This is a genomic window from Salegentibacter sp. (assembly GCF_041642575.1).
In the GTDB taxonomy this organism is placed as follows: Bacteria; Bacteroidota; Bacteroidia; order Flavobacteriales; family Flavobacteriaceae; genus Salegentibacter.
In genome coordinates, this window is the sequence record NZ_JBEPWD010000005.1 from 1 (window position 1) to 56213 (window position 56213).

General features: G+C 40.4%; 46 protein-coding genes, 2 tRNA genes and 1 pseudogene. 17 read left to right on the forward strand and 32 right to left on the reverse strand.

What is annotated here, in order from left to right:
- Positions 1 to 49 precede the first annotated feature (49 nt).
- The 3 genes from ACESK1_RS02095 to proS all read right to left on the reverse strand — a co-directional run bounded on the left by ACESK1_RS02095 (position 50) and on the right by proS (position 1808).
- Positions 50 to 121: transfer RNA gene (locus ACESK1_RS02095), tRNA-Glu, on the reverse strand.
- 60 nt (positions 122 to 181) lie between these two features.
- A tRNA-Glu gene (locus tag ACESK1_RS02100) sits at positions 182 to 253 on the reverse strand.
- 76 nt (positions 254 to 329) lie between these two features.
- Complete coding sequence (gene proS / locus ACESK1_RS02105; protein WP_372917434.1) at positions 330 to 1808, reverse strand: proline--tRNA ligase; 1479 nt, start codon at positions 1806 to 1808, stop codon at positions 330 to 332.
- A gap of 126 nt (positions 1809 to 1934) precedes the next feature.
- Between proS and ACESK1_RS02110 the strand changes: the two genes are divergently transcribed.
- Complete coding sequence (locus tag ACESK1_RS02110; protein WP_372917436.1) at positions 1935 to 3026, forward strand: hypothetical protein; 1092 nt, start codon at positions 1935 to 1937, stop codon at positions 3024 to 3026.
- 86 nt (positions 3027 to 3112) lie between these two features.
- Positions 3113 to 4618 (forward strand): OmpP1/FadL family transporter, encoded by a 1506-nt coding sequence (locus tag ACESK1_RS02115; protein WP_372917438.1) that lies wholly within the window; start codon positions 3113 to 3115, stop codon positions 4616 to 4618.
- Positions 4619 to 4662: 44 nt separating this feature from the next.
- On the opposite strand, the gene ACESK1_RS02120 is transcribed toward ACESK1_RS02115, so the two are convergent.
- Positions 4663 to 6480, reverse strand: a complete 1818-nt coding sequence (locus ACESK1_RS02120; protein ID WP_372917440.1) for a T9SS type B sorting domain-containing protein — start codon at positions 6478 to 6480, stop codon at positions 4663 to 4665.
- Positions 6481 to 6614: 134 nt separating this feature from the next.
- Here ACESK1_RS02120 and folE point away from each other — a divergent pair, with 134 nt between their 5' ends.
- From folE to ACESK1_RS02145, 5 genes are read left to right on the forward strand one after another with little or no spacing between them, the layout of a single operon-like run.
- Positions 6615 to 7295, forward strand: coding sequence for a GTP cyclohydrolase I FolE (gene folE / locus ACESK1_RS02125; protein ID WP_372917442.1), 681 nt, complete (start codon positions 6615 to 6617; stop codon positions 7293 to 7295).
- A 27-nt stretch (positions 7296 to 7322) separates the two neighbouring features.
- Entirely contained in the window at positions 7323 to 8810 is a 1488-nt protein-coding gene (cysS, locus tag ACESK1_RS02130; RefSeq protein WP_372917444.1) for a cysteine--tRNA ligase, read from the forward strand.
- Positions 8811 to 8813: 3 nt separating this feature from the next.
- A complete protein-coding gene (gene yidD, locus ACESK1_RS02135; RefSeq protein ID WP_372917446.1) occupies positions 8814 to 9053 on the forward strand; it encodes a membrane protein insertion efficiency factor YidD in 240 nt (79 codons plus the stop codon).
- 57 nt (positions 9054 to 9110) lie between these two features.
- Positions 9111 to 9932, forward strand: coding sequence for a prolipoprotein diacylglyceryl transferase (lgt, locus tag ACESK1_RS02140; protein WP_372917448.1), 822 nt, complete (start codon positions 9111 to 9113; stop codon positions 9930 to 9932).
- Positions 9929 to 10426 carry a DUF192 domain-containing protein gene (locus ACESK1_RS02145; protein ID WP_372917449.1) on the forward strand — a complete coding sequence of 166 codons (498 nt, stop codon included), beginning with the start codon at positions 9929 to 9931 and terminating at the stop codon, positions 10424 to 10426. The genes lgt and ACESK1_RS02145 overlap by 4 nt, the downstream gene beginning before the upstream one ends.
- Before the next feature lie 268 nt (positions 10427 to 10694).
- On the opposite strand, the gene secDF is transcribed toward ACESK1_RS02145, so the two are convergent.
- The 5 genes from secDF to asnB all read right to left on the reverse strand — a co-directional run bounded on the left by secDF (position 10695) and on the right by asnB (position 19737).
- Complete coding sequence (secDF, locus tag ACESK1_RS02150) at positions 10695 to 13694, reverse strand: protein translocase subunit SecDF (RefSeq protein ID WP_372917451.1); 3000 nt, start codon at positions 13692 to 13694, stop codon at positions 10695 to 10697.
- Positions 13695 to 13859: 165 nt separating this feature from the next.
- Positions 13860 to 14786, reverse strand: a complete 927-nt coding sequence (locus tag ACESK1_RS02155) for a malate dehydrogenase (protein WP_372917453.1) — start codon at positions 14784 to 14786, stop codon at positions 13860 to 13862.
- A gap of 94 nt (positions 14787 to 14880) precedes the next feature.
- Positions 14881 to 15849: a DUF6588 family protein gene (locus tag ACESK1_RS02160; RefSeq protein WP_372917455.1), complete on the reverse strand. Its 969-nt coding sequence runs from the start codon at positions 15847 to 15849 to the stop codon at positions 14881 to 14883.
- Positions 15850 to 15996: 147 nt separating this feature from the next.
- Complete coding sequence (gene gyrB, locus ACESK1_RS02165) at positions 15997 to 17934, reverse strand: DNA topoisomerase (ATP-hydrolyzing) subunit B (RefSeq protein ID WP_372917457.1); 1938 nt, start codon at positions 17932 to 17934, stop codon at positions 15997 to 15999.
- A gap of 180 nt (positions 17935 to 18114) precedes the next feature.
- Positions 18115 to 19737 (reverse strand): asparagine synthase B, encoded by a 1623-nt coding sequence (gene asnB, locus ACESK1_RS02170; RefSeq protein ID WP_372917459.1) that lies wholly within the window; start codon positions 19735 to 19737, stop codon positions 18115 to 18117.
- Positions 19738 to 20001: 264 nt separating this feature from the next.
- Here asnB and ACESK1_RS02175 point away from each other — a divergent pair, with 264 nt between their 5' ends.
- Positions 20002 to 20574, forward strand: coding sequence for a DUF2911 domain-containing protein (locus ACESK1_RS02175; RefSeq protein WP_372917461.1), 573 nt, complete (start codon positions 20002 to 20004; stop codon positions 20572 to 20574).
- 47 nt (positions 20575 to 20621) lie between these two features.
- On the opposite strand, the gene ACESK1_RS02180 is transcribed toward ACESK1_RS02175, so the two are convergent.
- The 5 genes from ACESK1_RS02180 to ACESK1_RS02200 form a co-directional block, all read right to left on the reverse strand.
- The gene (locus tag ACESK1_RS02180) at positions 20622 to 21254 is read right to left on the reverse strand and encodes a 7-carboxy-7-deazaguanine synthase QueE (RefSeq protein ID WP_372917463.1); all 633 of its coding nucleotides are present in this window, start codon (positions 21252 to 21254) and stop codon (positions 20622 to 20624) included.
- Between the two features lie 69 nt (positions 21255 to 21323).
- Entirely contained in the window at positions 21324 to 22775 is a 1452-nt protein-coding gene (locus ACESK1_RS02185; RefSeq protein ID WP_372917465.1) for a M14 metallopeptidase family protein, read from the reverse strand.
- A gap of 11 nt (positions 22776 to 22786) precedes the next feature.
- Positions 22787 to 23455 carry an N-acetylmuramoyl-L-alanine amidase gene (locus ACESK1_RS02190; protein WP_372917467.1) on the reverse strand — a complete coding sequence of 223 codons (669 nt, stop codon included), beginning with the start codon at positions 23453 to 23455 and terminating at the stop codon, positions 22787 to 22789.
- A 61-nt stretch (positions 23456 to 23516) separates the two neighbouring features.
- Positions 23517 to 24932, reverse strand: coding sequence for a SusD/RagB family nutrient-binding outer membrane lipoprotein (locus ACESK1_RS02195; protein WP_372917469.1), 1416 nt, complete (start codon positions 24930 to 24932; stop codon positions 23517 to 23519).
- Between the two features lie 11 nt (positions 24933 to 24943).
- A complete protein-coding gene (locus ACESK1_RS02200) occupies positions 24944 to 28033 on the reverse strand; it encodes a SusC/RagA family TonB-linked outer membrane protein (RefSeq protein WP_372917471.1) in 3090 nt (1029 codons plus the stop codon).
- A 185-nt stretch (positions 28034 to 28218) separates the two neighbouring features.
- Between ACESK1_RS02200 and ACESK1_RS02205 the strand changes: the two genes are divergently transcribed.
- The 5 genes from ACESK1_RS02205 to ACESK1_RS02225 all read left to right on the forward strand — a co-directional run bounded on the left by ACESK1_RS02205 (position 28219) and on the right by ACESK1_RS02225 (position 33231).
- A complete protein-coding gene (locus tag ACESK1_RS02205; protein WP_372917473.1) occupies positions 28219 to 29517 on the forward strand; it encodes a D-alanyl-D-alanine carboxypeptidase/D-alanyl-D-alanine-endopeptidase in 1299 nt (432 codons plus the stop codon).
- Between the two features lie 155 nt (positions 29518 to 29672).
- Positions 29673 to 30728: an LD-carboxypeptidase gene (locus ACESK1_RS02210; RefSeq protein WP_372917475.1), complete on the forward strand. Its 1056-nt coding sequence runs from the start codon at positions 29673 to 29675 to the stop codon at positions 30726 to 30728.
- Between the two features lie 43 nt (positions 30729 to 30771).
- Positions 30772 to 32307, forward strand: coding sequence for a helicase HerA-like domain-containing protein (locus ACESK1_RS02215; protein WP_372917477.1), 1536 nt, complete (start codon positions 30772 to 30774; stop codon positions 32305 to 32307).
- A gap of 15 nt (positions 32308 to 32322) precedes the next feature.
- Positions 32323 to 32880 carry a hypothetical protein gene (locus tag ACESK1_RS02220; RefSeq protein WP_372917479.1) on the forward strand — a complete coding sequence of 186 codons (558 nt, stop codon included), beginning with the start codon at positions 32323 to 32325 and terminating at the stop codon, positions 32878 to 32880.
- 150 nt (positions 32881 to 33030) lie between these two features.
- Positions 33031 to 33231: a hypothetical protein gene (locus ACESK1_RS02225; protein ID WP_372917481.1), complete on the forward strand. Its 201-nt coding sequence runs from the start codon at positions 33031 to 33033 to the stop codon at positions 33229 to 33231.
- A 70-nt stretch (positions 33232 to 33301) separates the two neighbouring features.
- Here the strand turns inward: ACESK1_RS02225 and ftsZ are convergent, their stop codons facing one another.
- Genes ftsZ through mraZ form a run of 13 tightly spaced genes read right to left on the reverse strand, consistent with a single transcriptional unit; the run spans position 33302 to position 48862 of the window.
- The gene (gene ftsZ, locus ACESK1_RS02230) at positions 33302 to 35284 is read right to left on the reverse strand and encodes a cell division protein FtsZ (RefSeq protein WP_372917483.1); all 1983 of its coding nucleotides are present in this window, start codon (positions 35282 to 35284) and stop codon (positions 33302 to 33304) included.
- 27 nt (positions 35285 to 35311) lie between these two features.
- On the reverse strand, positions 35312 to 36670 hold the full coding sequence (gene ftsA / locus ACESK1_RS02235; protein WP_372917485.1) for a cell division protein FtsA: 1359 nt from the start codon (positions 36668 to 36670) through the stop codon (positions 35312 to 35314).
- 3 nt (positions 36671 to 36673) lie between these two features.
- Positions 36674 to 37390 (reverse strand): cell division protein FtsQ/DivIB, encoded by a 717-nt coding sequence (locus tag ACESK1_RS02240; protein ID WP_372917487.1) that lies wholly within the window; start codon positions 37388 to 37390, stop codon positions 36674 to 36676.
- Positions 37380 to 38738 carry a UDP-N-acetylmuramate--L-alanine ligase gene (gene murC / locus ACESK1_RS02245; RefSeq protein WP_372917489.1) on the reverse strand — a complete coding sequence of 453 codons (1359 nt, stop codon included), beginning with the start codon at positions 38736 to 38738 and terminating at the stop codon, positions 37380 to 37382. The genes ACESK1_RS02240 and murC overlap by 11 nt, the downstream gene beginning before the upstream one ends.
- A gap of 2 nt (positions 38739 to 38740) precedes the next feature.
- On the reverse strand, positions 38741 to 39835 hold the full coding sequence (gene murG, locus ACESK1_RS02250) for an undecaprenyldiphospho-muramoylpentapeptide beta-N-acetylglucosaminyltransferase (protein WP_372917491.1): 1095 nt from the start codon (positions 39833 to 39835) through the stop codon (positions 38741 to 38743).
- Position 39836: 1 nt separating this feature from the next.
- Positions 39837 to 41039 carry an FtsW/RodA/SpoVE family cell cycle protein gene (locus ACESK1_RS02255; protein WP_372917493.1) on the reverse strand — a complete coding sequence of 401 codons (1203 nt, stop codon included), beginning with the start codon at positions 41037 to 41039 and terminating at the stop codon, positions 39837 to 39839.
- Positions 41040 to 41068: 29 nt separating this feature from the next.
- Positions 41069 to 42439 carry a UDP-N-acetylmuramoyl-L-alanine--D-glutamate ligase gene (gene murD, locus ACESK1_RS02260; protein ID WP_372917495.1) on the reverse strand — a complete coding sequence of 457 codons (1371 nt, stop codon included), beginning with the start codon at positions 42437 to 42439 and terminating at the stop codon, positions 41069 to 41071.
- Positions 42439 to 43674: a phospho-N-acetylmuramoyl-pentapeptide-transferase gene (gene mraY / locus ACESK1_RS02265; protein ID WP_372917497.1), complete on the reverse strand. Its 1236-nt coding sequence runs from the start codon at positions 43672 to 43674 to the stop codon at positions 42439 to 42441. The genes murD and mraY overlap by 1 nt, the downstream gene beginning before the upstream one ends.
- Positions 43675 to 43710: 36 nt before the next feature.
- Positions 43711 to 45177, reverse strand: coding sequence for a UDP-N-acetylmuramoyl-L-alanyl-D-glutamate--2,6-diaminopimelate ligase (locus ACESK1_RS02270; protein WP_372917499.1), 1467 nt, complete (start codon positions 45175 to 45177; stop codon positions 43711 to 43713).
- Positions 45174 to 47180 carry a penicillin-binding protein gene (locus ACESK1_RS02275; protein ID WP_372917501.1) on the reverse strand — a complete coding sequence of 669 codons (2007 nt, stop codon included), beginning with the start codon at positions 47178 to 47180 and terminating at the stop codon, positions 45174 to 45176. Before ACESK1_RS02275 ends, ACESK1_RS02270 begins: the two co-directional genes overlap by 4 nt.
- 1 nt (position 47181) lies before the next feature.
- Complete coding sequence (locus ACESK1_RS02280; RefSeq protein WP_372917503.1) at positions 47182 to 47499, reverse strand: FtsL-like putative cell division protein; 318 nt, start codon at positions 47497 to 47499, stop codon at positions 47182 to 47184.
- 12 nt (positions 47500 to 47511) lie between these two features.
- Positions 47512 to 48408, reverse strand: coding sequence for a 16S rRNA (cytosine(1402)-N(4))-methyltransferase RsmH (gene rsmH / locus ACESK1_RS02285; RefSeq protein WP_372917505.1), 897 nt, complete (start codon positions 48406 to 48408; stop codon positions 47512 to 47514).
- Complete coding sequence (gene mraZ / locus ACESK1_RS02290; protein WP_372917507.1) at positions 48395 to 48862, reverse strand: division/cell wall cluster transcriptional repressor MraZ; 468 nt, start codon at positions 48860 to 48862, stop codon at positions 48395 to 48397. The genes rsmH and mraZ overlap by 14 nt, the downstream gene beginning before the upstream one ends.
- 278 nt (positions 48863 to 49140) lie before the next feature.
- Between mraZ and ACESK1_RS02295 the strand changes: the two genes are divergently transcribed.
- Positions 49141 to 49905 carry an alpha/beta fold hydrolase gene (locus ACESK1_RS02295; RefSeq protein ID WP_372917509.1) on the forward strand — a complete coding sequence of 255 codons (765 nt, stop codon included), beginning with the start codon at positions 49141 to 49143 and terminating at the stop codon, positions 49903 to 49905.
- A 32-nt stretch (positions 49906 to 49937) separates the two neighbouring features.
- The gene (gene yihA, locus ACESK1_RS02300; RefSeq protein WP_372917511.1) at positions 49938 to 50537 is read left to right on the forward strand and encodes a ribosome biogenesis GTP-binding protein YihA/YsxC; all 600 of its coding nucleotides are present in this window, start codon (positions 49938 to 49940) and stop codon (positions 50535 to 50537) included.
- Positions 50538 to 50540: 3 nt separating this feature from the next.
- Here the strand turns inward: yihA and ACESK1_RS02305 are convergent, their stop codons facing one another.
- Genes ACESK1_RS02305 through gldB form a run of 3 tightly spaced genes read right to left on the reverse strand, consistent with a single transcriptional unit; the run spans position 50541 to position 52206 of the window.
- The gene (locus ACESK1_RS02305) at positions 50541 to 50900 is read right to left on the reverse strand and encodes a GTPase (protein ID WP_372917513.1); all 360 of its coding nucleotides are present in this window, start codon (positions 50898 to 50900) and stop codon (positions 50541 to 50543) included.
- Positions 50901 to 50911: 11 nt separating this feature from the next.
- A complete protein-coding gene (gene gldC, locus ACESK1_RS02310; protein ID WP_372917515.1) occupies positions 50912 to 51247 on the reverse strand; it encodes a gliding motility protein GldC in 336 nt (111 codons plus the stop codon).
- Complete coding sequence (gldB, locus tag ACESK1_RS02315) at positions 51247 to 52206, reverse strand: gliding motility lipoprotein GldB (RefSeq protein ID WP_372917517.1); 960 nt, start codon at positions 52204 to 52206, stop codon at positions 51247 to 51249. The genes gldC and gldB overlap by 1 nt, the downstream gene beginning before the upstream one ends.
- Positions 52207 to 52310: 104 nt before the next feature.
- Here gldB and nadE point away from each other — a divergent pair, with 104 nt between their 5' ends.
- Both nadE and ACESK1_RS02325 read left to right on the forward strand, forming a co-directional pair.
- Positions 52311 to 53102 (forward strand): NAD(+) synthase, encoded by a 792-nt coding sequence (gene nadE / locus ACESK1_RS02320; RefSeq protein WP_372917519.1) that lies wholly within the window; start codon positions 52311 to 52313, stop codon positions 53100 to 53102.
- A 119-nt stretch (positions 53103 to 53221) separates the two neighbouring features.
- Positions 53222 to 53863, forward strand: a complete 642-nt coding sequence (locus tag ACESK1_RS02325; RefSeq protein ID WP_372917521.1) for a response regulator — start codon at positions 53222 to 53224, stop codon at positions 53861 to 53863.
- Here the strand turns inward: ACESK1_RS02325 and dnaG are convergent.
- Together dnaG and ACESK1_RS02335 are read right to left on the reverse strand one after the other, a co-directional pair.
- On the reverse strand, positions 53856 to 55814 hold the full coding sequence (dnaG, locus tag ACESK1_RS02330; protein ID WP_372917523.1) for a DNA primase: 1959 nt from the start codon (positions 55812 to 55814) through the stop codon (positions 53856 to 53858). The two genes, ACESK1_RS02325 and dnaG, sit on opposite strands and share 8 nt — an antisense overlap.
- Before the next feature lie 97 nt (positions 55815 to 55911).
- Positions 55912 to 56213 (reverse strand): annotated as a pseudogene (locus tag ACESK1_RS02335) (hypothetical protein); the annotation flags it as partial.

Genomic DNA, 56213 nt, shown 5'->3' on the forward strand with positions numbered 1-56213 from the left:
GCTGACTTGTGATTTGCCATTATATTCTTCTTTAATTAATCTTTTCTTGTAGTCCGTAGGGGAATCGAACCCCTGTTACCAGGATGAAAACCTGGCGTCCTAACCCCTAGACGAACGGACCATTAATTTTCAATAAAAACACCTTTTCAGGTAACTTTGAAACAGCGCTCTGTTTCTTTTGTAGTCCGTAGGGGAATCGAACCCCTGTTACCAGGATGAAAACCTGGCGTCCTAACCCCTAGACGAACGGACCATTTTTTCTTCAAATGCGGATGCAAAAATACAACTATTTTTCAATGCCGCAAATCTATGCTGAAAAAAATTAAAAATTAATACGCCTTAGCAAAAAGCACCCTTCCCGCTGAAGGTTCTCCCGTGAGCACACAGGTTCCCGCTTCTTCTTCCCTATCAAACGGAATACACCTAATCGTGGCTTTAGTAAGGTCTTTTATTTTATTTTCAGTTTCTGATGTCCCGTCCCAATGCGCAGAAATAAACCCGCCTTTTTCCTTCAATACTTTTTTAAATTCTTCAAATGAATCTACTTTGGTTATATGGTCCTCTCTATAAGCTTTGGCTTTATTAAAAAGATTATCCTGAATTTCAATCATTAACCCTTTCACTTTTCCAACAACTTCTGTTTGCTGAACAAATTCTTTGGTCAAAGTATCTCTTCTAGCAAGCTCCACAGAACCTTTTTCAAGATCTTTAGGACCAATAGCTAATCTCACCGGTACTCCCTGCATTTCGTACTGAGCAAACTTCCAACCGGGTTTCTGGGTATCTCTATCATCATATTTAACGGAAACTCCTGCAGCTTTCAAATCGCCTGCAAGCTTATTGGCAACTTCAGAAATTTGCGCTAACTGTTCTTCTCCCTTATAAATAGGAACAATTACAACCTGAATAGGCGCAAGATTTGGAGGCAAAACCAGACCGTTATCATCACTATGTGTCATTACTAATGCTCCCATTAACCTTGTTGAAACTCCCCAGGAGGTAGCCCAAACATGTTCCAGTTTGCCTTCTTTAGAAGTAAACTTCACATCAAAAGCTTTAGCGAAATTCTGGCCAAGAAAATGCGAAGTTCCGGCCTGAAGGGCTTTTCCATCCTGCATCATCGCTTCGATACAATATGTCTCTTCGGCTCCGGCAAAACGTTCACTTTCTGTTTTACTCCCTTTAATTACAGGCATGGCCATGAAATTCTCGGCAAATTCAGCATACAGATCATTTATAAGCATTGTCTCATCCAGAGCTTCCTGTTTTGTAGCATGGGCAGTATGCCCTTCCTGCCAAAGGAATTCAGCGGTTCTGAGAAATAATCGGGTTCGCATCTCCCATCGCACGACATTGGCCCACTGATTAATTAACAGAGGTAGATCCCGGTAAGACTGTATCCAGTTTTTATAAGTATTCCAAATGATCGCTTCTGAAGTAGGTCTTACTATAAGTTCCTCCTCCAGTTTCGCTTCAGGGTCTACCATAAGTTTGGAAGTATCATCAGGATTGGTTTTTAATCTGTAATGAGTAACTACAGCGCACTCCTTTGCAAAACCTTCTGCATTCTTTTCTTCAGCTTCAAATAAACTCTTCGGTACAAAAAGAGGAAAATAAGCATTTTCATGCCCTGTTTCCTTGAACATCTTATCCAGCTGGGCCTGCATCTTTTCCCAAATAGCATAGCCGTAAGGTTTAATCACCATGCATCCGCGAACTGCAGAGTTCTCAGCGAGATTAGCCTTCACTACCAGCTCGTTATACCATTTCGAATAATCCTCACTACGTGTAACTAAGTTCTTCCCCATTCCAGTAATTTGGCACAAAACTTGCGCTATATTTAACACTTATTAATAAATAGTTAGTCTGTGTGTAACTAACATTTAGCGCAAAACTAACTATTTTTGTAATGTTCAACAATAAAATCTAAGCTAATGATACGCAATCACTACATTCCAAAAAGAGCGGGCATTTTTTTAGCGCCGTTAATCTTATTGCTATTGTTAGCATCTTGTGGTTCCACACAGTATTCCGGCTATGAAGACGGAATCTATGGCGACAGAAGCCAAACCTATCCTTCTTCTGAAACCGAACAATCTCAATATGCTACTCAAGACAATAACGCAGGAAGCTATTATAAAAATCTATTCGCTGAAAAATCTGCATTCTACGGAGAAATGGCAGATAATATGATCTTTACCGATGTGGAGGACTATTCTTCTGCAGACGAGTATGAAGACGAATTATACGAGCAAGACGCCATGGAATACTCCGGCGGATATGCTCCCTGGGGGAACGACCCCGATCAATATACCATTAACATCTATAATAATGGAATGTATGGTGGTTTCTACAACCCTTATCGTTGGGGCTGGGCCGCATCGTACTATCATCGCTGGTATGATCCATTTTTTATAGATCCTTTCTGGGGACCTGGATATTATGGTCCACACTGGGGCTCTCGTTTTGGCTACAGCCCATGGGGCAGCCGAATTGGTTGGGGCTTTGGGTTTGGATCCTACTGGGGTAGTTGGTATGGTATGGGTGGATATTATGGCAACCCATATAATGCATGGACTTATGGTCACCGGTATAACACACGCTACGACGATGTTGCATACAACACAGGAAGAAGAAATTCTTATAGCGACTACACTTCAACCCGAAGAAACGCTTCAGTAGATGCCAGAAGCTCTTATTCCAGAAGTATTAGAAGTATTAGAAATAATGATGTCTCAACCCGCAGACAAGCTACTACCCGAAATGCAAATTCAAGGATTTATAGTAGATCGACCAGAAATTCTGAACCAACCCGTGTTAACACCAATATTTATAACAGGCGCTCAGATTCAAGACCTACTTATAACAGAAGTCGAACTACCAGAAGCAACAATACATACAACAGGTCTTCTAATACTTCCACGCGAAGTAGTGGCGCAGTTAGAAGCTCTTCTTCTTCAACACGAAGCTCCGGAACAACAAGAAGTTCAGGAAGCTCTCGTAGAAGCGGTGGTGGTAGAGGATAATTTTCAGAATTTGAAATAAATCACAACCTTACAGGACCCGTCTTGTAAGGTTTTTTTAAGAAATCATAAGACTAAAAAATATTAGTATGAAAAAGTTAGCCATAGTTTTGATCGCTTTATTAAGTGTTTCTTATGCTCAGGCCCAGAATATAACCGATGCCTATAGATATTCTTCCGAAGATCTTACCGGTACAGCTCGGTTTCGTGCAATGAGTGGTGCTTTTGGAGCGCTTGGAGGCGACATGTCGGCAATTTCAGTCAACCCTGCCGGATCTGCGGTTTTTCTGAACAGTTTTGGGACTGTTACTCTGGATTTCGAAAGTCGCAATAATGATGTGAATTACTTTAATAGCTATACCTCCAATGAAGAATCTGATGTTTACTTCAACCAGGCAGGTGGGGTTTTGGTTTTCGACACTGAAAATAACAGCTCCTGGAGGAAATTCAGTCTTGGAATGAATTACTCAAAGACAAGGAATTTTGATGATAGTTTTATTGCTGCCGGAACCGGAAATAATTCGATAGACCAATACTTTTTAGGTTATGCCGATGGAATCCCGCTGGATCTTCTGCAAACTATGGATGGTGAAACAGTTTCTGAACTTTACACCTATTTAGGCGAAAACGAAGGTTTTGGTGCTCAGCAGGCTATGCTTGGATATCAAGGTTATGTAATTGACCACGACATAGACGATCCTGAAAATACAACCTACAACTCCTTTATCGCCCCAGGAAATTTTAACCAGGAATTTGCGTCTTATGCAACCGGTTTAAACGGGAAATTCACCTTTAACTTCGGTACTCAGTATGAAGATTTTCTTTACCTGGGAGCTAACCTGAACACGCATTTTATAAATTACGATCGCTCTACCCGTTACCTTGAAACCAACAACAATAGTGGCAGTGCGACTAATGAAGTTCGTTTTAATAATAATCTAAGTACCAACGGAAACGGATTCTCATTTCAGCTTGGTGCTATCGGTAAGGCAAATGAAAATGTAAGGATAGGTGCTTCCTATGAATCGCCCACCTGGCTTTCTATTGAAGAACAGACCACTCAGTATCTTGAAACCAACAATAATCAGAACGAACGCGTAACTGTAAATCCAAATGTTTTAAACGTTTATCCTGATTATACTTTGAAGACCCCTTCAAAACTGAATGGTAGTATTGCTGTCCTGTTTGGTGGACAAGGCTTGATTAGTTTTGATTATTCCTATAAAGATTATTCAAATATTGAATTCAGACCAAAGAACGATCCTGATTTCACTTTTCAGAATGAGCAGATTGCGAATAATCTTAAGGCCGCCTCCACTTTTAGATTTGGAGGAGAATACAGAATTCAAAACTGGAGCCTTCGCGGGGGTTACCGCTTCGAGGAAAGCCCATATCAGGACGAAATTACGGTAGGAGATCTTACCGGTTATTCCGCTGGACTTGGCTATAATTTTGGAAGTATTAAATTAGATCTGGCTTATACCAATGCTCAGAGAGATGAAAACCCTCAAATGTTTGATGTTGGTTTAACAGACACTTACAGAGTTAACCGGGACCTTTCAAGTGTGGTTTTGTCCCTCAGTTTCGGACTTTAATAAGAAATAAAAAAATTGATTTTAAAAGCGTCTTCGGGGCGCTTTTATCTTTTTAGGGTGAAATGAGACTTAAAAATATTGGTTTCACCGGTATTTCGATCGAGATATTCCAGGCTAAACCAATAATCATCAGCAGGCAAATTCCTCCCTCTATAGGTACCGTCCCACCCGGCCCCATTTGGGCTTAATTGTTTAAGCAGTTTTCCATAGCGGTCATAGATAAAAAGTTTCAGAACTTCTATATCCTCATCGCCTTCAATTTTCCAGGAATCATTATATCCATCGGAATTTGGAGTGAAAAACCGTGGATAACCAACCAGGTCAAAATCTTCTGACGTAGTAGCTCCGCAACCATTTATTTCTCTGGCGGTAATATTGTGATTCCCGGGCAGAACATTTCTAAAAACATTGCTATCCTGCCAGGGTCCGTCATCTAATTGAAACTCATAAACGGCATTTTCCGAAAAACCTGGGATGGCTTCCGCCGTTACTGTAAAACCTTCTTCGAAATCATTACCCGTAACTTCAATATCAACTTTTTCAGGAGCAGAAAAAACCAATAATTCCGATTCAAAACTTTGGGTACAATTTCCTCTTATATCTGTGATTTCCAGCCTGAGTTCATCAGCATCCGGAATCTCATCCAACATGAGAACAGCCTGTGCAGAAACCTGTTCTTCTCCTAAAAACCATTCGTATTCATAATTCTGACCAAGATCTTCACCAAGTTGAATATCCTCGATAAGGTTGCCCTGAAGGTCAGCACATAAAATTATAGTTTCGGATAAAATATCTTCCGGAATAATATCCACTTCAATACTCACCTTCACAGGTTTGGAATAACACCCACTTTCAGAACTAATCAACGCAAGGATCTCCTGGGTTTCGACTTTAGGATAACCCCCAGGATCGCTAATCGGGTTATCTTCTTCAAGCTGTTCTTCAGATTCAAAATAAATTACTTCCAGCTCCTCAGAAGATGGATTACCGGCGGTAATTTCAGCATTTAATTCAGTAAGGTCTATAGTTTCCTGGCTACCATCACAGATATACAATTCTTCTGGCTCCTTCGCTATAGGTTCAGGATTAAAACCAACAAATACATAATCCTCTATCACTTCGGAAAATCTGTTGGAAACTATGAGTTTGTAAGTTCCTTCTTCCTCTACTTCCAAATAAGCATCGGTTTCCCCTTCAATTTCCTCAAATATTCCATTTTCTTCAACATACCAGGTATATTCATCGGCGAACAAAACGGTACCATCCACAATCACCGAATCACCTTCACAACCATAGATCTCATCTTCCAGGCCACCCTGAAAACAATCAGTGGAGCCTGCCCCGGGTTCCCCGGCGTTTACTTGTTCAAGTTTAATAAAACCTTGCATATTGCTATGGTTTGTTATCAAAACCACATAAATTTCCCCGGCTTGTGTTTCCCCAAGATCCATTCTTTCTACACTGTCAGGTTCGTAGGAACTACCTACTAAATTCTCCTCACTCAACAAATCATAATCGCAAATATCGTCCGCCGGTAAAAATGGCCCCCAGACTGCATAATCAACATCAAGGATTCCACCAGTCCCATCAGCATTTTCAGTTTGAGAAATCAAGAAATCTAACTCACCACTTTCCTGAACCTGAAGAAAATACCAGCTTGGATTTCGCTGGGTGGTGAGATCACCATAAAATGGACCTGTTTCGGCTTCTCTTGGTTGTCCATTTTCATTATATGTATTGGCAAAAACATATTCCTCGCCTCCGGCACAAAAAGGCTCAATATTTGCACAAACCTCGCCCTGAGCCCAAAATGAAGGTAGGCTTAAGAAAAGAAAGATTAACAGAGAAAAAACTGGTTTCATAGCTGCAATAGCAAGATATATAATTTTAGATAATAAGCCCGTATCTTCAGTTTTTAAGAAGAAGTAAAAAACCCATTAAAATTGTATCTTTGCAAGCTGAAACCACCAGTTTCGACTATTATTGTAAAAACGGTATGAAAATAGACAAAATTTTGACTGAAATTGATGAAATGGGGGATGCCCACGCAGGTAGCAGTGCAGAAACTCCGATACGTGAAGATGCTTTTGATCTCAGTAACATTGAGAAAGTTGCCTTAATCAAAGATGATGTAAAAAAGATGATGGAAACCCTGGGATTGGACCTCACCGATGACAGTCTTAAAGGAACTCCACAACGGGTTGCAAAGATGTTCGTGAATGAGATATTTTCCGGACTTGACCCTGCAAACAAGCCTAAAGCTTCCACATTTGAAAATAAGTACAAATATGGAGAGATGTTGGTAGAAAAGAATATTACAGTTTATTCTACCTGCGAACATCACTTACTTCCTATTGTGGGAAAAGCCCACGTAGCTTATATTTCAAAAGGACGAGTTATAGGACTTTCCAAAATGAACCGGATCGTTGATTATTTTGCCAAGCGACCACAGGTTCAGGAACGAATGACAATGCAGATTGTTCAGGAACTGCAAAGAGCTTTAGGCACACCGGATGTTGCCTGTGTTATTGATGCGAAACATCTTTGTGTTAACAGCCGCGGAATAAGAGATATTGAAAGTAGTACCGTAACCAGTGAATTCGGTGGAGCGTTTAAGAACTTAGAGGTGAAACGCGAATTTTTGGACTACATCAAACTAGACACTTCCTTTTCATAATTATTACCATTTAATAACTAGCTACCTATGGCGCTTTTTGATGAACAAAGCTTAAAACTATATAATTCAATGAGTGGGGAGAAAGAAACTTTCACCCCCATAAATGCGGGAAATGTAGGCATGTATGTGTGCGGTCCCACCGTTTATAGCAATGTTCATTTAGGCAATTGCCGCACTTTCATTTCCTTCGACCTTATTTTCAGATATTTGAAGCATTTGGGCTATAAGGTAAGGTATGTTAGAAATATCACTGATGCCGGTCACCTTGAGAATGATGCTGACAGCGGGGAAGATCGTATCGCTAAAAAAGCACGCCTGGAACAAATTGAACCTATGGAAGTAGTACAACGCTATACCATAGATTTTCACAATATCCTGCAGAAATTCAACAACCTGCCGCCAAGTATTGAACCTACTGCGACTGGCCATATCGTTGAACAAATTGAAATTATAAAAGAGATCCTAAAAAAAGGATTTGCATACGAAGCGAACGGCTCGGTTTATTTTGATGTGATGAAATACAATGAAAGTCATCACTACGGAAAACTAAGCGGGCGCTCCCTGGAAGATATGATCGCAAATACCCGCGAACTTGCCGCCCAAAGCGATAAGAAGAATCCCCAGGATTTCGCATTATGGAAAAAGGCAGAACCACAACACATTATGCGTTGGCCATCTCCTTGGAGTGATGGGTTCCCTGGCTGGCACCTGGAATGTACAGCTATGAGCACCAAATATCTCGGGGAAGAATTTGATATTCACGGGGGCGGGATGGACCTGAAATTTCCCCATCACGAGTGTGAAATTGCGCAAGGTGAAGCTTCAACCGGAAAAAACCCGGTGCATTATTGGATGCATGCAAATATGCTCACTCTTAACGGTAAAAAAATGGCCAAAAGCACCGGAAATAATATTCTCCCTGAGGAGATTTTTTCCGGAAATAACGATATCCTCGATAAACCATTTTCTCCCAATGTAACAAGGTTCTTCATCCTTCAGGCACATTATAGAAGTGTGCTTGATTTCTCCAATGAAGCGCTTTCGGCAAGTGAAAAAGGCTTCAACCGTCTTATGGACGCTTACCACCAAATCCAGAAATTACCGGTTGGTAAGTCCTCAACTATTTCTATTAAGGAATGGAAACAATCCTGCTATGATGCAATGAATGACGACTTTAACAGTCCGATTCTTATCGCAAAACTTTTTGATGCTGCGAAATTCATCAACACGGTTAAAGAAGGCAAAGCAGAGATCACTTCCGAAGACAGGGAAATCCTTCACGAAACCATGAAGAACTTCATGTTTGATGTGTTAGGCCTTCTTGAAAAGGCTTCAGAAAATGAGGAAAGCACGCAAAAACAACTTTCAGAAACCATAGAACTTCTGATTAAGCTTCGGGCTGAGGCCAGAGTAAATAAGGATTTTGCTTTGAGTGACCAGATAAGAGATCAATTACAGGCTATAGGCATCCAGCTTAAAGACGGAAAAGAAGGTACAACCTTCAGTATCGAATAGTAAATGCTTAAAAAGATACTCGCATATCCATTTATCCTGTTGGTGAAATTTTATCGGAATTTCATCTCTCCACTTACTCCTGCAACATGCCGCTATAGCCCTACCTGCTCTCAATATTCTCTTACCGCTTTAGAGAGATTCGGGTTATTTAAAGGTGGCTGGCTTAGTATAAAAAGGATTGTTAGCTGCAATCCCTGGGGCGGAAAAGGCTACGACCCGGTTCCGCCAAAAAAGCATACCTAGCAACTTGCAGAAACCTGCAAATATGTATCTTTACTGAACTAACATAAAATTCGCTTCATGTTTTTAAATGCAATTACCTGGAATCCGGCTGAAGGTTTGGATCTGGGATTCTTCACGCTTCATTATTACAGCTTAATGTTCCTTATCGCCTTTGGCCTGGGATGGTATATAATGAAAAGTATCTATACCCGGGAAGGTATTGCTATTGAGAAACTGGATTCCTTATTTATTTACACTGTGATTGCTACCCTAATTGGAGCCAGGTTGGGTCATGTGATCTTCTACGACTGGGATTACTTTCAGGATCATTTACTGGAGATATTCTTACCCGTAAGATTTGAGCCTGAATTTGAATTCACAGGTTTCAGAGGTCTTGCCAGTCATGGCGCAGCTATAGGAATTATCATTGCAATGTATTTATACCGAAAGAAGGTTCTGGACAAACCAGTTCTCTGGATTCTGGACCGTATTGTAATTCCGGTGGCCAGTGGTGGTATTTTTATAAGAATAGGGAATTTCATCAATTCTGAAATAATTGGAAAGCCTACAAACTCAGATTACGGAATTATTTTCGCCAAACTAGGGGAAGACTTTCCAAGGCATCCTGCCCAACTTTACGAATCGGTGTGTTATTTACTTATCTTTATTCTGCTATGGTATTTATACTGGAAAACCGAGAAACGTTTTAAAATGGGATACATCTTTGGTCTATTCCTCGTACTTCTTTGGACGGTAAGGTTCTTTGTAGAATTCGTTAAAGAAGCTCAGGTAGAAGAACGTGCCACCTGGTTATTAAATACAGGCCAGTGGTTGAGTATTCCATTTATAATTGCAGGTTTTTATTTCATGTATCGTCCAACTAAAAATCGAAGCCTATGATTCGCAGAAACCTCTTTTTAAGTCTGGGTTTGGCTTCAGTAGTTCTTTTTTCCTCTTGTAAAGAAGATACTAAGCCCGAAGAAGAAATAATTGAAGAAAGCATTGAATTCACCAAAGAAGGAGAGTTAAGCCTTATCAAACCTGAAGGTGATACCATTAGAAAAATAGATATTGAAATTGCCGATAGTCAATACGAACACGAAACAGGTTTAATGTACCGGGACAGCATGGAAGATTCACAGGGGATGCTGTTTATCTACGATGAAGCGGCACCACGTGCGTTCTATATGAAGAATACCTATATACCTTTGGATATCATTTACTATGCTTCAGACAGCACAGCAGTAAGCTACTATGAGAATGCTGAGCCTATGGATGAAACCTCATTACCTTCAGATGAACCCGCAAAGTTTGTATTGGAATTAAATGCAGGCCTCATCGAAGAATGGAATATTGAAGTTGGAGATAAGATCTACTTTGAAAGAATAGATTAAATCAGAACATATTGTAAGAAATTAATAGCCTTCCTCCCAGGAGGGCTTTTTTATTTGTATTCATGGTAACTCCGCGTCGCCTAAAGCTATTTGCTCCCTAATTATAGTTGATATCTCAACGGCACCGGAAAGTAATTCGGCAATTTATTTCAAAGCACTACAAAGGAAGCATAGTAGAATGCAAGCCATCATCCTTCTTATTTTTGAGCATAAAAAAACCTTCCCATTAAAGAGAAGGTCTTTTTCAGTATTGTTATTTAAGAGAAGCTTAAACCGTGGTTTCAGCTTCTTCTTCAAGTTTCTTTTTCCTCTGAATTTTCACTTTATCGGTAACGCTGTCAAACATAACCGGGGTAGCGATAAACAAAGATGAGTAAGTACCCACAATTACACCTATAATTAAGGCGAACATAAAGCCTCTAATGCCTTCCCCTCCAAATATGAAGATAGCCAGCAATACAATTAAGGTAGTGAGCGAGGTGTTCAGTGTACGGCTTATCGTACTATCCAAAGCCCTGTTAATAGTTCTGTCAAGGTTCCAGGAGGTATGCTCATTAACAAACTCCCTGATCCTGTCAAATACTACCACGGTATCGTTAAGCGAGTAACCTATCACGGTTAATATCGCAGCGATAAATGCCTGGTTGATTTCCATACTAAAAGGCATCACCTTGTAAAGCAGAGAGAAAACACCCAATACAATAATTACATCGTGAGCCACAGCTGCAACCGATCCAATACTGAATTGCCATTTTCTAAACCTCAATAAGATATAAAGGAAAATAACCACCAGGGATCCTAAAATAGCCCAGAAAGAGTCATTCTTAATATCATCGGCGATGGTAGGCCCAACCTTCATAGATTGCATAATTCCAAGTTCACGATCACTTCCTCCTGCTGAAAATTGCTCATAAGAGAGATCTGATGGCAGGTAATCCTGAAGGGCATCATACATGCTTCTGGAGATTTCTTCATCTACTTCAGATCCATCGTCATCAACACGATAGTTGGTTGTGATTTTAAGCTGATTGTTTGGTCCAAAAGTTTTAGCCTCTGCACTTCCAAAAACAGCTATCAGGTCATCCTGAACATCGGTAGGAGAAATATCCTTGTCAAAACGCACCGTGTAAGTTCTACCACCCACAAAGTCAACTCCAAGGTTTAATCCCTGAACAAGTAGTGAACCTAAACTTATAATGATCATTATACCCGAGATCACGTATGCAAGTTTTCTCTTTCCTAACCAATCTACCTTCACATTTCTGAAAAGATTCTTTGTCGCTGCAGTAGAGAAAGGAAGTTCTTTTCCGCTTTTTGCATAACCGTCTATAAACAGACGGGTAATGAATATTGCAGTAAATAAAGAGGTTGCAATACCTATTAATAAGGTAGTAGCAAATCCTTTAATAGGTCCGGTTCCAAGAATCAAAAGAATGAAAGCTGTAAGACCGGTGGTTATATTCGCATCGAGAATAGACGAAAGTGCATTATTGAAACCATCTTTAATGGCATCCTTCTGCATTTTCCCTTTTGCAAGCTCTTCTCTAATCCTTTCAAAAATAAGTACGTTCGCATCCACCGAAATACCAATGGTCAAAACAATACCGGCAATACCAGGCAAGGTAAGGACGGCACCAAGTCCGGCTAAAATTCCGAAGATGAAGAGAATGTTAACTGCAAGGGCTATATCGGCATAAATACCGGCTTTTCCGTAGTAGAAGATCATCCAAAGAAGTACAAAGATAAGCGCTATGGCAAAAGACATAATTCCGCTATCTATAGCTTCCTGACCTAAACTTGGCCCTACGATCTCACTTTGAATAATATCTGCTGAAGCAGGAAGTTTACCTGCTCTAAGAACGTTAGCTAAATCCTGTCCTTCAGTTATTGAGAAATCTCCGGTGATCTCACTTCTACCTCCTGAGATAGGCCCGCTGGAAACTCCGGGAGCAGAATACACTATATTATCCAGTACAATTGCGATCTGGCTCTGGTTATTGGAAGCAAAACCGGTCATTTCTTCCCAGGCTTTAGCTCCTGTACCATCCATTTGCATTGAAACTGCTATTCTTCCAACCTGATCGTAGGTTTGCTGAGCATCGGTAATCACATCTCCGCTTAGAGGGGGAGTCATACTCCTGTTTCCTTTTAAAGCGTATAGACCTACAAGATCTGCATCACCTTCCGGAATTCCCCATACAAATTTAGCATAACGTTGTTCTGCAGGTAAAAGAGATCTTACCTGAGATCTATTAAGATATTCCATAGCTTTAGCTGTATCTCTGGTAGAGAAATAAGCTAAAACAGGGCCTCCCTGAGAGCCTGGTGATTTTATTAGATCGAATAATGGATTATTGCCAGTAGCAACATCTGACGTATCATCTTCGGCTTCAGCAAGTAGTTCATCAAGATCACTGTCTTCTGTGTCAGTGGTATCGGTTTCTGCCTGAGCTTCCTCTTTATCTCCAACTAATTCGATTAAACGATTATTTGCTTCTGCAAGAAAGTTTCCGAATTCATTGCTTTTATATACATGCCAAAACTCTAATTGAGCAGTACTTTGAAGCAGGTTTTGAACCCTGCCTATATCTTTAGCCCCAGGAAGTTCAACAAGAATTCTCCCTGAATTTCCTAAACGCTGAATATTTGGTTGTGTTACTCCAAATTTATCGATACGCTTACGAAGTACTTCAAAGGCTGAAGTAATAGACTCGTCGACTTTTCTTCTTATAACGCTTTCAACTTCATCATTAGACATTTCAGAATTAATCTCCTCACTAAGAGATTTATTAAAGAAAACATCGGGAGAAGCTAGCCTGGCGTCCGGAATATCGTTGTAAGCATCAAAGAACAAATCTATATAATCGTCCTGACTATCGTCCTGAGCTTCATCGGCTTCATCCAAAGCACGGTTGAAGGCTGGATCATTTGTATCGTTAGCAAGACCATGAAGAATGTCCCTCACCGAAATCTGAAGAATTACGTTAATCCCTCCTTTAAGGTCTAAACCTTTATTAAGCTCTTTATCCTTGGCGTCATCATAGGTGATTCCGGCAATAATATCGTTTCCTCCTATAGAGTCCAGATAACGTTTCTCTTCAGCATCTCTTAAAACTGAATAATTATCTACATCTTCACCAATTTTTTGAATGGCAAATTCTTCAGCTTCATTTTCAACTTTATTTGTGATAAACGTAAATGAAAGCTGGTAAATACATACCAGTCCAAATAAAATTGCAAAAACCTTAATCAGTCCTTTGTTCTGCATTATTCCTTAAATTATAATTAAATAGGTCGATTTTAAAAACGGACAAATATAGGGTTTCAAAAATCAAATCCCAATATTTTTTTTTGGAATAATTTAACTTTTAAAGCTAAAAAAGGCCGCAGTTTCCGCGACCTTTTTTAAGAAAATATTTGAACTTTTCGGTTATTACACCTCAAGCAGTGAATTTGTTTTTTTCACACCTTCGGCGCTTTCTTTCATTTTAGCACTTTCGGCATCGCTAAGCTCAAGTTCAACAATCTTTTCAAGACCCTCTTTACCTAAGATTGCCGGCACACCAATACAAATATCATTGAGTCCATATTCACCTTCCAGCAATGCTGAACAAGGGAACATTTTTTTCTGATCACAGGCAATGGCCTGAACCAGAGCAGAAACCGCAGCTCCGGGCGCATACCATGCAGAAGTACCTAATAACTTGGTAAGGGTTGCCCCTCCAACTTTAGTATCTTCTGAAACCTGGTTCAAACGATCTTCAGATATAAATGCTGTTACCGGAACAGAATTTCTTGTTGCGAGCCTGGTAAGCGGCACCATTCCGGTGTCACTATGACCACCAATCACCATTCCGTCAATATCAGATGGTGGGCATTCTAAAGCTTCGCTTAAACGGTATTTGAAACGGGCGCTGTCTAGAGCTCCACCCATTCCAATGATCTTATTTTTTGGAAGATTTGTGGTTTTGTGTACCAGATAAGTCATGGTATCCATAGGATTACTCACCACAATTAAAATAACATCAGGAGAATGCTTAATTAGGTTTGCAGATACATCTTTTACAATGCCAGCATTAATTCCTATTAATTCTTCTCTGGTCATTCCCGGTTTACGCGGAATACCACTGGTAATTACAGCAACATCACTGTTAGCGGTTTTTGCGTAACCTCCGGTAGTCCCGGTGATTTTGGTGTCAAACCCATTTAGGGTTGCAGTTTGCATAAGGTCCATTGCTTTACCTTCAGCAAAACCTTCTTTAATATCGAGTAGCACCACTTCAGAGGCGAAGTCTTTAATGGCAACATATTCGGCACAACTGGCACCTACCGCACCAGCTCCAACTATAGTAACTTTCATGTTATTTATGATTTAAATCGATTAATATTAGTTTATAGCGAAAATACGAAATAAGGACATGCTTTACTAATAGAAAGAAGTAAAAGCCAAGGCCTTAAATCCTGAAATGCAGCCCCAGATTCATATTAAAAAAACTTCCTGCGGTTACCATTGTACTCACCTTAAATTTATTGAAATATAAATTAAAACCTATGTCTCCTTTAAACTGAAGTTCATTTTCTCCCAGGGTTTCCAGGGCAGTATTTATATCACCTAAAAAAGGTCCGCTTCCATCCATGGCATAAGCAAAATTAGAATTTGTTGCTCCCAAAGCTCCAAATATCTCGAAATTCTCATAACGCTTTGAGGCCAAGGCTTCAAAAAGCCAAAGATCACCGTTCACATCAATTAAGTCTAGAACTGCGACTTGAGGGATGTTCACTGGATCAAAAGCATATTTCACATCAAACTTGCTGTAAGTAATAAGTGCAGAAATCTGTAGATCTTCAGGTTCATTAAACATAAAATACTGGCTGAAATTATGTTTTATCCCTGCCCCATAAGTACTGAAATTCACATCATCTATAGTCATTTCAGGAAGAGCCCGAACAGTAAATTCAGATTCGAAAGGCAAACCCATTGTTACCTGTACAAATGGATGTGGAACAAGTCCTTTATCCACTCCTTCCAAAGCCTGAAACTCGAAAGAATTTCCCATTACACTTCCTTCATAATAAACATCGGTAGTTCCTCCAAAGGCCGTTGGAACTTTGGCATTAGACGCTCCTTTAATATTAAGTAAACTAAGTTCATTATTACCCGTAGTACTTGTCTTTTTACTACTTGGAACAATGAGACCATTCCCATGGATGGAAACTTCAAACTTCCAGGGAGCGAGGCTTTGTGCTGAAGTAAACCATCCCGCACTGGCCTGGTAAGCAGCTCCCGATGCAGCCGGACTGGCAAATTCATCGGCAATATGAAGCAAATCGCCTACTACGGCATCTACATCATTTTGGGCGGTTATAAGATTTGAAGAAAGAAATAAAAGTAGGGTGCAAACAGTTCTGGTTAGAATTTTCACAAGATTGAGGTTTAGTTAATGGAGTAAAAATAGCAAAAATACTTTTGCAGCATATTTAATAATCATCGAAAAAGACTAATTCAAAAAAAATCTTAAAACAAAAAAAACCCGTGACAGGCACGGGTTTTTGTTTTTAGCAAGCGCTAATTATGCATCAATATTTGCATATTTTGCGTTCTTCTCAATAAATTCACGTCTCGGCGGAACTTCATCACCCATAAGCATAGAGAAAATCCTATCTGCCTCACTACTGTTATCAATATTAACCTGACGAAGTTTACGCTTTTCAGGATCCATAGTAGTATCCCAAAGTTGTTCTGCATTCATCTCACCAAGACCTTTATATCGCTGAATTTGCACTCCGCCACTATAGCTTTCGGCAATTTCGTCGCGCTCTTCCTCACTCCAGGCGTAACGCTTCTTGCCTCCTTTTTTCACAAGGTATAAAGGTGGTGTTGCAATGTAAATATTACCTCCTTCTATAAGTTCCTTCATATATCTAAAGAAGAAAGTTAGAATCAAAGTTTCAATGTGGCTACCATCTACATCCGCATCACACATAATCACAACTTTATGATATCTTAATTTATCGGTGTTTAGGGCTTTACTGTCTTCTTCGGTACCTATTGTTACACCAAGTGCAGTATAGATATTCTTGATCTCTTCGTTTTCAAATACCCGATGAGTCATGGCTTTTTCAACATTAAGAATTTTACCTCTTAACGGAAGAATAGCCTGGAATTTACGGTCTCTTCCCTGCTTGGCAGTTCCACCTGCCGAATCTCCCTCAACCAGGAATACCTCACTTTTAGAAGGATCCTGCTCTGAGCAGTCTGATAATTTCCCTGGCAAACCACCAATGCTCATTGCGGTTTTACGCTGTACCATATCACGGGCTTTCTTAGCCGCGTTTCTGGCTTGGGCAGCAAGAATCACCTTTTGAACAATGATCTTCGCATCATTAGGATTTTCTTCCAGGTAATTTTCAAGCATTTCTGAAACTGCCTGAGAAACCGCCGATGTTACTTCCCTGTTTCCAAGTTTAGTCTTTGTTTGTCCCTCAAATTGAGGCTCGGCTACCTTTACTGAAATAATAGCGGTTAACCCTTCCCGGAAATCATCTCCGGTTATTTCAAATTTCAGTTTATCCAACATTCCCGAAGCATCGGCATATTTCTTAAGCGTAGTGGTTAAACCACGTCTAAATCCAGATAAATGCGTTCCTCCTTCGTGAGTATTGATATTGTTTACGTAAGAATGTAAATTCTCATTGAACGAGGTGTTATAAACCATCGCCACCTCAACAGGAATATCATTCTTTTCACCTTCAATCGCGATTACATCGCTGATTATAGGTTCACGATTTCCATCGAGGAATTTTATAAATTCTTTTAATCCTTCTTCAGAATAAAATCTCTCAGAGAGATATTCTCCCTCTTTGTTAGTCTCACGCTTATCGGTTAAAGTGATCTGTATTCCTTTATTCAAATAAGCCAGCTCGCGCATTCTACTTGATAAAGTTTCATAACTGTAATCTACACTTTGCTGAAATATTGAAGAATCGGGTTTAAAGGTAATTATCGTCCCGTTCTTATCTGATTCTCCAACAGGTTTTACGGGATATAATGGCTTCCCAAGTTCGTATTCCTGCTCCCAGATTTTGCCGTCACGATAAACCGTGGCTTTTAAAGAAGAAGAAAGTGCATTTACACAACTTACTCCTACTCCGTGCAAACCTCCGGAAACCTTATAAGAATCCTTATCGAATTTTCCTCCGGCTCCAATCTTGGTCATTACCACCTCAAGGGCAGAAACTCCTTCTTTTTTGTGAAGATCAATAGGAATACCCCGGCCGTTATCCTCGGTAGTTACCGAGCCGTCTTCATTAATTGTAACTGTAATGGTGTCACAGTGGCCTGCCATAGCTTCATCTATGGAGTTATCTACCACCTCATATACCAAATGATGCAATCCTCTTACCCCGGTATCACCAATATACATCGAAGGTCGCATGCGCACATGCTCCATTCCTTCAAGCGCCTGGATACTATCAGCCGAATATTGTTTCTTGGGTTCTTCGCTCATATATTCTTTGATTAAATTCGTCTGTTTTTATATAACGAACAAATATAACAAAACCCTTATTTTTTGCTAGCGGAAGCCTGATTTTAAGCCTTTAAGTTATTAACAATTTGTGCAAAAAAAGCCCGTAGAACAGGTAAACTTAAACCTGGCACTACGGGCGTAACAAACCACATGTTTATTTTATGATGCTTTGGCAAATTCTTCCAGTTCTTTTTTCGCTGTAGAAGCCACGTGTGAAGAGTTGGCTCTTCCACTTGGATCCAGATCTTCCTGCCATTTTGGAACCCATCTTTTCACGGTTTTGGCTGCACTCTCCTGCGGAAAATGAGAGGCAAAAATTTCCCTATAGAAATATGCTTCCTTGGTGATGGGAGTATTATGTGGATATTTATGAGCCGCCTGGGCCATTTCCCAGTCACTTACTCGGGCTGAAGCATATGCGATAAGCTCATCTATCCAACTATAGCCAACTCCATCACTAAACTGCTCCTTTTGTCTCCAAAGCACTTCTTCGGGTAAAAAGGGCTCTTCAGGCGTATCGAATGCTTTTCTAACTATATATTTCTCTACTCCATCATAGGTTTTTGGCATTTTATGAATGGCCTGGGTTTCCATGGCAACCTCTAAAAAGGCTTTATCTAAAAATGGAACTCTTGCCTCCAGTCCATGAGCCATAGTCGATTTATCGGCTCTTAAACAATCGGCAGTAGCCAAGCGTTGAACTCTTCTAATTGTTTCCTTCTGAAATTCATCAGCTGAGGGTGCGTTTTTGAAATAAAGATAACCTCCAAAGATCTCATCGGCTCCTTCCCCTGAAAGTACTACTTTCACCCCTTTTTCTTTAATTGCTTTTGATAGGAAATACATTGGGGTGCTGGCTCTAATCGATGTAACATCGTAAGTTTCGAGGTGCCACACCAGTTTTTTTAGGATTTCAATTCCCTCTTCAACGGTAAAGTGTATCTCATGATGTTCGGTACCAAGGAATGCTGCAACTTTCCGGGCGGCTACCAAATCGGGAGCGCTTTCATCTAAACCTATGGAAAAGGAATGCAGTTTTTGACCGCTGTCTTTCATCAACCTTGCTGCTATAGAAGAGGTAAGCGAAGAATCGAGTCCGCCGCTTAACAAAACTCCAAGAGGCACATCAGCCATAAGGCGTTTTCTTGTAGCTTCAATAAGGCTTTCCCTAATTTTTTTCAGATCAAGCTCCTTATCAGCTTTAGTATAGTCATACCAGTCAGGTTTATAATATTCTACAAAACCCGTTTCAGGCGTATAATAATGTCCCGGAGGAAAGGCAGAAAAACTGGTACATTCATCGGCAAGCGCTTTCATTTCACTGGCAAACCAGATCGCACCATCCTCATCGGTGCCGTAGTATAAGGGTTTCACCCCAATTGGATCACGGGCCGCTATAAAATCTTTGCCGTCTACCACAACAAATGCAAACACGCCATCGAGTTTATCTACAAATTCATAACCGTATTTTTCATACATATGAACTATTACTTCAGAATCTCCTGTTGTTCTGAATTGGTGGCCTTTCAGCTCATTATCCCGCAGTGATTGGTGGTTATAGATCTCCCCATTATGGATCATCCAGGCTTTATTAGATCCCTGAATGGGTTGTTGTCCCGTTTGCAAATCCACAATAGAAAGTCTTTCATGACTTAACAAATATCCTTCTTCGGTAATTTGCAGTCCGCTTTCATCAGGTCCGCGATGGGACATCCTTTTAGAAAACTCACTTGCTTTCTCTTTACTTAATCGATCTCCGATTACTGCTAAAATTCCACACATAATAATTACTTTAATATTTCAAGGCAAATATGCGCTGAAGGTTTCATTTTAAAAACAAATAGTTGCAAATCACTACTAATTATAAACTGAAAATGCGTTTTATGTATACAAATAAAAGATTTGTGTCTTAATTTTCTCTCAAAAAGTTTAGATATGTAAATTTGGCAAGATATCTGTCTGATTATTATTGATGATTTTTGCAGATCTCTTCTGTATTTATCACAATAACTCTTATATTTAAAGGAAAAATTAATCAACAACACTATGAAGAAAATTTTAATCGCAGCACTGGGAATTATTTGTTTTATGGGAATTCCCGAGCTTACGGCACAGGAAAGAGACACCACCACATCTCCTAATTTCCCCAAAATGGATGCTAGTCCAATGGATCTTACCGTCTACCGCGATAGCAATGAAGATGTTATCGCCCGGGTACTTTACAGCAGACCCACCAAACGCGATAGAGTTGTTTTTGGTAAATTAGTGCCCTACGGCCAGGTTTGGAGAACCGGAGCTAATGAAGCTACCGAACTCACCCTTTATAAAGACATGAAAGTAGGTGATGCTGTTGTGGAAGCAGGAACTTATACTCTTTTCTCCATTCCGGAGGAAAAAGAATGGACAATTATTCTAAACCAAAGCACCCACACATGGGGCGCTTATGAATATACCGATGAAGAAGATTTGGTGAGAATAACAGTGCCAGTAAGAGAATCTCCAACAAAGATTGAGAATCTATCTATGACCTTTGAAAGAGCCCGTGAAGATGACGGAACTAATCTTTTAATTGGCTGGGACGACAAATATGTGAAAGTTCCCTTTAAGAATGTAGATTAACTCATTTTCCTACCATAACAAAAAACGCCCTCACCGGGCGTTTTTTGTTATGGTATATTAAGGTATTTATGAGTTTGGAGTGATACTTTCCACTTCGGATTTTTCATCACATAATCCACGATTAGCGGCATCATTTTATCCCTTTTACTCCATTCCGGTTGAAGATAAAGAATACATTCATCACTTACCTTTGCGGCCTGTTCTTCAGCAAACTCAAAGTCGTGCTTGTTAAAAACGATCATCTTAAGTTCATTAGCCAAAGGATATATTTCTTCAGTCGGAAGCTTTTTCTTTTTTGGCGAAAGACAGATCCAGTCCCACTGGCCGGTTAATTTGTATGCTCCCGAGGTTTCAATGTGTATTTTGCTGCCTTTATTTTTTAAACCCTGAGTGAGTTGGGTCATATCCCAGGTTAATGGTTCGCCACCTGTCACCACCACAGTATCACTATGGGAAGTAGCATTTTCAATTATTTTGCCAATATGAGTGGGCGGGTGCAAGCCTGCATCCCAACTTTCCTTAACATCACACCAGTGGCATCCAACATCGCAGCCTCCTATTCTAATAAAATAAGCGGCAGTCCCTTTATGGAATCCTTCCCCCTGTATGGTATAGAACTCTTCCATTAACGGAAGCATTATTCCCTCATCAACCAGCGTTCTTGTCTCTTCTGTAATCATAGCCTGCAAAGATACGGAATATCATTTTTTTCCTCTCCGCTTTAGGCCAGGATTATTTATTTCTAATTTTTATTTGAAGATCAAAGCATTTTTTACTGCGGAAAGCTCTTCGCCAATTTTAACCAGGAAACCGTTAATAACTGCGTATTCAACCTCTTCATCTTTGCCCAGAAAAAAGGAATGAGAAATTTTATCTGAAACTTTGAAATCGGGAGAAACAAGGTTGATCGGATAATCAGTAAAATTTTCCTTTTCGGGTAGATCCCCAACCGGAATATAGGCATAACCCTGCTCCAACAGGTCTTTAAAATCCAGTTCTTCCACCTCCTTCATATCCTTTAGGTTTTCAGGGTAAACTTTTCCTGAAATAAGCTTATACCCAGAAAGGTCTTTGCTGTTGTAAGCATAATTCGTAGAAAGATCTCCCCGATCTGCCACATAAGCACGATAGGAATATTCCTGGGGCGTGTCGCCTGGCACTTGGCTGTGGTTAATTCCGAGGTCAAGGATGTAGTCATTCCCCAGCAATTCATAAGTTACTCCTGTTAATTTAAGGTCGTAAAGTTTGGAGTCATTCTGCGGAATATTCTCGTATTCCTCGATATTCACCGATTTATAATCATCTTCTGCAATAGCGAAAACTGCAGCAAGAATTGATACAAAATTCAGCTTTCTTATTTCCTGTTTTTCCGGGTCATCTGGATAACCGCCACTTTCAATTAAAATGGTGCTGGTGCCCCACTTCTGAATATTGTCACCAAAAGCACGAGGTTCAAAATCATCATTGTACCTGCCAACCTGTCCGGGAGCATAATTTTGAATCACATTATTCATGAGTACAATAAGTTTCATAGCGTTCCCGCGAACTTCATTAATGGATTTTTCATAATCGTAAGCCGGAGCCAAATAGGAAATAGTTGCAGGTTTTTCAGTGCCTTCTGCGTTATAGTAGCGACTCTGGTCGTGAAGATTGAATCCAAAATCGGCATCGAGGCTATCTCTTACTCTCTTTAGGGTTTTACTTTCGGGCGATTGTAATCTTAGTGCATCCCGGTTCACATCAACTCCTAAAGCATTTCGTCTTTGAAATTTCTCTGCGCCATCCGGGTTGAGCATGGGGAGAAAATGCAAGGTTACTTCTTTCAGCATTGCTTCTTTTTCGGCTTTAAAATCAGCAGAATTCAGGAAATTAAATATATCAAAGAGGGCCATCGTGGCGGTAGATTCATCTCCATGCATTTGCGACCACAGCAGCACATCGGTCTCCCCGGAACCAATGCTCAAAAGATTCAAACTTCTGCCTTCAATAGACTCTCCTACTTTATTAATCCTGAAATCGGAGTTTTTCTCTTGTTTACTAATAAGATCTACTACCAGCTCGTGGGTAAATCTTCTCTGATTGATCTCTTCCTCCTTGTAATCAGGATATTTTTCATAAAGTTCTTTATAAAATTCCTGCTGAGCCGAAAGTCCAAAACTGAAAAGCAAAAAGAAGATCGGTAATAATTGAAGTTTTTTCATTTTCTTGAAAATTAAGATTTGGGAACAGGTTTAAAATTAAAATTTTTCGTCGCATTTCTAACAGCATCCATAAAATCTTCCCCTGGATCGGTTTTCTGGGTACGATATTCGCTGTCTTTCTCCTTCCATAGGGGATGATTTTCAAAGTTTGTATACTCAGAATGTCCAATGAGATAGTCAATATCATATTTGTTTGCGAGGTAATTCACCAACCAGATGTTTGCATCTACCTGTGCCCGGGTTAGGGGCGCATCTTCGGTTCCACCAACATTCTCAATACCAATAGCAACATGGTTAAGACCAATAACGTGCCTGGCCATGAGTTTTTCAGGCATTAATCTGTAAATTTCTCCATTGCGATGAACTAGAAAATGTGCAGAAACATTCAGGGCACCGGCCTCCTGGATATCAGCCCTTGCTCCGGGCAACTTCACGGGATCAAAAGCTCTGAAAGAGCCTTCAAGCGTTGGAATTGCCGTCCAGTGCAGGACAATCATTTTAGGATTTATCTTTGGTGTTTTCTTATACAGATTATAACGCTCCTCCATATAATTCAGACTGAGTTCCCTGCGCTCCTCGTTGAAATTTATAGGCTTATCTACGATATAGTAATCAGCCTCCCTGGTTGTGCCACAGGAAGCAAGAAAAAGCAAGATTGTAATTAAAGCAAGTCTTTTCATATTTTCTAAAATTAAAAAAGGGCTACCAAAAGCAGCCCTTCTAAATTAATGAAATTTCATTTTATTCGTCCCAGAAAATCCTATCCAGTAAAGTCACATCAGGCACATTGTTCCCGTTACGACTAAGTTCGGAGTCAGGGTAGCGTAATCTACGAATGAACTGTTCATTTAGATTGGGGTTAAGGTTTGCAGGCAGATCAAAATTCTCATAAGCATAATCAAACCTCCTGGCATCAACCCAGGCTTCTGGATGCAGGAACATGGTTATCCATTTTTCCTTAAAGATATCTTCTATTGTGAAATTTTCTTCTCCCATGCTCACTTCCGGATTGCTGAGATATGCCTGAATATCAGATTCTTCCACTCCAAGCTTTCTCATATGAGCACTGATTCCTTCCAGGTAAGCGTTGTACGAACGCGTTTTATCCACACTGAAGGCAGCTTCAGCCTCTATAAACTTTTGTTCAGCATAAGTCGCTATCAATACAGGGGCTCTTTGAGAAGAGTAGAAACCATCAGTTACCAGGGTAGATCTTTCCCCCTGCTCTGAAGCACTTCCGCGGCCTGCACCATTAGGAACGCCTATATATTCTCCATCGTCTGTTGTTCCAATCATAAATGGCAAGCGCGGATCTTCCACACCAAAGGTGGTCCCATCTGTCGCTTCCACAAATTGTTCTGAGATCCATCCTCCCAGCACCAGATTTTCATTATTATCTGCTACAATATACCACGGATTATAAGCTTCATCAAAATATTCCACCTGTGCATCATCGCCATTTCCTTCAAAACCTGAATCTAATGCGGCCAGAACCTCAGTTGGGCTGTAGGCTCCTGTTTTACTCAAATGGTTCAGATAACGAGCTTTCAACATATGTGCGAATTTTATCCAATTATCGGCATTGCCACCATAAATAAAATCATCGTTCCCAATAGGTAGATCAGTATCCTGGGATAAAGCCGCAATTCCTTCATCCAGGAATTGGAAAACCCTATCATATAATTGGCTGTCCTCATCATATGCCGGAGTTATAGTTTCAAAATTAAAACTCTCACTAAAAGGCACATCTCCAAAAGCGTCTACGGCAGTCGCAAGATTTACTGCCATAAGTATTTTACCGGCTCCTTCGTAATGATTAGCTTCGGTTTCCTCTGCTTTAAGGATCAAATCATTCAAATCTGTCATCACATTATACAGATTAGACCAGGTGTTATCAAAACTAACCTCATCCATTACGTCTGAGGAACTAGCCGGGTTTGGTGAAGCCAGAAATTGCACATAATAGGAAGTACTACTACCAAGACGGTAGGTGTTCTGAGCGGTCTCATAAGTAGAATTCGTCATTAGTCCAGCCAATGGAGCATCGGTTGGATTATTCGGATTCTCATTTATATCAAGATAGTCATCACAACCCGTAACAAATATCATTAGGGTGGCAACTATCAAATAACTATATGTTGTTTTAAAAATTTTCATATTCAATATTTTTATAGGCCTAAATTAAGAGTGAAAAACAGGCTTTGTACCCCGGGATATCCCAAGCCGGTATAACCGGTGGCATTACCTCCGGCTCCCGCGCTAAAAGATTCGGGATCATACCCGTCCCACGGAGTATAAAGTATAATATTATTGGCAGCAACAGATATTCTTGCCGATTCAAATAACCCTATTGAATTAAGGATATTTTCCTGGAAGTTATAGCCCAGGGTTATATTTCTTAATTTTATGAAGGATGCATCATGAACAAAGTTTTCACTCACCCTTCTGTAGGTGTTCCGGTAAAATCCTGCTCCGTAATTTCTGTCATCTGGTCCAACCCCCTGGCCAAGCCATACTTCCTGAGTATTTGGAGTACCATCTGTCAGCACCCCTTCAAATACTTTGGTATCATTTCTATCCAGGGTATATTCCGGAATTCCAAAAGCAGAGAAGAAGTTATCATACTGACTGTATTGGTCGACTCCAGTTCTAAAATCTATAAGGAAGGAAAGATCGAAGCCCTTGTAAGTAAAATTATTTCTCAAGCCTCCAATCCATTTTGGTGTAGAGTTACCAAGAATAAGTAAATCTGTATTTCTTTCCGGAAATCCGTCTTCCCCAATAATAATTGGCAAATCACTATCGAGATGAGTCGCATCCTCATCGGCACCATATCTCGCATAACTGGAACCATAGAGGTTTCCATAAGCTTCTCCTTCAGTTAAGAAAGTATATACGGTACTTCCCACATAACCAAACTGGCTCCCAATTTGAATTTGTTCTATTCCTTCCCGGATACTAATTACCTCATTTTGATTATATGCTGCATTAAAGGTCACATCCCATCTAAAATCATCGGTTCTAACCGGGTTAGCAGTTAAGATAAATTCCACCCCTGAATTTTCAATTTCTCCTGCATTGGTTATAAATGTCGAAAAACCTGATGTAGCAGAAACAGGGACAGGAATTATCTGGTCCTTGGAGTTTGATTTATACCAAGTGAAATCCAGTCCAAGGCGATTTTCCAGGAACCTAAGATCTGCACCCAATTCAACAGACCGAGTACGTTCTGGTTTCAAAGCTAGATCACCAAACTGACTATCCCTGGAAAAACGCACTTCTCCATTTAGAGGATCACCAGGGGCATTGTAGGTTTGACCAATTCTATAGGGATCTGTATCTTTTCCTACTTCAGCATAAGAGGCTCTTATTTTTCCAAAACTTAGATAATCTGGTATTTCTAAAGCTTCGGTAAAAACAAATCCCAGGTTCACTGAAGGATAAAAGAAAGAATTATTACCCTGAGGTAAGGTAGAGGTCCAGTCGTTACGGGCAGTAATATTCAGAAAAAGCATTTCATCGTAATCTACCATCAAGTCACCGTAAAGTCCCACTAGTCTTCTTTTTCTTTTATCCTGATCGTTTGAAAGCTGTCTGGTATAACTAAGATCATAGAACTGTGGAATCACAAAATCAGAGCCGGTAGCATCAACTCGTTCATAATCCCTCTCAAAAACATCATTACCTACGCGAAGTGTAGTATTTAACCTGTCACTCCAGTCCTTCTTGAGAGTCACAAAAAGGTTCGAATTTATATCCCTACTATCAATCCTGGTTTCAGTGATAAATCCGGTACTACTCAATGGCACTTCGCCTTCAATGCCCATAGGTCCGGGAGTGATTTCAGTTCTAAAATCGCTGAAATAATCTGTCCCTATGAGGTAATTCACATCCATCCATTCAAACGGACTATAAGTAAAGCGAAGATTTCCAGTTATACGGTTAACTTCATCTTCAAAGGTGCTAAAACGAGCATCGTAAATAGGGTTAGTATTACCTCCCCGGGATTTCATTGTACCATCCTCATTGATGTAATCGGTAATATCAGCATTTTGGGTGTTATATATCATTCGCTCCATGAACCTGTCATGTGGAACCCGGTTACCTCCGGAAATCACATAATTCATATTCCCGGCAACTTTAAATTTATCGCTAAACATCAATTCCCCGTTTAGACGAGCAGAAGTTCTTCCCCAGGTACTAAAAGGCAAGATACCTTCCTGGTCCAGGTTACTTATAGAGGCATAAAAATTAGCTTTTTGGTTTCCTCCTGAAATATTAAAGGAGTTGTCGTATTGCACACCGGTTTGCATGGCATCCTCCCAAATATTGTAAAATTGGGCATCCGGATCAATTTGTCTTATTTCATCCATAGAAGGCCCCCAGTTTGGCCAAAATGAATTCGGATCATACTCTCCACCGAAACCCTGACCATAAACACTTTGAGTTTCCGGATATTGATTTACTTCTTCAAACCCAATGCTACTGGTAAGGTTGATTTTTACGTCGCCTTCCTTACCCTTCTTGGTGGTAATTATTACCGCTCCATTGGCTGCACGCACTCCATAAAGCGCGGTGGCTGCTGCACCTTTAAGCACGTTCATAGACTCAATGTCATTTGGGTTGATATCTGCAGCACGGTTAGATAATCCACGTGGGGTTCCGCTACTTTCTGTTGTGGAGTTATCCATGGGAACACCGTCTATTACAAAAAGCGGCTGGTTATCGGCGGTGGGATCCAAAGAGTTAATCCCCCTAATAATTATTCTTGCACTTTGACCGGGCGCACCACCAGAATTGGTGATTTGTACCCCTGCAGATTGTCCCTGCAAAGCACTTACAATATTAGGTTGCTTGGTTCGCGTTATCTCTTCAGCCTGGATTTCCTGCACCGCATACCCAAGAGCTTTCTTTTCTCGTTCAATACCAAAGGAGGTTACTACCACCTCATCTAAACTTTCCAAATCTTCCACCATTTGTACATTAATAGTAGTTTGGTTGTTCACAGCTATTTCCTGCCCCTCAAAACCAAGCGAGGAAAATACCAAAACAGCATCAGGAGCAACGTCAATGGAATATTCCCCATCCATATCGGTCACGGTTCCCTGGTTGGTTCCCTTCACCAGTACGTTCACGCCCGGCAGTGGCATGCCATCACTGGCAATAGTCACTGTTCCAGAAACGGTGCGCTCCTGAGCGAAAATACTGGAAATCTGAAAAATGGCTAAAAAAGCCAAAAGTGTAAGTTTGTTTCTCATTCCGTTTAGTGTTATAATTTTGCTAATAATCTTTAAATATATATAAATTAGGTCTACAATAGGATTATATCTTACTTAAAAAATAAAGTTTTGATAAATTTTTATATAAGCTATCTTTGAATAAATAAATTTTATTGAAAGATTGATTAAAATCTCAATCATTAGAAATCTTCAAATTATATAAAATGAACTATCGCCTTTTTCTGCTTTTTGGGATGATCATTCTCCTGGCTTCCTGTTCTGTTACAAAGAGAACCACCAAAAATATCGATAAGGACTTCAGGGAATCCCCTGCTTTCAAACAAGGTTTTGCTGGATTTATGGTTTATGACCCGGAAGAGAAAAAGATACTTTATGACCACAACGGAGAAAAATATTTCACACCGGCATCAAATACCAAATTATTCAGCCTTTATACAGGATTAAAAATTCTGGGAGACTCTGTGCCTGCTCTTAAATACAAAATTCAAAATGACAGCCTTTTCTTTACCGGCACAGGCGATCCATCTTTACTAAACCCTAATCTACCGGACTCCCCGGTATTACCGTTTTTAAGAGAAAGAAATGAAACCTTGGTTATGGTACTGCCTGTTTATACCGAAAAACATCAGGGGCCGGGTTGGGCCTGGGATGATTTTAATTCCTATTATTCTGCGGAAAGAACTCCGTTACCGATTTATGGGAATCTGGTCAACTTCGCATTTAAAACAGGGAATGAAATTCCTGAAATTAGTCCGGAGGTTTTTTTAGATTCAATAGTTATTTCTGAAAAAGAAAGGAATAGAATTCGAAGGGTACCCCGCAGCAACGCGTTTTTATTTCAGAATCCAAAAAGAGAAAACAACTTCAGCCAGAATGTACCTTTTCACTATTCCCCCCAACTAGTAGCAACACTTCTAGGTGATACGCTAAAAAAACCGGTTTACATAAAAGATAAGCCTGAAATAGAATTTTCCGAGAGACTTAACAGTATACCCGCAGACAGCATGTACAAAAGAATGATGGAAGTGAGCGATAATTTTATCGCTGAACAAATTTTGTTGTTAGCAGCTCAAGAAATAAGTGACACGCTAAAAAGCGATATAGCCATAAAGCATATGAAAGAGACCCACCTAAAAGACCTCACTGACGAGCCTTATTGGGTAGATGGTTCAGGGCTGTCGCGATACAATCTTTTTACGCCGCGCACTATGATAAGTTTACTTCTGAAAATAAAAGAAGAAGTTCCAGAGGATCGGTTGCTTTCTTTATTGGCGACAGGAGGCGAATCCGGAACTCTGAGAAATTCTTACAAAGCCGAAAAACCATATATTTTCGCTAAGACAGGCACCTTGCGCCATAATCATAGCCTTAGCGGATACCTGCTTACTAAAAAAGGTAAATTGCTGGTCTTTAGTTTCATGAACAGCAATTACACCGTACCGACCTCCGAACTTAAAGATGGCATGGAACAGATACTGCTACAGATTAGAGACAATTACTAAAAAATAAAAGGGAAGTAAATAAAAATAGCTAATTTCGGTTTATAGAAATTTTAAGGAATGAAACCGGCTTGCTGGCGGGCCGAAAAATGGCAGCATACAGGAACATGATTATAATTCTGTGCCGAATTCCCAAATTGGGATATAAATTATAAGAAATGAAAAGAAGAACCTTTGTACAGAATATAGGACTGGGAAGCCTGGCTTTTCCGCTGAGTTCTTTTTCAGATAACCTTAATTTCAACGGAAATAAAAATTCCGAGCTGTTAATTCCAAAAGCATTAAAAGAAGGGCAAACCATTGGAATAGTAAGTCCTGCCAGCGCAATTTTTGAAACCGAACCTTTTGAAATTGCCAAAGAATCTTTTGAGGCTTTGGGTCTCAATGTGAAATTCGGAAATCACGTCAAAAACCGTTATGGACATCTGGCCGGCAGTGACGAAGAGCGTGCTGAAGAATTGAACGAGATGTTTCGCGATCCTGAAATTAATGCAATTATCGCTTTAAGAGGTGGATCGGGCGCAGCAAGAATTCTGGACAAGCTGGATTATGAAGCTATTGCTGCGAATCCTAAGATTTTTATTGGGTATAGCGATATCACTGCACTTCACCTTGCTATTTTTGAGAAAACCGGCCTCGTAACTTATCACGGCCCGGTTGCCGTATCGGTTTGGAATTCCTTTAGCAGTGATCACTTAAAAAAACTACTTTTTGAAAAAGAAGCAATTCTTTATGAAAATCCCGAAGACAAAGGAGGTCAGCTTACACAAACCAAAAACAGGATTAGAACGATAACCCCGGGGCAGGTAACCGGTCAATTACTGGGTGGGAATCTATCAGTGATGACGGGAATTATGGGATCGGAATATTTTCCAACAGATTGGGAAGGAAAAATTCTATACCTGGAAGATGTGGGAGAACAAATTTATGCCGTAGACAGGATGATGTCTCAGTTATATTTAGGAGGCGTACTGGATAAAATTAGCGGATTTATCTTCGGAAAATGCAGCAGTTGTAAACCCGGCGGAAGCGGCTATGGCTCCCTTACCCTCGAAGAAGTCATAGACCATTACATCAAACCCCTTGGTATTCCTGCCTTTTCGGGAGCTATGATCGGGCATATTGATGATAATGTAACCATTCCTAACGGAATCACGGCTCGTATGGATGCCGAAAAGGGAATATTTGAATTAGTTACTCCGGGCGTTGATTAGTTACTTGTAAAAACAATTTTTATACATTTATCAAAACTTCAGCGTGGAGAAATCAGCAGAGTTTATTCAACATATTCAAAAAGGCTACAGTCCCAAAGGCGATTTTATCCACCTGGGAGCGGCAATGTTTGAAGGGAAAACCTATGCCGAGGCCGCGGTAAAAATTCCACTTAAGACGATGAACCGGCACGGGTTGATCGCCGGAGCCACAGGAACGGGGAAATCTAAAACCCTGCAGATCCTTGCTGAAAATCTGTCAAAAAAAGGTGTTCCTGTTCTGTTGATGGACGTTAAAGGAGATCTAAGCGGGATTGCTGAAAAATCTGAAGGTGGTGACTTTCTCGATGAGAGACATCAAAAATTGGGCTTCCCTTTTGAGCCCGGCAGTTCTCCCGTTGAATTTCTTACAATTTCTGAACAGGACGGAGTAAGACTTAGAGCTACGGTTAGTGAATTCGGACCGGTATTACTTTCCAGGATTCTGGATGTCACACCAACCCAGGCAGGCATCCTGGCGATAATATTTAAATATTGTGATGACCACCATCTTCCGCTTTTGGACTTGAAAGATTTGAAAAAAATCATTCAGTATGCCACAGATGGAGGGAAAGAAGAATTTGAACAAGAATACGGCCGGATTTCCACCGCATCAACCGGGGCGATCTTAAGAAAAATAGTGGCCCTGGAACAGCAAGGCGCAGAACGCTTCTTTGGGGAACGCTCTTTTGATGTCCAGGACCTTTGCAGAAAAGACAGCAAGGGGCACGGCTACGTCAATGTGATGCGACTCACCGATATTCAGGATAAACCTGCGCTATTTTCAACCTTTATGCTGAGTCTGCTGGCTGAAATTTACACTACTTTTCCTGAAGAAGGAGATAGCGATAAACCCAAACTTGTGCTCTTTATAGATGAGGCACACCTTATTTTTAAAAATGCTTCAGATGCGCTTTTAGACCAGATTGAAAGCATCGTAAAATTGATCCGCTCTAAAGGAGTTGGTCTTTATTTTGTCACACAAAACCCCACCGATGTACCTTCAGAAGTATTAGGACAGCTGGGCTTAAAAATTCAGCATGCACTGAGAGCCTTCACTGCCAAAGACCGAAAAGCGATAAAATTGACTGCCGAAAATTATCCTATTTCAGATTATTACGATACCAAAACCGAACTAACCTCGTTAGGAATTGGAGAAGCATTGGTTTCTGCTCTTGATGAAAAAGGTAGGCCAGCTCCTCTCGCTGCGACAATGCTAAGAGCTCCAATGAGCAGAATGGATGTACTTAGTGATTCGGAATTAGAGGAAAAGATCTATTCCTCTTCGTTAAGAAAGAAATATAACGAAGAAATAGACCGCGAAAGCGCTTACGAACTTCTGAATAAAAAAATAGAGGAGGCAGAAGCTGACAAGGCCAAGGAAAAAGCAAAAGAGGAAGAATTAAAACGCCAGAAGGAAGCTTCGGGCAGTCATCGGGGTTCCCGAAGTAAAAATAAAACCGAAGGAGCAATAATCAAAGTTTTAACCAGCGCCACTTTTATAAGAGGTGCCCTGGGAATTTTAAATAAGCTATTAAAATAAATCAAGTAAAATTATATGAAAAGTAACTTATTCCTAATCTTAGTTATAGCCATAAGTATTATTTCCTGTCAAAAGGATGAAGACAATCCTTTTTTGATCACGGCCTCTCAGGTGGGACCTATTAAAAAAGATCTTAGAATTAATAAACTGGATTCTGTTTTCCCCCATGATTCCATTGTAACACAAACCAGTGGTGAACAACAATTGCGCTCCACCGACGAGATAAAGATCTTTGAAAAAGGTGGAAATCAGTTGCTTGTTGTGGAACCTCTGCAGGAATTCGATTCCACAAGTACAATTGGTTATATTAGAATTCTGGACTCTCGCTATGAAACCAAAGCAGGCATTAGTACTGAAAGCACTTTTAAAGATATTGTAGAAAATTACAACATCTCCAGGATCGAAAATACGCTTAACGCGGCTGTGGTTTTTCTTGATGAGCTAAATGCTTATATCACCATAGACAAGCAGGAACTACCCTCAAATTTGCGTTATGATACCGATACCAGGATTAGAGCTTCACAAATACCCGATGAGGCTAAGATTAAATACTTTATGATCTATTGGGATTAATTTTGTCTTATTCCTGTAAGTTCATTTCAGCAACAATCTTGAAGGTCAAAAAGAGACAAATCAATTAATTGTCAATCTTTAAGAAATGTTAATCATAACACCTGTGTAAAATCTTTGAGTAACTTTATCCTCTAACCAAAACACTTAGTTATGATTAAAATCTTAGGAATCATTATGACAATTGGCGGAGCGATCGCGCTGGTTATGGGTATTCTGGGAGTATTTGGCAGCTTTGCCCTAATGGTTCATCCATGGGCCTTAACCATAATTGGATTCATATTCTTTTTAGCAGGAATTTCACTTATTAAAAGAAGAAAGGATACCGAGGATATTGAAGCTGAAAACCATTAAACTTACTTTTTGAAAAAACAAAAAAGGTGCCTTACTAGGCACCTTTTTTTATGAGCAGATTATTGGATAGTTAGTCTACATTATCGTGAAGAAATGAGTTATTTCTTCTAAAATGAAGGTCGTCATTCTCGTCCTGGCCAAGGCTGGTTCGGGATAACTTTTCTTCTCCCGGTTTGTTTTGATCAAGATTCACCCCTTGTCTTTTATACGCGGGTTGCTTTTCAAATTCATCTAACTGCGCTGCATTGCTTCTGAATTTATAATTGAATTCCTTCATTTTCGCTCTTCTTTCGGCTGCACGTTCAATTAGCACTTCGGAAAGTGGATTATCAAAAGGGTCTTCATTATCCTTATGTTCAGGTTCAGGTTTTGGTGCAACAGTTTTCTTTTCAAAAGCGATAGTCTCATCCTTTGGTTTTTCCTGTTTTGTTGACTTCGAATTCTCAAGGTTTCTCTCCAATTCCATATAATCATCCAGACTGTAACGCTTTACTCCGCGAGCCGAACTTTCAGTTACCGGAATGATCTCTACATGTTCATTTACCTCTATCTCTTTGGATTTTTCATAAAGATCGTGTTTCCTGATTTCAGTCTCTCTTGTATTCGCCGAAGGTTTTTCTGAAGAAATTTCCTTCTTAGGCTCCTTTTCCTCCTGATTTAATGGGAAATCGAAAGTGAACATAATCTGTTCCTCGTTTTCCGATTTCACCTCTTCAGTTTCATTCACCTCCAGATCACCAACTTTCTCTGAGGTCTCATTGATGATAAAATCATCGGGATTTACTTCATCATATGTCACTTCCATCTCTCTGGCAGCCTGTGGAGTTTCCAGCAATTCATCTTTCTTGCTAGTTATATTTCCAACTTCATCAACTTCTTCCAGGCTATCATCCAGGGTATGAACTATTTTTGGTTTTTCGGTCTCTTCCTGCTTACTGGTCTCACCAGGATATTTGTTTCCAGAAGAAAGCCCGCCTGTTCTCCTGGGATTTAGATCCTGTTCGGCTTTTTGTTCATCCATAAGGGTATGAATGATCTTTTTGGCTTCGGTATTTACAATTTCATTTTGTTGTTCCACATTAAACCCCGTAGCGATTATAGTAACTGAAATTGCATCATCTAAAGCCTCGTCTTCTCCAACCCCCATAATGATATTTGCGCTATGGCCGGCTTCAGCTTGAATATGATCGTTGATCTCACCAATTTCATCAATGGTAATCTCTTCGGAACCTGAAACAATAAGCAGCAGTACGTTTTGGGCTCCGGTAATCTTATTATCATTCAACAATGGTGAATCAAGCGCTTTACTGATGGCATCCTGGGCGCGACTGGCACCAGAAGCCTGCGCCGATCCCATAATTGCAGTTCCGCTATTACTTAGAACAGTTTTTGCATCCCTAAGGTCAATATTCTGAGTGTAGTGATGGGTAATTACTTCCGCGATTCCTCTGGACGCAGTAGCAAGAACCTCATCGGCTTTTGAGAAACCGGCTTTGAAACCGAGGTTCCCATAAACCTCCCTAAGTTTATTATTGTTGATAACGATAAGCGAATCTACATGACTGCGAAGTCTTTCCACTCCAAGCTGCGCCTGTTCGTTCCTCATTTTTCCTTCAAACTGAAAAGGAATAGTTACGATTCCCACGGTAAGGATATCCATTTCTTTGGCCTGTTTGGCGATTACAGGGGCTGCACCCGTACCGGTACCTCCACCCATTCCGGCGGTGATAAATACCATCTTGGTATTGGTATCGAGCATTTGCTTGATCTCATCGAAACTCTCTACTGCTGCCTGCTGACCAATTTCAGGATTGGCTCCTGCTCCAAGACCTTCAGTGAGGCTTACACCTAACTGGATCTTATTGGGAACCGGACTGTTTTCCAGGGCCTGAGAATCGGTGTTGCAGACTACGAAATCTACTCCTTTAATTCCCAGCTGGAACATGTGATTTATGGCGTTGCTTCCGCCGCCGCCTACACCAATAACTTTTATGACGTTCGATTGGTTTTTTGGTAAATCGAATGATATGTTTCCGAATTCTGTACTGCTCATAAATTCTGTTTTACTGGTTCTCTCTTTTTACTCTGCGTTATCTAAAAAATCTTTAAACTTTTCTGCCCATTTATCGAAAATACTCTTTCGGGTATGTTTTCCTGGGGCATTGGGGTCGGGTTTCAGGTCTTCCTGATCTTCAATATCCTGATCAAAGCTTTCTTTGAGCTCTTCTTCTCGTTGTTCCTTGCTCTTCATTAATGCTTCTTCCTGAAACTTTTTTGCTCCGTGCTCCAGGCTATTCATCACTAATCCTACTGCGGTAGCATATACTGGGCTGGTAGTTTCAGAATCATTATTCCCTGCAAGATGCTCATTAGGATAGCCTATTCGGGTATCCATTCCGGTAATGTATTCGGCGAGTTGTTTTATATGCTTAAGTTGTGCTCCTCCACCGGTAAGTACCATCCCGGCAATTAATTTTTTCTTTTGCTCTTCGTGACCGTAATTTTTGATCTCCAGGTAAACCTGGTCAATAATTTCTACGACTCTGGCATGAATGATCTTGGATAGGTTTTTCAGAGTGATCTCTTTAGGCTCCCTACCACGTAGGCCGGGAATAGAAACTATTTCGTTATCCTTATTCTCCCCGGGCCAGGCCGAACCAAATTTTATCTTCAGTAATTCAGCTTGTTTTTCAATGATCGAACAACCTTCTTTGATATCTTCTGTAATCACATTACCGCCAAAGGGAATAACCGCTGTATGCCGAATGATCCCATCTTTAAAAATGGCAAGATCAGTGGTTCCTCCACCTATATCAATTAAAGCAACTCCAGCTTCTTTTTCTTCCTGACTCAATACGGCATTCGCCGAAGCCAACGGCTCAAGGGTCACTGCCGAAAGTTCAAGACCTGCACTTTTAACGCAACGTCCAATATTTCTAATGGAGGAAACCTGACCTACCACTACATGGAAGTTGGCTTCAAGCCTCCCTCCATACATACCGATTGGTTCTTTGATTTCCGCCTGTCCATCAACCTTGTATTCCTGTGGCAAAACGTGAATAATTTCCTCTCCCGGAAGCATTACCAGTTTATGTACCTGGTTGCAAAGGGTATGAATATCATCGGCATCAATAACCTCGTCGGGGTTTGGGCGGGTTATGTAATCGCTGTGCTGAAGGCTTCGGATATGTTGACCTGCAATTCCTACTACCACATCTTCGATCTTCAGTCCCGAATCAGCTTCCGCTTCCTGGATGGCCTGCTGAATAGACTGAATGGTTTGCGTGATATTGTTTACCACCCCGCGGTGAACACCAAGACTCTTGGATTTACCAATCCCCACGATCTCCACCTTGCCGTATTCGTTTTTACGACCTATCATAGCCACGATCTTCGTGGTCCCTATATCTAATCCTACTGCAATGTCGCTTTGTTCCATAATTTACTTTTTCGTGCAAACAACCTGGTTTCCAAATTGTAAGTTCACTTTTTTATAGGTATCCAGTTTATCGTCTTTAAGCGCTTTTTTATAAAAAACCTTAAAATTGTTGAACTTCAAAGGAATATCTTCCACCTTTCCGAAATACACACTAAAATCGAGTTTGCGCATTTCCAGCTCAATTTTCCCGCTATTCAACCTGTTTATACCTGTAATATGCTGAGTTAAAAATTTATCGTTCTTTATGTAATTCACCAACGGGTACACCTCAGATACATTCTCATCATCAAACCCGAAAAGCAACGGCACTCTGGCCGAGTAGTAAGGAGAAAGAGGCATTACCTCACCTTTCCTATCCAGGTAGAATGAAGAGTTCCCTACTGCGCGTCCAATTGGCTTCCGCTGACTGATATCGGCTTTGAGTTTGCCATCAAGATTCAGGTAAACCTCTGCGTTTTCAATCATATCGTGGTTATTCAGTAGGATTTCCACCCTATTCAAATCTAAAGTTTCTTTATCTATACTCGTGAGCTCCAGGTTATTTTGTATTAACAACTTATTAACCGCTTCTTCAGTGATATAGAGGTTTTCATCCTCGATAAATTCAATGTTCACTTCACTGATTTTTCGGGATTTGTGGCGGTGTTCGGCAAAACCGTATAAAAAGCCTACCAACACCAGTAAAAACAAGCCTTTTATGTAGCCCATCTTACTTTTCATTTAGAAGGATATTTTTTAAAGGTTCAACTTCTTCTCCTATATCTCCGGCGCCCATCATTACGATCACGCTGGCATCACTTTTCTTTACTTCTTCTGAAAGCTGCTCTTTGGTGATAAGCTGCTTTGAATTCATCTTAATTTGGTCAAACAACCACACGGAATCAATCCCTTCAATTGGTTGTTCTCTTGCAGGATATATATCCAATAGCAACAATTCATCAAATTTGGCCAGGCTTTTAGCAAAATCATCTCCAAAATCACGGGTTCTACTGAACAAATGTGGTTGGAATACCGCCAATACCTTTTTCCCAGGATGCATTTCTCTTACCGCCTGGTGCACCGCTTCAATTTCCGCAGGGTGATGTGCATAATCATCGATGAGTACCAACTCATCGGTTTTTATTTTATAGGTGAATCTACGACGCACACCTTTGAAGCTATATAAAGCCCTGGCGAGTTGTTCATCGGTTGGGGAGCCGTACTGAATAGCCATCGCCAGGGCTGTTATAGCATTAAGCAAATTGTGTTTGCCGGGCAGATTAAATTTTAAGTTCTTAATTATTCCATTAGGTGTTCTTAAATTGAAATGGTAGGTGCCTTTCTCGATTCTTATATCAGTTGCAGCATAATCGGCATCATCTTCAATACCTAAAGTTATTCCTGCAATTGGAAGACCATTCTTCACAAATAGCGTTCCTGATTCGGGAATAAGCGCTGCAAAATCCCTGAAAGTTTTCTCCAGTTCCTCTTTCTCCCCGTAAATATCAAGATGATCGGCATCCATTGAAGTTATTGCCGCAATATTGGGGGCCAGCTGCATAAAGGAGCGGTCAAATTCATCAGCTTCAACCACGATAACTTCATCTCCCTTCAGAATTAGATTGCTTTGAATATCCTCGCTAATCCCGCCCAGGAATCCCGTTACAGGAGCTCCTGTTTCCTTCAGCAAATGACCGAGAATCGCGGTAGTCGTAGTTTTTCCGTGAGTACCGGCAACGGCCAGGGTGTTTTTCCCTTTCGAGATTAGTCCAAGGACCTCAGCCCGTTTTTTCAACGGAAATTCCCTGCTAATAAAATACAACCACTGCTTATGTTCTTTTGGAATAGCCGGCGTGTAAACCACCAGCGTACCTTCAAGATGAGTGAAACTCTCCGGAATACTCGTCACAGCTTCATCATAAACCACCTGGATCCCTTCGCTCTCCAGAGTTCTGGTAAGCGGAGTGGAAGTTTTATCGTACCCGGCTACATTTTTACCCTGGAATTTGAAATATCGCGCAAGCGCACTCATCCCTATTCCGCCAATACCGATAAAATAAATGTTCTTTATGTGATTTAGTTCTATCAAAGTTATTCCCTTATTAATTTCTCTACTTCATTTACAATTGCCGAAGTCGCATTTGGCAAGGCCAATTCTTTAATATTCCGGCTTAATTCCTTTTGCTTTTCTTCTGAATTCAGCAAGCCAAAAAATTCTGTTTCAAACCTATCTTCCAGTTCAGTTTCAGTTAGCATTAACGCGGCATTTTTCTCTGCAACTGAACGCGCATTTTTCGCCTGATGATCCTCGGCCACATTGGGCGAAGGAATAAATAGCACTGGTTTTCCAACAATGCATAATTCTGAAACGCTTATTGCACCGGCCCGCGAAATGATCACATCGGCTGCAGCATAGGCCATATCCATTCTGTTCAGAAATTCGTGGGTTTGCACGAATTTCCCGTTGTACTTTTTATATTCACTGAAATACAATTTTCCTGTCTGCCAGATCAACTGAATCTCCTTTTTCTCAAATTCTTCAGCAAATTTCTCAATCAACTGGTTAATTCTTCTGGCGCCGAGACTTCCGCCAAGAACTAAAACGGTTCTTTTGGAAGCATCAATTTTAAAATACTCCTGGGCCTCAGCTCTTTTAGAATTTACCTCCAGAAGATCCTGCCTCACCGGATTGCCTGTAATCACGGTCTTTTCCGCAGGAAAAAATCGCTTTACTTCTTCATAAGCTGCACATATTCTATCCACTGCTTTTGAAAGCAACCGATTGGTAATTCCCGGATACGAATTCTGTTCCTGGATGAGGGTCGGGATATTTTGAGAACTCGCTACTTTCAATAAAGGCCCGCTGGCAAAGCCGCCGGTGCCAATCACCACATCAGGTTTGAAATCTTTTATTATTTTACGGGACTTACTCAGACTACTTAATAATTTAAACGGAAAGGATAAATTTTTCAGACTCAGTTTTCGCTGAATTCCGCTTATCCATAAACCTTCGATCTCATACCCGGCCTGTGGTACTTTTTCCATCTCCATTCTATCCTTTGCACCCACAAATAGGAAATTAGCTTCAGGGTGACGCATTTTTATCTCGTTAGCGATTGCAATCGCCGGATAAATATGGCCTCCTGTGCCTCCTCCAGATAATATGACGCGTAGGTCTTTTCTCATTTTATATCGCTTCGCTTAAAATATCAAGCGGATTTTCTTCTTCGTTTAATCGCTCTTCAGCTTCTTTAATTTCTTCCCTTTTGGCGCTCACGCTAAGTATAATTCCCAGGGCCATACAAGTCATCCAAATCGAGGTCCCTCCGCTACTGATCAGCGGCAGGGTTTGCCCGGTTACCGGGAACAGTTCAACAGCCACCGCCATATTGATGAGTGCCTGGAAAATTATCGGCAAACCAACTCCCATAACCACCAGTTTCCCAAACATAGTATTGGCTTTGGTCGCCACAATTATTATTCGGAACAGCAGCATCAGGTATGCACCCATCACGCCAAAGGCTCCTAATAACCCCATCTCTTCAACTATTATCGCGTAAATAAAATCGGAAGAAGATTGTGGCAAAAAGTTTCTTTGTACGCTTTTCCCTATTCCTGTTCCTGTTACTCCTCCACGTGCAATAGCGATCTTTGCCTTTTCTATTTGGTAATCGGCTTCGGTATCTTCATCATTCGAAAAGTTTTCAATCCTGCTTGCCCAGGTATCCACCCTATTTGGCAATAGTCCGGGAAAAGCTTTCGCTGTAAGAATGAACATGGTGAGTAAAATAAAGCCCGCTGCAACAATGATCCCGAGATATTTAGTTGGATATCCTCCTAAGAACATCAACATCAACACCATACAAAATATGATAGCGGTGGTGGAAAAGTTGGCCGGCAAAATTAGCATTAATACTGCACCCACGGGCAGCCAAAGTGGTAAAATAGACTCTTTAAAACTTAAAGTTTTATGAGTCATTTTTGATAAGTATCTGGCCACATAAACCATTAAAACCACCGATGCCAGCGTAGAGGATTGAAATGAAACACCTAAAACAGGAATTTGTATCCAGCGGCTTGCGTTAGCACCATCAATGATGGTTCCCTGAAAGGCTGTGTATAATAAAAGCACGATAACCACAGGCAAAAATAAAATAGAAAGCCCGCGGAAATAATGATAGGGTATTTTATGAATGGCAAAAAGCAAGGAAAAGCCAAGCACCAGATGAAAGAAGTGAACAACCACATACTTAAATGTGCTTCCATCTCCATAAAGGTACGCAAGGTTACTACTGGCGCTGTAAACCGGCAAAAATGAAAATAATGCCAACAAGCCGGCAGTTGCCCAGATAACCTTGTCTCCTTTAAGATTTGAAAAAAAGTTGCTCATTTAATTGGTGCTCTTTTCAGCTTTTAATTTTATAGATTTCGTACTGCGTCCTTAAATTGTCTACCACGATCTTCGTAATTTTCAAAAAGATCAAAACTGGCGCAGGCCGGAGATAATAAAACCGAATCTCCCTTTTCTGAAAGCCTGTATGCCATTTGAACGGCTTCAGCCATAGATTGGGTTTCCACAATAGTTTCAACACAGTTCCCGAAGGTATTTACCAGTTTGGCGTTATCCATCCCAAGACAGATTATCGCTTTCACTTTTTCATTTACCAGAGGCAACAAATCGTCGTAGACATTTCCTTTGTCTACTCCGCCAACGATCCAAACCGTTTCAGATTCCATACTTTCTAAGGCATAAAATGTAGCGTTCACATTGGTTGCCTTGGAATCGTTTATATACTGAACATTATTGATCTTCAAAACCTTTTCCAGGCGGTGTTCCACACCCTGAAAATTCTCCATACTCTCACGTATGGTTTCCTTTCTAATTCGTAATAACTGAGCTACTGTTGCAGCAGCCATGGCATTTTTGGTATTGTGCTTACCTTGCAGACCTAATGTTGTTGTTGGCATATTAAATTGATCGTTATTAATGTTTATTACAATATTTTCGTTTTCTAATTGAGCTCCATTTTCAATTTTCATCTCCAGGGAAAATGGAAGTTTTTGCGCTTTAATCTTGTTGTTATCCAACCATTCCTTGATGATCTCATCATCGGCATCGAAAATGAAAAAATCACCTTCAGTTTGATTTTCGGTTATTCTGAATTTTGATGCTACATAATTCTCCAGTTTATAATCATATCTATCCAGGTGATCGGGGGTTATATTGGTCAACACAGCTATCTCTGGCTTAAAATTTTCAATTCCATCCAGCTGAAAACTGCTTAACTCCAGTACAAACCAGTCGGGCGTGGTTTCAGCAACCTGTTTTGCAAAGCTGTCTCCTACATTTCCGGCCATTCCTACTGAAATTTTACCGGCTTTCAGAATATGGTGAATGAATTTCGTGGTGGTTGTTTTTCCGTTGCTTCCCGTTACTCCAATTATCTTTGCTGAAGTAAAAGCGCCGGCAAATTCAATTTCAGAAATCACCGGAATCCCAAGTTCCTTAAGTTTTACCACCAAAGGAGCTGTATCTGGAATTCCCGGACTTTTCATCACCACATCTGCATCCAGAATCTTAGCTTCTGTATGCTGTAATTCTTCCCATTCAACCTCAATATTTTCAAGAACTTCTTTATACTTATCCTTAATCTTTCCTTTATCTGAAACAAAGACCTTAAAGCCTTTCTTCTTTCCTAAAATGGCCGAGCCTGCACCACTTTCTCCACCTCCCAGGATCACCAGTTTTTGTGAACCTGATTCGCTAATATTTCTCCAGTCCTTCTTCATTACCTCACTTTAAGGGTGATGATGGTCACAATCGCCAGAAAAATTCCCACGATCCAGAACCTCACTACAATCTTACTCTCGTGATATCCCCTTTTCTGATAATGATGATGCAAAGGAGACATCAGAAAAATTCTTCTTCCTTGACCGTATTTTCGTTTGGTGAACTTAAACCAGGCAACCTGTAATACCACCGAAAGATTTTCCATCAGAAAGATTCCGCACAGAATCGGTATCAGTAATTCCTTTCGGGTGGCAATAGCCAATACGGCGATAATTCCGCCTATAGTCAGACTTCCCGTGTCTCCCATGAAAACCTGTGCCGGATATGTGTTATACCAAAGAAAACCAACCAAAGATCCTGCGAAGGCAGTGATATAAATTGTCATCTCTCCAGACCGGGGGATGTACATAATGTTTAAATAATCTGAAAAAATGATGTTACCGGAAACCCAGGCAAAAATCCCCAGCGTTAAGACAATTATGGCTGAGGAGCCTGCAGCAAGACCATCAATCCCGTCGGTTAAATTGGCACCATTGGAAACGGCAGTCACAATAAAAATCACGATTGGGATGAAGATTAGCCATGCGTAATTTTTAAGCACTGGATTAATCCAGGTAATAAGGCTGGAGTAATCGAATTCATTATTTTTTACAAAAGGAATGGTGGTGGTGGTAGTTTTCTCTTCAGGGCCCATCACGATCTCATCGGTATCAACCAACATTTCCTGCTGTTCAGTTGCAGGCCTGTTGGTTTCCTCTTTAACTGTTATCGCCGGATGAAAGTACATCGTGGCTCCAACAATAAGCCCGAGCCCAACCTGGCCAATTACTTTAAATTTTCCAGACAGACCTTCTTTATCTTTTTTAAAGGTTTTAATATAATCGTCTATAAAGCCAATTGCTCCCATCCAAAGGGTGGTGACAATGAGCAAAAGAACATAAATGTTATCTAGCCTGGCGAAAAGCAATACCGGAATTAAGGTTGCAATAATTATGATAAGCCCACCCATAGTAGGTGTCCCAGATTTTTCACTTTGCCCTTCAAGACCAAGGTCTCTTACGCTCTCCCCAATTTGCTTTGTTCTTAAATAATTGATAATCCTTTTACCGTAAATAGTAGAAATCGCAAGCGCAAGAATAATCGCCATCGCCGACCTAAAGGAGATATACTGGAAAAGTCGCGCTCCAGGCACCCCGTATTCTGCATCTAAATATTCAAATAAGTAGTATAACATATCCTTGTCTAACTCCTGCCCGGGCAGGCTCGATTCTTACTTTTCTAATTGCTTTAAAAATTCTTCTACTATTTTGAGATCATCAAAATCAAATCTTTCCCCATTGATCTCCTGGTAGGTTTCATGCCCCTTTCCGGCAATGAGGATAATATCGTTTTTGGCAGCCATTTGGCAGGCGGTTTTTATCGCCTGTTTCCTATTGGTTACCGCATTGGTTTTTTTGAAATTCTGAGGTTCCACTCCGGCTTCAATCTCTTCTATAATCTTATCGGGATCTTCGGTTCTTGGATTGTCGCTGGTGAAAACCACATCAGTGCTCAAGGCCGAAGCTATATGCCCCATCTTAGGCCGCTTGGTTTTATCCCTGTCTCCTCCACAGCCAACCACCGTGATCAATTTCTCATTCTTTGTCCTGATGCTGTTTATGGTCTCGAGCACATTTTTAAGTGCATCAGGTGTATGTGCATAGTCTACTATTGCGGTGATCTTTTCTTTATCTGAAATTATATACTGAAACCTTCCACTCACCGAATCCAGTTCGCTGATGATTTTCAGGGTTTCAAGGGTTTCCAGGCCAAGCAATTCAGCAGTGGCATAAATTGCCAGAATATTATAGGCATTGAAACTCCCGATTAGTTTAGTCCAGAGTTCCTGGCCATTCACCTTCAGCAACAATCCAGTGAACTGATTTTCCAGGATCTGCGCTTTATAATCGGCGTAAGATTTTAAAGCGTAAGTATATTTAACCGCTTTGGTATTCTGAAGCATTACCAGGCCGTTCTTATCATCGATATTGGTAAGAGCAAAAGCCGAAACCGGTAATTCATCGAAGAATCGTTTCTTCACATCACGGTATTCCGCGAAATCCTTGTGGTAATCAAGGTGGTCATGCGACAGGTTGGTAAAAATCCCTCCTTTGAATTCAAGCGCAGTTGTTCGGTGTTGAGCGATGCCATGAGAACTCACTTCCATAAAACAAAATTCCACTCCTTCATCATTCATCTGCCTTAAATAGGAATTTATGGTTATAGAGTCGGGGGTTGTTCTTACGGCATCGAAACTCTTGTCTCCTATCATTACTTTTACCGTTGAAAGCAAACCAACTTTAAAACCGGCTTTCGTAAAAAGCTGATATAATAAAGTTGCAATCGTGGTTTTTCCATTAGTGCCGGTAACTCCTACCAGCTTTAATTTTTCTGAAGGATTATCATAGAAATTCGCCGCCATATAGGCCAATGCCTTTTGGGAGTCACTAACCTGCACATAAGTGACTCCGTTGACAATATTTTTAGGCAACTCTTCACAGATCACTGCCAATGCTCCCTGGTTTACCGCCTGCTCAATAAATTGATGACCATCGGAAAGCGTTCCACGAATGGCTATAAAAACATCGTTTAATTCTACTTTTCGCGAATCAAACTGAATGTTATTCACTGCTACCGAAGTATTCCCGGTAACAGCCTCCATCGAAACTCTGTATAATATGTCTTTTAAAATCTTCAACTTAAATGCAGATTTACCTGTTGGTTATTTTTGATCTTCTGCCCTGCAGAAACCGATTGGGATTTCACTTTACCTTTTCCACGGAATTTCACTTCCAAACCAAGATTTTCTAAAAGTGAGACCGCATCCATTGCCGGCATCCCAACAACATCGGGCATAATTATTTTTTCATTCTGAATCTTGGTGTAGTATTTTTCGAAATCATCTTCTATAATTTCATTTTCCACCTCTATAGAATCCAATTCATCTTCAATAGGCGTGTCGGTATAGATCTTTTGCGCAATACGCTTAAAAACGGGCCCGCTTACATCGGCTCCATAATAACCGACCTTGTTATCGGGTTTATGGATTACCACTATACTGGTATATTTAGGATTTTCAGCAGGAAAGTATCCTACGAAAGATGAAATATAGCGGCGATTTGAGGCCCAGTCATCCATCCAGTATTCGGTTTGAGCGGTTCCTGTTTTCCCAGCCATGGAGAAATTTGGAGAATACAGGCTTTTAGCCGTTCCACGCTCCACAACATTTTTAAGCATCTCCTGAACTTTTGCAAGTGTCTCCGGAGAACAAATCGCTGGATTGATCACTTCCTTATCATATTTTCGAATGGTTTTATCCCATTCTTTTACCTCTTTTATGAATCGCGGTTTCACCATTTCCCCATTGTTGGCTATGGCGTTATAAAAGGTAAGTGTTTGCAGCGGCGTCATCTGGATACTTCCATATCCGTAGGCCATCCAGGGTAAGGAAAGTCCTGACCATTTTTTATCGCCCGGCTGCGGAATGTACGGAACACCTTCTCCTTTAATATCAAGACCTAATGGCTCATTGAGGTTCATCGAATTGATTTTATCAATAAACTTTTGGGGGTTCTCCTTGTAGTTATCATAAATTACTTTCACGGCGCCCACGTTGGATGAAACTTCAAAAGATTTAGCAACACTTATATCTCCATAACCACCATGTTTGGAATCCCTAACCATTCTGCCTCGTATGGGAAGCCGACCATTGCCGGTTTCCAGCACATCGCCGGTATCAATTACCTTGTGGTCCAGAGCAGCAACCATGGCCATCAACTTAAAAGTTGAACCCGGCTCATGTAATTCCCCTACGGCATAATTCAACTTTTCGTAATAAGTTCCCTGCGAGGTTCTTCCCAAATTAGAAATAGCTTTAATCTCCCCTGTTTTGGTTTCCATCACTACTACGCTGCCGTGATCGGCTTCATATTTTTCCAGTTGTTTTAAAAGCGCATGATGAGCAATATCCTGAATATTGACATCTATAGTAGATATAACATCATAACCGTCTCTTGGCTCAACTTCATTATTATCGCTGATGGGCTTCCACTGTCCTTTGGCTATCTTTTGTTTCAGTCTGCGGCCATCGGTTCCTCTCAAAAAAGAGCTGTAGGCTCCCTCAAGGCCAACACGTGTGAAATAGCCTTGATCATCCTGACGTTCATAACCTACGGTTCGCTCTCCCATTTTTCCGAGCGGATGTTCACGTACGGTACGTTGTTCCACGATCATCCCGCCTTTGTAAGTTCCCAGGTTGAACATTGGAAACTGTTTCAGCTTAAGAAAATCTGAATAGCCAAGACCTCTTGTAATTAAAAAATAACGCTGTTTGTTAGCTCTGGCCGTGCGTAATTTCTGTGCGTAATAGGAAGCTGAATTTCCCAGCATAGCAGCCAGCTCTTTGGAAAGCGGCCCCACATTTTCCCGGAAATCTTTATCAGAAACAGTTACCGCATCAAACCTTATATCATATTTGGGAATGGAAGTAGCAAGCAGACTTCCATTGGAGTCATATAAATTTCCACGGTTAGAGGGGATTTTAAAATTCCGATAGGTACGATCTTCAGCCAGTTGTTTATAATGCTCACCATCTACAAACTGAATATCAAGAAGCTTGACGCTTACGCCAACCGCAAACAAAAACATACAGGCCGCCACGAAGTACAACCTGTTTAATATGCCTTTTTCGGTTATTGCCATTTTACTCAGCTATATTTACTCTTATTTTAAAGGGTGGTGTTTCTGATGGCCCAACCCCTCTGACACTCATTTTTCTGGTAATTGTAGACTCCATTTTTATTTTCATAAGGGCAGAACGCCTGTCTACAAATTCACTTCTCAATTCTCTCACTTCATTATGTAATTGGGCTATTTCATGCACTTTTCGCTCAGCACTATGGGAACTAGCTATCATAATAATGGCTAGCAACGTGCAGTAAACAATGAACCTCCAATTATTAACGGCATCGCGACTAATTAGGAAATTTGCTCTAAGAAGATTGTAAAAACCCTTTTTCATTGCTTTAAGGTTTTAAATTCTTTTAGCTACACGCAATTTCGCACTACGGGCACGACTATTACGTTCAATTTCTTCTTTGGAAGGAACAATTAGCCGTCCCACCTTTTTAAAAGGAACCGAAATATTTCCGTAGAAATCCTTTTCCGGCTCACCCTCAAACAATCCGCTTCTAATAAAGCGCTTCACCAAACGATCTTCCAAGGAGTGATATGAGATAAGGCTAATTCGCCCACCTTTTACCACAAGCTCTTCAGTTTGTTTCAAAAATTCTTTCAAGGCTTCAATTTCCTGATTCACCTCTATTCTTATCGCCTGATAGATCTGCGCCAGGACTTTATTTTCTTTACCCTTAAAGAGGTGCGGCTTCAAAAGCTCATTTAGCTGCTCACTACTTTCAATTGTTTTCTGCTCCCTGGCGTCAACAATTATTTTTGCAAGCTTCGGAGCATTTTTCAAATCGGCATATTGATAGAAGAGTTTTCTTAATTGCTCTTCAGTATATTCATTGATAACCTCAAAGGCACTTAACTTGCTATCCTGGTTCATTCGCATATCCAGTTTAGCGTCGAAACGAGTAGAAAAACCCCGTTCAGCCTCATTAAACTGATGAGATGAGACCCCAAAATCTCCCAGAATACCATCCACCTGCTTTATTCCGTAGAACCTCAAAAACCGCTTGATAAACCGAAAATTCTCGCTGATAAGCGTAAATCGCGGATCATCTATTTTATTCTGTAAAGCGTCTTTATCCTGATCGAAAGCGAAAAGCTTCCCTTCAGGCCCCAGTCTCTTAAGAATCTCCCGGGAATGCCCGCCGCCACCAAAAGTGACATCAACATAAATCCCGTCTTCTTTGATATTGAGACCGTCCACAGATTCTTTTAATAAAACCGGATTATGATATTCCATCGAAGTCGTCATTTCCCATTACATCTTCAGCCAGGTCGGCAAAATTCTCGGTAGACTCATCAATAGCCTCTTCGTATTTATCTTTATCCCAGATCTCAATAATATTAATCGCCGAATTGAGAACAATTTCCTTTTCAATTCCGGCAAAACTCACAAGATCTTTCGGTATAAGTAACCTGCCATTAGCATCAACCTCTACACTTTTAACCCCGGCAGTGAATCTTCTGATAAAATCGTTATTCTTCTTTTTGAAACGGTTAAGACCATTTATTTTCACCATTAGTTTTTCCCATTCTTCCATGGGATACAGTTCCAAACAAGGCTGAAAAACGGCTCGTTTCAATACAAATCCCTTCTGCAACATTGGAGCAAGTTGCTTCTTTAACGCTGAAGGCACCATCAAACGGCCCTTAGCGTCAACCTTGCATTCATATGTTCCGATGAGATTTACCACTAGTTAGATTTTCAAAGTCAAATATATTGAAAAAATTACCACTTTTTACCACTTTTTACCACATTGTTGATAAATTTCCCATCCTATTCCACTGAAAGACTTTTGAATACACCTATGAGGTTAGATTTCAGAGCCTTGGTTTTTTCCTAAAATTTTGTGTTAAAAATGACCTCTAATCCTGTTAAATGCTATGGGGAATTGCCTTTGCTATTTCTCAAAAATGATTATACTTGTATCGAAATCGCTATATTTGCGATTGCTAACCGCAAAGGCTATCAATGAAAAATAATTTAAGGCAAGAGGGTAAATTCACATACTTGGAAAAAGGAGAAGGAACTCCAATAGTTATTTTACACGGACTGATGGGTGGCTTGAGTAATTTTGATGGTGTTATTGATTATTTTCCTGCTAAGGGTTATAAAGTTTTAATTCCTGAATTGCCTTTATACTCCATGTCTCTTCTAAAGACCAGCGTGGGCACTTTCGCGAAATACGTTAAAGAATTTGTAGATTTCAAGGGCTTAGATAAAGTTATTTTATTGGGAAATTCCCTGGGAGGACATATTGGTCTCCTCACTACCAAACTTTATCCCGAAATAGTAAAAGCCCTCGTTATAACGGGAAGTTCCGGTTTATACGAAAACGCAATGGGAGAAAGTTATCCCCGGCGTGGTGATTATGAATTCATAAAGAAAAAAGCACAAAACGTTTTTTACGACCCTGAAGTTGCTACCAAAGAAATTGTAGATGAAGTTTATGAAACCGTAAGCGACCGCAATAAACTGGTTAAAACCCTTGCTATTGCTAAGAGTGCCATTAGACACAATATGGCTAAGGATCTACCAAAGATGCGAACTCCAACCTGCATTATTTGGGGAAAAGATGACAATGTTACCCCTCCTGAAGTTGCCGAGGATTTTCAACGCCTTTTACCTGATGCCGACCTTTACTGGATCGATAAATGCGGTCACGCCGCGATGATGGAACATCCACAGCTTTTTAATGAGCTCCTGAATGGATGGTTACAAGAACGCAATTTCTAATTAGCACCAAACCGGACTAAAAATAATTTCTGATGAAAATCAAATCGGCTGAATTTGTGGTAAGCAACTCCAGGGTTGACAAATGCCCGGATTCGAACTTGCCTGAATATGCCTTTATAGGCCGAAGTAATGTGGGGAAATCTTCGCTAATTAATATGATAACCGAACGAAAATCCCTCGCAAAGACATCAGCAAAACCGGGGAAAACACAGCTTATCAACCATTTTCTAATCAATGAGAACTGGCATTTGGTCGATCTTCCGGGATATGGTTACGCAAAGGTTTCAAAATCGGCTAAAAGGACTTTTCAAAAATTCATTACAGCTTATTTTTCCCAGCGGAAACAAATGATATGTGCCTTTGTACTTATCGATAGCCGCCACAATGCCCAAAAGATAGATCTCGAATTTATGCAATGGTTAGGTGAGAACCAGATTCCTTTCTGTATTATTTTTACTAAAGCCGATAAGCTTAAACCCAAAGCCCTGGAAACCAACATTAAAAATTACCAGGCCGAAATGCTTGAATACTGGGCAGAAATGCCGCAGTTTTTTATTAGCTCGGCAACTTCGGGACTAGGCAAAGAGGAAATCCTGGGATATATCGATTCGGTTAACCAACAATTGGAATAATCTTCAAGCTCGTGTTTTAATAAGCCCAATTAATTCCTCTACATTTTTTAATTCTGCAAGCTCTTCAGTTGAAATTAAAATACCCAACTCCCTTTCATCTTCCCATAAAACAATGGGAAAAGTAAACTTATATCCGAATTTCGAAGCATATTTCTTTCTGAATTCATCCAAATGCAGAAATTCCATTTCAATCCCTGAATTTTGCCTGAATTCCTTCCATGCTTTCTTTTCAGAAAAAGCACCATGGGTAAGTTCATATAATTTACACTGTTGGTACTTAGGCCTCACTAGTTTCAGAAGAGAATCTAAAAACGCGTTATGCCTACCCGAGAAGGAATTATAAACAAAGAGTAGCTTTTCCAAAGGAATAAAATTTATTTCTTGGTAATTTCCAGCTTTTCAGCGAAATAATCACAAAAATCTTTCATAGTATCGGTCATTTTTTGATCCTGGGTGGCGCGGTTAAAGGTATCGCTCATAGAAACCAGTGTTTGATGGAAAAACTTTTTCATTTCATCTACCGGCATATCCTTGGTCCAAAGATCAATTCGCAAGGTTTCCTGTTGTTTACTGTCCCAAACCGAAAGCATCATAGCTTTGGCTTCCTCTTTGTGAATACCGCCGTCTTCAGCACTCCAGTAAAGCTCTTCCGGAACCTGATTTTCGTCGGTTATTACTTCTATATTTATTTCAGATTTCTTGTACGCCATTATTTCCTTGGTTTATAATTTGCCTTGTTAAAAATCGTTTCGGCATCGGTTTTCAACATTTCTTCTACCGAAACTTCATTCCTGTCCATGTATTTTCTTACGATCTGCCAGCCGATATATTGTCCCAAACGGTCTGGCGATTCATTGTCCAGCGCGAGATAAAATTTACTGAAGGGTGCCGGGTATAAAAACCTGGTGTACAATTCAGAATCGGTGTCAAAGATATATTCATTATCCACAAACTGTCTCCAGATCTGTTCTTCATTGCTTTCTGCCCATTCCAATTCTTCCTGAGCGTAACCGATTTTATCGGCATCACTTCTAAAAGGAATCCATAAATCTTTCAGGTAAAGCATTTTCCCATAGTAGATCATATGCGCGAGAAAAGTTCGGGATTGCGGTCTGGGAACATATTTTTCGGCGTATGCCTGGGCAACATCGGGAAGAATTTGAGATTTCCTGAAATTCTTTTTCAAGTATTCCTGAAGTCCAATATAAAAATGATGCTCTTCCCCAAGATAAGTATCCAGGGCGATAAAAAGTTTATCCTCTGCGATTACCACCTTATTCTTATAATCTACTTCAGAAGTGATGGTAATAACATCAGGAGTCTCAAATGCGGGAAAATAATATTTTATATGTTGAAAGAACCTGTGCAGTTCATCCTCAACCGGAGAAAAATCGGGAAAAGCGCTGGCTACCTCATCATTGATTTCCTGTTGAATAGTATCGCTTAATTTCTCTTCCCAAACCTCATCGCCAAATTGCTCCGGAAAAAGATAAGGGTACTCTGCTTTAAGTCCAGGAAGGCTTTCCGTTGAAGCTTCGGCAAATTTCTCGTCAAAACGGATTACGTCAAAATCGACTTCAACCTTTTCAATCTCCTTCTCTGTTTCAGACTTATTTTCACAGGAAAATAAAGCCAAAACAGTGAAAAACAACAGCAATTTCTTAATCATATAACTTTCTTATGAAGGCTTTAACGCCGGGGGCTTTTATAAATTACGTTTAAATAGTAGTTTTGAGACAAAGGTATTATTTACAAACTAATCCACCCAAATTTATGCAGACTGATAAAGTAGCAGATCATATAGTTAACTGGTTAAAAGATTATGCCACCAAGGCCAATATGAATGGTTTCGTTTTAGGAATTAGCGGAGGGATTGATTCGGCAGTAACTTCTGCACTTTGCGCCAAAACCGGAATGCGCACCCTTTGCCTGGAAATGCCAATCCACCAGCAAAAAAATCAGGTGAATAGAGCCCAGAAGCATATACAATTTTTGAAGGATCATTTTGCGAATGTGAGCAATCTGGAAGTAAACCTTACTCCGGTTTTTGATAATTTTAAAGAAACAGTTCCAAATGCTGAAAATTCCGATAACCTGGCTTTAAGTCTTGCCAACACCCGTGCCCGTTTAAGAATGACCACCCTCTATTATTTTGCCGGTCTTCATGGTTACCTGGTAGCAGGAACCGGAAATAAAGTAGAAGATTTTGGTGTAGGATTTTTCACCAAGTATGGCGATGGCGGAGTTGACCTTAGCCCTATAGCAGATTTGATGAAGAGCGAAGTATATCAGATCGCCGAATATCTTAATCTTTCTTCAGAAATAATAAATGCTGCCCCAACAGACGGGCTGTTTAATGACAGCCCAACCGATGAGGAGCAAATTGGCGCGTCTTATGACGAATTGGAATGGGCAATGCTGGAGGCTGAAAAAGGAAAAACTGCCGGTGATTTTTCCGGAAGATATAAAGAGGTTTTTCAAATCTACCAAAATAGACACAGAGCTAATTTGCACAAAATCAATCCCATACCTGTCTGTAAGATTCCCGTTCATCTTAAAAACTAATCAGTTTATCGAATAAGTATTCAAAGTTTATATAATTAACACGAAAACAGGTATTTTTAAGTAAGATAAAGTACGCTTAGCCCTACAGCATACTATTTTACCAACACCAACTTATTTTTATGAATACAATACTAATTGCAGATCATCATCCTGTGGTAAGCGAGGGCATCGGCAGCATCATACGAATGAATCCTGCCTTAGAAATAATTGGTAAAGTTACCAATGGAAACGAACTTTTTAAATTTCTCTCCCGGCAGGTTCCTACAGTTTTAATCATGGAACTAGACCTTCCTGAGATACAAGGGATCAATGCAATTAGAAAATTAAAAAAGGAATACTCTGAAATGAGGATTCTCGTTTTTAGTTATCACGCAGAAGAAATGTATGCTTTAAGTGCAATTAAAGCCGGGGCATCGGGCTACATCTCTAAAACCACCGATTCCAAAACCCTGGAAGCGGCAATCTACCAGGTGGCTAGAGGAGGGATTTACCTCAGCAAAAAGGTAAGCGAGAAATTAAATAACGGGATGTCTAAAGGAAAAAGCCTTATCACCAAATTCAAAAAGCTTTCTACTCGCGAAATAGAGGTATTAAATCTTATCTCTGCCGGGAAACGCAATAAAGATATAGCCGAAACTCTTAATATCAATGAAAAAACGGTAAGCACCTACAAAACACGTTTACTGAAAAAATTAAATGTAGATAATGTCGCAGACCTCATCACCAGATCCAGACTGCTCGAAATAAATCCTTCTACATAACACGATTCAACTTGTCTGAGAGAACCTTCTTTAAACTCAAATAATCCATTATATCCTGAAGTATCGCACTGCTATCAATTTCCGGATCGGGAGCTTTTACCTGGGAAGAGAGTTCGTCTATCTTCTGATTTATCAAAAACCGCCTGAGTGAAAGGATGGTTTCAGACACCAAACGCGAAAGAGTTTCTTTTTTGGTCTTCACAAAAATATTCTGTCGGTCCCAATCGTGCAACTCATATTGTTCCTCCTCCATCAAAATATGTGTTATCGCGGAGGCTTTTTCTCCATCTATTTCATTGATGAAATTTTCCATCGCAAGAGAATCATTACTATTTAGGCGTTCAATAAGTTCACTGTAGATCTGCTGAAAATCAGGGTTAGCGAATGCAATTTCATCTTCCTGAAGATCAAGAAAAATCTTTTCAAATACTCTGGCCTTTTGTATCTCAGGTTCCAGAACCAGTTCTCCGTTTTCTTTTTCCTTTAAAAGAAGATCCTCAAATTCCTCCTCTTCCTTTCCGTATAATAAAAGCAGACTTATAATTTTTTTCTCCAACTCAAATTGCTCGTCTACCTTTGCGGCGGGTTGTTGTTCTTCTTTTACGACATCAAAAGATTTTCTCGCAGGTTTTCTCTGGGACTGACCATCAGATTTCTTGGTTAACTGCGCCAGGCTGGAATACAGTACTTCTTCAGAAATATCCATAATTCGGGAACATTCCTGCAAGTAGACTTCCTGCTGAATATTATCAGGAATCTTTGAGATACTCTGAACAATCTCTCTGATTAACCCGGCTTTCTTCACCGGATCATTTTTGGCTTCTTCCATTAAAAGAGAAGCTTTGAAGCGAATAAAGTCCTTGGAATTCTCTGCAAGGAAATCCCTTAATTCTACCTCAGAGTTTTTCCTGGCAAAACTGTCGGGGTCCTCCCCTTCCGGGAAGGTGCAAATCTTAACGTTCATCCCCTGCTCAAGGATAAGATCTATTCCGCGAAGGGAAGCTCTTAGACCTGCTGCATCCCCGTCAAAAAGCACCGTTATATTCTTAGTAAGCCTATTGATTAATCGAATCTGTTCCGAAGTAAGCGCCGTTCCTGAAGAAGAGACCACATTTTCTATTCCTGTTTGATGAAACTGGACCACATCGGTATATCCTTCAACCATAAAACAATTATCTTCTTTTGCGATAGCTTGTTTAGCGTAATTAATGCCGTAAAGCACTTTACTTTTATGGTAAATGGCGCTTTCAGGGGAATTGAGGTACTTCGCAGCCTTTTTATCGCTCGTAAGAATTCTTCCTCCAAAACCTAGCACACGTCCAGACATAGAATGAATAGGGAACATCACCCTTCCTTTGAACCGGTCGAATTGTCTTTCTCCCTTTACAATACTAAGTCCGGTTTTTTCGAGAAACTCTAGTTTATAGCCTTCGGCCAAGGCTTCTTTTGTAAAAGCATCCCACTCATCCAGACAATAACCCAGTTCAAACTTTTTAATGGTTTCTAAAGTAAAGCCACGCTCTTTGAAATAACTTAAACCTATCGCTTTTCCAGGGTCTGTTTTGTGAAGGATCTTCTGAAAATATTTATTGGCAAACTCTGAAACCAGGTACATGCTTTCCCGCTCGTTCGCCTGTTCTTTCTGCTCGTCGTTTTGCTGGGTTTCTTCAATCTCAATTCCGTATTTTTTGGCCAGGTATTTAATAGCCTCAGGATAGGTGAAGTGCTCGTGCTCCATGAGGAAAGCCACCACATTACCTCCTTTTCCACTGGAGAAATCCTTCCAGATTTGTTTCACGGGAGAAACCATGAAACTCGGCGTGCGCTCATCACTAAACGGACTTAAGCCCTTAAAATTCGATCCCGATTTTTTAAGCTGAACAAAGTCACCGATAACCTCCTCAACCCGGGCAGTTTCGAACACATTGTCTATGGTGGTTTTTGAGATCAAAAGGCGATAATTTTCACGGAAGTTATTAATTATTTCTTTGAAAAAACAAAGCCCCGGAAAATATCTTTCCGGGGCTGCAAAAGTATGAATTTATAAGCTAATCCACATCAAATCGAAGTCCGAGGGAGAAATTATGTAATTCCCGGTTTGGATCTTTAAATATCGGGTTCAGGTCGTATTTTCCGTACAAGGTAGCACCGCCCCATCCCATGTAAGCGCTTACACCGTATACCAAATCGTTGGTGTTATAGTCGTTTTTAAGCTTTTCTTTTATTTTCTCCCCATCGACTTCATACTTAAGCTTTTGCCGCTCCCCAATATTCAAACCGGCATAACCTCCTAAACCTATTTTTAACTTTCCTACGGTCGAATACCGAATACTTCGGTCGGTCTCGATCT

Bases quoted from the DNA above. Each gene is read 5' to 3' on its own strand.
- proS (WP_372917434.1), bottom strand. From the start codon at position 1,808: ATGGGGAAGAACTTAGTTACACGTAGTGAGGATTATTCGAAATGGTAT.
- ACESK1_RS02110 (WP_372917436.1), top strand. From the start codon at position 1,935: ATGATACGCAATCACTACATTCCAAAAAGAGCGGGCATTTTTTTAGCG.
- ACESK1_RS02115 (WP_372917438.1), top strand. From the start codon at position 3,113: ATGAAAAAGTTAGCCATAGTTTTGATCGCTTTATTAAGTGTTTCTTAT.
- ACESK1_RS02120 (WP_372917440.1), bottom strand. From the start codon at position 6,480: ATGAAACCAGTTTTTTCTCTGTTAATCTTTCTTTTCTTAAGCCTACCT.
- folE (WP_372917442.1), top strand. From the start codon at position 6,615: ATGAAAATAGACAAAATTTTGACTGAAATTGATGAAATGGGGGATGCC.
- cysS (WP_372917444.1), top strand. From the start codon at position 7,323: ATGGCGCTTTTTGATGAACAAAGCTTAAAACTATATAATTCAATGAGT.
- yidD (WP_372917446.1), top strand. From the start codon at position 8,814: ATGCTTAAAAAGATACTCGCATATCCATTTATCCTGTTGGTGAAATTT.
- lgt (WP_372917448.1), top strand. From the start codon at position 9,111: ATGTTTTTAAATGCAATTACCTGGAATCCGGCTGAAGGTTTGGATCTG.
- ACESK1_RS02145 (WP_372917449.1), top strand. From the start codon at position 9,929: ATGATTCGCAGAAACCTCTTTTTAAGTCTGGGTTTGGCTTCAGTAGTT.
- secDF (WP_372917451.1), bottom strand. From the start codon at position 13,694: ATGCAGAACAAAGGACTGATTAAGGTTTTTGCAATTTTATTTGGACTG.
- ACESK1_RS02155 (WP_372917453.1), bottom strand. From the start codon at position 14,786: ATGAAAGTTACTATAGTTGGAGCTGGTGCGGTAGGTGCCAGTTGTGCC.
- gyrB (WP_372917457.1), bottom strand. From the start codon at position 17,934: ATGAGCGAAGAACCCAAGAAACAATATTCGGCTGATAGTATCCAGGCG.
- asnB (WP_372917459.1), bottom strand. From the start codon at position 19,737: ATGTGTGGAATTTTAGCAGTAATCGGAGATCGATTAAGTAAAGAGAAA.
- ACESK1_RS02175 (WP_372917461.1), top strand. From the start codon at position 20,002: ATGAAGAAAATTTTAATCGCAGCACTGGGAATTATTTGTTTTATGGGA.
- ACESK1_RS02180 (WP_372917463.1), bottom strand. From the start codon at position 21,254: ATGATTACAGAAGAGACAAGAACGCTGGTTGATGAGGGAATAATGCTT.
- ACESK1_RS02185 (WP_372917465.1), bottom strand. From the start codon at position 22,775: ATGAAAAAACTTCAATTATTACCGATCTTCTTTTTGCTTTTCAGTTTT.
- ACESK1_RS02190 (WP_372917467.1), bottom strand. From the start codon at position 23,455: ATGAAAAGACTTGCTTTAATTACAATCTTGCTTTTTCTTGCTTCCTGT.
- ACESK1_RS02195 (WP_372917469.1), bottom strand. From the start codon at position 24,932: ATGAAAATTTTTAAAACAACATATAGTTATTTGATAGTTGCCACCCTA.
- ACESK1_RS02200 (WP_372917471.1), bottom strand. From the start codon at position 28,033: ATGAGAAACAAACTTACACTTTTGGCTTTTTTAGCCATTTTTCAGATT.
- ACESK1_RS02205 (WP_372917473.1), top strand. From the start codon at position 28,219: ATGAACTATCGCCTTTTTCTGCTTTTTGGGATGATCATTCTCCTGGCT.
- ACESK1_RS02210 (WP_372917475.1), top strand. From the start codon at position 29,673: ATGAAAAGAAGAACCTTTGTACAGAATATAGGACTGGGAAGCCTGGCT.
- ACESK1_RS02220 (WP_372917479.1), top strand. From the start codon at position 32,323: ATGAAAAGTAACTTATTCCTAATCTTAGTTATAGCCATAAGTATTATT.
- ACESK1_RS02225 (WP_372917481.1), top strand. From the start codon at position 33,031: ATGATTAAAATCTTAGGAATCATTATGACAATTGGCGGAGCGATCGCG.
- ftsZ (WP_372917483.1), bottom strand. From the start codon at position 35,284: ATGAGCAGTACAGAATTCGGAAACATATCATTCGATTTACCAAAAAAC.
- ftsA (WP_372917485.1), bottom strand. From the start codon at position 36,670: ATGGAACAAAGCGACATTGCAGTAGGATTAGATATAGGGACCACGAAG.
- ACESK1_RS02240 (WP_372917487.1), bottom strand. From the start codon at position 37,390: ATGAAAAGTAAGATGGGCTACATAAAAGGCTTGTTTTTACTGGTGTTG.
- murG (WP_372917491.1), bottom strand. From the start codon at position 39,835: ATGAGAAAAGACCTACGCGTCATATTATCTGGAGGAGGCACAGGAGGC.
- ACESK1_RS02255 (WP_372917493.1), bottom strand. From the start codon at position 41,039: ATGAGCAACTTTTTTTCAAATCTTAAAGGAGACAAGGTTATCTGGGCA.
- murD (WP_372917495.1), bottom strand. From the start codon at position 42,439: ATGAAGAAGGACTGGAGAAATATTAGCGAATCAGGTTCACAAAAACTG.
- mraY (WP_372917497.1), bottom strand. From the start codon at position 43,674: ATGTTATACTACTTATTTGAATATTTAGATGCAGAATACGGGGTGCCT.
- ACESK1_RS02275 (WP_372917501.1), bottom strand. From the start codon at position 47,180: ATGGCAATAACCGAAAAAGGCATATTAAACAGGTTGTACTTCGTGGCG.
- ACESK1_RS02280 (WP_372917503.1), bottom strand. From the start codon at position 47,499: ATGAAAAAGGGTTTTTACAATCTTCTTAGAGCAAATTTCCTAATTAGT.
- rsmH (WP_372917505.1), bottom strand. From the start codon at position 48,408: ATGGAATATCATAATCCGGTTTTATTAAAAGAATCTGTGGACGGTCTC.
- ACESK1_RS02295 (WP_372917509.1), top strand. From the start codon at position 49,141: ATGAAAAATAATTTAAGGCAAGAGGGTAAATTCACATACTTGGAAAAA.
- yihA (WP_372917511.1), top strand. From the start codon at position 49,938: ATGAAAATCAAATCGGCTGAATTTGTGGTAAGCAACTCCAGGGTTGAC.
- gldC (WP_372917515.1), bottom strand. From the start codon at position 51,247: ATGGCGTACAAGAAATCTGAAATAAATATAGAAGTAATAACCGACGAA.
- gldB (WP_372917517.1), bottom strand. From the start codon at position 52,206: ATGATTAAGAAATTGCTGTTGTTTTTCACTGTTTTGGCTTTATTTTCC.
- nadE (WP_372917519.1), top strand. From the start codon at position 52,311: ATGCAGACTGATAAAGTAGCAGATCATATAGTTAACTGGTTAAAAGAT.
- ACESK1_RS02325 (WP_372917521.1), top strand. From the start codon at position 53,222: ATGAATACAATACTAATTGCAGATCATCATCCTGTGGTAAGCGAGGGC.